The following is a 44,973-nucleotide window of genomic DNA, read 5'->3' on the forward strand; positions in this document are numbered from 1 at the left end:
TATTTTTTGGAAAGTACAGCTTTTCAGAGCGCAGGTGAGATTCTCCAGCAAATATAATTATAAAAGGTAATTCCTTTAATTAAGGACGAATTAAAAATCGTACTGTTGTTTTATCATTAGCTTGATTATAAATATCAACTATTAGATAGGTGTTAGTAGTAACACCTGTAATCAAATACGCAAAATCATAGTCGGTTTTATTTTTTGCTGTCGTATCATCCGTTAAAAATGGAGTACTTGATCCCTCTTTTGTAATTATTACCTTAGAAAGCGCAATCTCAGATTGGATATGGCCGCTCACTGTAAATTCGCCTTGTGAATTAGCTTTACCCTCTGTTTGATTAAAAGTTATTGTTGGAAGTGCAGCATCATCCTTTGAGCATGAATTCAAAAATAATCCGCTCGCTAAAACAGATATTATAGTAATAAAAAAATATCTCATTCTCATAATTATTTGTATTTAAATTGTTGTAAATTAAGTGGCAAGGTAACTTTCTTTTCTTAAGCAATGTGTTAAAGTCTTAAAAACAATTACACAGAACGAAAATGCTTTGGGAATATACAGACAAATTTACTACCAATTGCCTCGGACTCTCTCATAAGAAAGATAAAGGAATTGAAAAAAAGTAAATATTATAAAGTGTTTCTAAACACTCTCTCGACTATTTAAAGCATTATCATAACGAAGCGAGGAACTTCTTTGCAGCAGAATTAATGATGTTAAAAGGGGTAACGGTAGAATGGCTTATTTAGAAGACTTGTGAGACACTACCTTAATTTAATTTGTCCTTGTTATCTAAGTCTGTTTCATTTTCAAGCAGATTCTGGACTCCCTCTCTTTTATCATTTTTTATCAGGAATTAGTCTCTTTCATGCCCATTCCCATGTTTACTTCCATGACCCTCATCATTGTCATAATCATCATTGTCATATTCTCTTCGATTATTATTATAACTTATTGATCTTTGTGGTCTGCCATGATAACCTCTGTAATATCTCATTCTATCATTATCAAAATTTCTATAAGGTCTTGAACCATGATAATCATTCAAAACCACTTTGTATCCATTGTATAGATCATAATTTCTATATTCTCTAGGCAAATATCTTGATCGTATCCATCTTCCTCCACCAAAATAAATAAATTGAGTAGCTCTTATATCATAATAAGCTTCAACATCTGGCAAATAATAATAGTCTGCCTCCGCATATCCTTCAGGACCCCAAGATGGCGGTGAACCTATGTTTAAACTGACTGAAATTTGTGCATGAATTGAGTTGGATGCAAAAAGGATTATTCCTGCAGCGATTAATTTTAATGTTCTCATTTTTCAATATTTAATTTAATTATTAACTCTTTATGTAAATACTTTTTTTTGCAAAGCCAACAACTGTGCCAATGTAAATTAGTTAACATTTAATTAAGATTTTACTTTAAAAAAAGAGAAGCCGAAGTAGCTTCTCTTTTTTTAAATTTTAATTAGTCTTTGTCATCCAAGTCTGTTTCTTGTTCAAGTAGCAATTTTATTTGCTCCCCTAAATCATGGTGTCCATCATCATTATCAGTACTGATTTCTATCACTCCATCTCCATCGGTATCCAGAAGTAAATTTTGATTGTTTAATGTTATTAATCTTGCCATTATGGCATCAAGATGTATTTTTATATTAAGAGTCATAGCGTTACCATTAACTGTGAAATCTTTAGCTGGATCTGCAAAATCCATTTCAAGTTCAGCATCTTTGGCACTCCAGATGATAAAGTTTTTACCGTTTATTGTCCCTTTAATTAAAAAAGTTTTACCTTCCATTTCGCCTGGCATAATACTTTTTTCAAATTTAAATTTAATTTCTTCATACTTGGCATTTGGAATATTAACAGAAGTAATAAATTGGGTCAAAGTTTTGTTTGGATCTAGTATATCAACTAAAAAAGGACCTACAAGTTTTACATCATCATCATAAAAAGGATTTGTAAGATACTTATCTTCTACTTCATCTAGTTCAAATTTTATCTTAGCAATGTTTATTTTAAATTCCGTGAACACCACTGTTGATGCAGCAGTACGAGCAGTGGTAGATGTTGTCCCAGTTGCAGAAACGGACGAAGCTTTTAATGTCACATTACCGCTTGTAGAAGGATTATCCGTGCAAGAACTTATCATAATGACAAGTATTGCTAAAATCGATGTTTTTTTCATTTTTTTCATTTTTTTTAAGGTTAAATAATATATAAATAGGGGTTAATAATTAATGGTTTTTAAATACAATTTTAATAATTGTATTTATAAAAAAAGTTCCTTTAAAATTTACAGTAAGTTGTTTTGTATTCTGTTTTAATTAGGTCTTGGTGAAATAAAGATAATCAGTTGCTCCATCGCTGGAATTTTTATTTTTCAGTCTTACATTGGTGGTTGTAAATTCTGTAATTTTCCAGTTGTCCTCTAATTCATCTAATTTACTGTCATCAAATTTTAAGAGAAATATATCTTGACCACTATTTATAAAAGTGGACCAATTTCCGGCGATAGTATTTTTTTCTTTTATAACCACAACAGTTCCATTAGAATTGAAAGTAAAATTATATCCCTTGTAATTTAAAGTTTCATCATTATCATCAAAATAATAAGATACACGCCAGGTTCCATTTGTCAAAATCGAAGCGAAATTCTGGTTTCCTCCGGAGCCTGAATTAGTATTACAATCTTTAATCCCATCTTCAATACTGCTTTCAAAATTAGAGTTGTTTGTAATTACAACATTTTGACCCTTAAAATTTGTAATAGAAACCGGATAATTGATGGATATAAATACATTACTTTCTATATCTTTCAAAAAGTTATATAAATCTTTATTGTTTTGAATAGTAATAGTGTTTGCAATTTGATTATCTGCATTATAAATATTAATTTTTATTGGATAATTTATATGGAGGCAGTCAATCTCGTCAAACCCGTCATCATCATCACAATTATCAATAACATCCTCTAATTGATTCGGATTTATAATCAGTTCGGTCTTGAAATTTTGATACTGAATTGTTATTGGATACACAAAGTTTACTATATCATTATCATTTGAAAAGGCATCTAATGCAGCTTGAACTTTTGTATAATCATTTTGGTCAGATACCGTAATATGTGTTCCATTTACAATAACAGTAACTGGCAACTGAACATTAAAACAACTGGAATTGTCCAAAACATTATCCTTAGAAGTAGGGTTTTGTGATACCCTAGAAATCAAACCCGTAAGAGGAGAGATGGCCGTTAAGTTTTGAGTAGTATCTTGAATAACCAATGTTTCCTCATTTTGACAAGAGATAAATACTATTGCCGTAACGCTTATTAATAAATATTTAATCGTTTTCATATGTAGCTAATATTTGTTTTTTAATAGAATCTGGAATCGGTGATTTTTTTTTGTGTCATCGAACCCCGTTTCGTATATCCTTATCAGTGTTTACTTCACTGCTAATATTTTTATTTGTGTTCAGTGAATGCTTGAGAGTTGTATCGAGTTTTCATTATTCTCATTTCATATAAAAATTAGAGGTTTTAATAATAAAACAGTTTACATCAACATTACCCTACCAAAATTTAAAAATAAATATATCTTTGTAAGGTAAAAAATTACGAAATAAATGACAATAAATTCATTATCAGAAACTTGTGATAAAATTATTTTTTCAACCTTTTTCAAAAGTCATGCTAAGTCACTTCGCAATTTTCTTTTTTATAAGTATGGAAATAAAGACCAAGCTGATGATTTAACCCAAGAAGCTTTTATTAAACTCTGGCAAAACTGTGCTGCGGTTCCCATTGAAAAAGCTAAATCCTATATCTATATAATTGCCAATAATAACTCTCTTAACGAAATTGCACATCAAAAAGTAGTTTTGGAATATGAAAAGAATTTTTCTGGTTTTGATAAAACAAATGAAACCCCGGAATTTATACTTGAAGAAAAGCAATTCAAAATCAAGCTCTTAAAATCAATTGAAAATTTGAATGAAACACAACGAGTTGCATTTTTGATGCATCGAATTGATGGAAAAAAATATAGCGAAATTGCAGAAGAATTAAATATAAGTATTAAAGCAGTTGAAAAGCGAATACATTTGGCTTTAGTTGAACTAAGAAAAGAAATTGATAGTATAAAGTAGGGTAAATTTGTTTTTACTTGTTTTAAATATAATAAGATTAATACAATGGAAGAGAATTACATTTTAGCAAAATGGTTAAACAACGATTTGACAGAAGCCGAATTAGCTGAATTTAAAGCTAATCCGGATTATGAAAAATATGAAAAAATTAAAAATTATACTGCTCATTTAGAAGTGCCCAATTTTAATGAAACGAAAGTTTTAGAGCATGTTATAAGTCATAAAAAAACAACACCTAAAGTTATTCCTCTATATAAAAATTGGTTATTTAAAGTGGCTGCCGTTTTAGTTATCGGGTTAGGAATTACATTTATGGTAGAAAACTTTGCCTCACAAAACCAATATGCACCTAATGGAAAAAGTGTTTCTTTTTCGTTGCCCGATAATTCCGAAGTAGTTTTGAATGCTGGTTCAGAAATTGAATATAGAAAATGGAATTGGGATAACAACAGAAACCTTGAATTACATGGTGAAGCTTATTTTAAAGTAGCAAAAGGCAAAAAATTTGTAGTTGCAACTGATCTTGGAAAGGTTGCTGTTCTTGGAACTCAATTTAATGTAAAAGTAAGAAAAAGTCGTTTTGATGTAACTTGTTTTGAAGGAAGGGTAAAAGTAAATTACAAAGAAAAAGAGGTGATTTTAACCCACGGGCAAAGTGTTACTTTTGAAAATGGAAAGCAGATAAATACAACCGTTAATGCTTCTAAACCAGAATGGCTAGAAAATACAATTGCTTTTAATAAAGAAAATTTACGCGACATATTAGATGAAATTCAAAGGCAGTACAACGTTTCTATTGAAGTAAAAGCAAAATATTCGGGTGAATTATTTACTGGTAAAATTCCTATTGACAATCTTGATGTTGCCCTTCAAATTATTGCGAAGACCTATCATTTAGAACCGAATAAAATTGCTCCAAACAAAATAATTTTTGAAGGAAAATAAATGTTTTTTAAACGTATTTATGTCTTATTTTTTTGCTGTGTTTTTGCCTTGAGTATGACAGCTCAAGACAGAAGCAAAACAATTGCATTAAAAGATATTCTGCAATCCATAGAAAAACAACATCATATTTATTTTAATTATATTGATAATGAAATAGTTGTTTTTAAAATTGTACCTCCAAAAAAATCTTTGTCCTTGAATAAGAAGATTAGTTATCTTCAAAAAAAAACCAATCTATTCTTTGAAAATATAGACAATAAATTCATTACTATTTTTAGCAATAATGCATTTGACACAAAAATTATTTGTGGATATGTATTTTCGAAAGAAGATAATTCTCCACTGGAAAATGTGAATATTAAGTTTGTAAATGGTGCCGGTACTTCAACTAATAAAAAAGGATATTTTGAACTAAAAAAAGAAAAATCAACGGATTTATTGGTTAGTTGTATTGGCTTTGCCACTAAAAAAATTTCTATGGCAGATTTACAAAATAAAAATTCCCAAAAAATTTATATTGAAGTTGAAGTTTTTGGATTAAAGAATATAATAGCGAATCATTTTTTAACTTCTGGAATTTCAAAAAAAAATGATGGAACATTTGAAATAAAGCCAAAGAAACTAGGAATCTTGCCTGGTTTAATTGAACCCGATGTTTTACAAACCATGTTGCAAATTCCCGGTATTTATAGTGCCGATGAAAGTATTGCGAGTATTAATGTGAGAGGCGGCACCCATGATCAAAATTTATTTTTGTGGAATGGAATAAAAATGTACCAAACTGGACATTTTTTTGGATTAATTTCAGCGTTCAATCCTAATTTAGCCCATACTATCTCTATAACTAAAAACGGAAGTTCTGCTTTTTTTGGAGAAGGTGTATCGAGTGTTGTTGATATTTCCTCTAACCCCAATAAAATTGAAAAAAACAGTTTTAGTGCAGGAATAAATATGATTAATGCTGATATTTATTCAAAGTTTAATATCACCAAAAAAGGTTTCTTGGAAATTGCCGGAAGAAAATCCATAACCGATTTAGTAAAAACGCCTACCTATAAAGAATATTATAATAAAGCTTTTCAAAACACAAGTATTACTAATTTTTCCAATAATCAAAATATCGATTATTCAAGTGACGAGAAATTTAATTTTTACGATATTACGGCTAAATATTCTCAAAAAATTGGACGTAAAGACCATCTCATTTTAGATTTTATAACTATAAATGATCAACTTAAAGTTTTTCAGACAACCAGAATTAATACTATAATTCAGTCGGAAAATAATATTTTATATCAAAAAAATTACGGAGGTAATCTTTCGTGGAAACGAAACTGGAATGCAAAAAATAGTAGTAATTTCAATGTTTACACTTCGTCCTACGAACTTAATGCCGAAAAAAAACAAATACAGGATAATCAAACTGTAAGACAGGAAAATAAAGTGTTAGACAATGGTTTTAAGCTTGAGAATAGTCATATAATCACTTCAAAATTTACTTTTAATAATGGATATCAATTAAGCGAAATTGGTACTATAAATTTAGATGAAGTAAATAGTCCAATATTTTACAGAAGAATTAAAGAAGTTCTGCGAACTCATGCGTTCATAGTTGAAGGAAAATATAACGATACCTTATCCAAAATATATTTTAATGTAGGATTGCGATTAAACTATATAGAACAATTTAAAAAACACCTTTTTGAACCAAGATTACAGTTTAATTATGCTATCACAAAACATTTTAATTTAGAAGTATTAGGTGAATTCAAAAGTCAAAATTGTTATCAGGTTATTGATCTACAGAAAGATTATTTTGGAATTGAAAAAAGACGGTGGATATTGGCAAACAACACGACTATTCCTATTCAAAAAAGTAAACAAGCATCAATTAGTTTTTCTTATGCCAAAAATAATTGGTTGTTTACTTTAGAAAATTTTTATAAAAAAGTAACTGGAATTAATAGCTCAAGTCAAGGATTTCAAAACCAATTAGAATTTGTAAAAATTAATGGTGATTATAGAGTCTTAGGAATTGAAATGCTAGTTCAAAAAAAAATAAATCATTTCATTACCTGGTTGAGTTATACTTATAATGAAAATAATTATCACTTTCCAAATTTAGAACAACCTGTATTTCCAAACAACTTTAAATTAGATCATATTGTCTCTTGGGCTGGGATCTATCAAAGAAAAAATCTAAAAATAGCATTGGGTTCAAAATGGTATTCTGGAAAACCCGAAACAACTCCTATAAGTTCAGCGATAAATTATAGTAATTCCTCAAATCCAAAAATTGATTACAATACCCCTAACAATAAAGTCCTAGATAACTTTTTTCAAGTTAATTTTTCGACAACATACAAATGGGAAAGCTTGAATAAAGCCCAATATAAACTAGGTTTCTCCATATTGAATGTATTCGATCGAAAAAACGAAATTAATGAATATTATAGAATAAATGTGATTACAAATTCTATTGAAGATGTAAAAACTTTTTCACTTCTACGAACTCCAAATTTAAGTTTTAGAATAACTTATTAACCCTATATTCTTTCCGGAACATTAATTCCTAACAAACTGAAAGAAGGTGCAATTGTTAAACTTGGATTGCTTAATTCTATCAAGCGTCGTGGATGTTGCAGATGTATGTCTTGAGATATGAAAAGTAATTTCTTTTGGAATGTCGCATCCTACTTCTTTAAGATAGCATTCATTTTTTGATTACTCAATATAAACAAAATGCGATCTTCATTTAAACATTTTAGATGGTTGCACTTCTGTGTGTTAAAGAAAGTGTACAAATCTATGTTATCAAATAACCAATCTTATCTCCAATGTTTAACAATGTCTTTATCCGTTTTTCCAACGATTAAAAAATGTTGCCTAACAATTTTGGTTGGTACATCTTCTACTAATTCAACACATTCTAATATGTAATCGTGTTTTGTTTTAGTTGGCTTTGATGTCTGCTGTTTTCTTGTTTTGGCCGTAAGTATTTAAGGCAAAATATCTTACCTAAATCAGGAATGTTACTTTTTTTATATAGTTAAAAATGTGTTAAAATTTATTTTGTAAAAATAGTATTTTTATTTAGAACAATTAAAAATAACATATATATTTGCAAAAAAAATTAACATAATTTAAATCGCTTTATGAAAAAAATAAAAATTATTTATTTACTTATTTTAATGCCTTTTTTTGGATTTGCACAAGAAAAAATTAACTCACAAGAAAAAGTCAACGAATTAGATGATATCATAATAACCGCTAGTCGCAAAAAAGAGAGTATAAAAGAAGTAACCTCTTCGGTTACTATTGTTGGAGAGAAAAAGATTCAAACCCAGTCAGTAGTTAATTCAAACATTAGTAGTATTCTGCAATATACCGTTCCTAGTTTAGCAACTTCAAGTAATCAAACTTCAAATTATGGACAAACCTTAAGAGGAAGACCATTTTTAGTAATGATAGACGGCATACCGCAATCTACCCCGTTGCGAAATGGAGGAAGAGACGTTCAGGTTATCGATGCAGCTTCAATAGAACGGATCGAGGTTATAAAAGGGGGCACGTCAATTTATGGAAACGGCGCAGATGGTGGGATCATAAATTACATAACCAAGAAAAGCCGTCAGGATAAAATTGTTTCAGGTGCTGTCCAGTTCGGACTCGCGACCCAACCAGCAACTTTTACCGAATCGCTTGGATATAGAACATCTGTTTCTTTAAATGGAAAACAGAAACGTTTTGATTATGTTTTGGGATTTACCTACGATAGGTCAGGATTGTTAAAGGATGCTAATTCTGTAAATATTGCCCCAAACTATAGCTTGGCCAATATGAATACCTATAATGGACTGATTAAAATAGGATATGCAATATCCGAAAAACAAAGAATAGAAGCATCCTATATTGGATATGCATCAAAATCATTCTTAAACCAAGATATTAAAATTGGCGAATGGGGTGTAACTCCTTCCATTGGGATAGAAATATCAGATAGGCCAGGAACCCCAGAGGGAACTCCAAGAAATCATAATTTCAGGTTAAGCTACTCTAATTCGGAAATCTGGAAAGGGACTTCATTAAATGTAAACGCCTACTCGCAGGACTTTAGGACGGTTTTTTTCTATGATAAAGTGCAATTTCTTAACGGCGGACAATCTAACGTAAAATCGAATAAAATAGGTCTTCGAGCAAATTTCGACTCACGTCTGATTTCTAAAGCTGATTATAAAGCAGAAATAATTTATGGGTTGGACTTGCTTCAAGATGCCACGGTGCAAAAACTGGAGGACGGTCGTTTTTGGACACCACAAATGAATATGCAGAATACTGCCCCATTTGCTTTGATTAAATTTGATGCATTGGAAAAGTTTACAATAAAAATAGGTGCTCGATATGAAAATATTAGAGTTAAAGTAGATGATTTTAATACGCTTCCGATATTAAACACAAAAACCAATACCTATCCCCAAAGCATTTTTGTTAAAGGCGGTAATTTGGAATACAATGCACTAGTTTGGAATATGGGAGTCCGATATAATATTTTGCCTGCAATAAGTATTTTTTCAAGCTATTCCCAATCGTTTTCCATTAATGAAATTGGAAGAATATTAAGAAGTGCAACCACAAGTGTTGTCTCAAAGTTACCGACAGACCCGATAATAGTTGAGAACTATGAAGTTGGATTGGCCGGAGCACCAGTAAAATGGTTTAATTACGAAGTAGCAAGCTTTTCGAGTACTTCAAAATTAGGGGCATCCTCAGTTCAAAAACCTGATGGATCTTATGTTATGCAACGCGCTCCAGAACGTATTTGGGGGTATGAAGCTGTTGTTAATTTCAAGCCTTCGGCTTATCTGAGTTTTGGCGGTTCGTATGCCTGGATAGAAGGAAAAGTTGATAATGATAACAACTTTTCTTATGAAAAATACATCAATGGTGCTCGAATAATGGCACCAAAAGTTACAGGCTACATTCAAATTCAGCCTTTGAAAAATTGGGATGTCGAGTTAAGTGCTTTGCATAATTTTGAAAGAGACCGATTTGATCCGAATGCCACAACAAATAAGTACAGTTTTAATGAAGGGCCTGTACCGAGCTATACTGTTTTCAATGTTAGTAATTCATACATTATTAATAAACATTTTAAAACATCATTGGGTGTTGAGAATTTATTCAACAAAGATTATTCTCCAAATATCGCATGGTGGATGGCAAGAAATCAAGACTTTGTAAAATCCTCTGGCAGAAGAGCCACTTTGCAAATACAATATAGTTTTTAATCTCTAATTCTAATAAAAGACTCCCGAAAGTACAGTAATACAGGCTATCTTAATTACGGATTTATAATAATCGGCTGGAAGATTTGCTTGTTTTTAATTGCCGTATAAAAAAATAAAAAGAAGTATCAATAAAAGATGCTTCTTTTTAAAGAGGGAGTTACTTATAAAAAAAGTTGATACTAAACTTGTAATTTTAACCTTTGCCGATGGATTTAAAAAAAACAATCCGAAAATTGCATTTTTGGCTAGGCCTAGCTTCAGGTCTTATCGTATTTATTGTTGCCATAACAGGCTGTCTTTATGTTTTTGAAGAAGAAATAACAAACTATACCCAATACGATTTTGATTATGTAAAGGCACAAAATTCTAGCCGGGTTGCACTTGTTGACGTTATTGATTCTTTCGGGAAAAACCATCCCGAGAGTAAGTTGCTTTTTATCAAGCAAAAAGAGAGCGTTCCCAATGCGACAATTGTGCTCGGGAATAAAAAGATTCAAGTGGCCTACAATCCCTACGACGGGAAGGAAGTGATGTCTCTGGTTACTAAAGATTCCTTTTTTGCTATAATTTTAGAGATTCACCGTACCTTACTTTTAGGTGAGATTGGCGAAAATATAGTAGGCATTTCAACTTTTGTATTCCTTTTTATGTTGATTTCAGGTCTTATTTTATGGTTTCCAACCAATTTTAAAAAACTGAAATCTTATTTTACCATAAGTGATAAGTCTGCTAAAAGATTGAATTTTGATTTGCACAGAATTGGAGGTTTTTACGCTTCTTTTATTCTGGTTTTTATAGTAAGTACAGGTTTGTTTTTTTCATATGATTTTGTAAAAAAGGCGACATATTCAGTCACCAATAGCGAACCTTATACCAAATGGGGACCAAATTCGGGAGTGCCAAAATCGACGGAAACGGACATTGCAGAAATCTATACGCAAATACAAAAAGAATATCCCAATTGCATTGAGTCAAATATTTATTATCCTAAAGAAAGAGACGGTACTATTCGTGTAAAATTGAAATATGCCTACGAATATATTCCTAAATACAATACCTTTTTTGTGAATCAATTCTCTGGGAAAATAGTGCAAACAGATTTAAATAAAAATGCGTCAACGGCAGAGAGCGTTAAAAACTCGATTTTCGGCATCCACACAGGATCTATTTTTGGAATTTTGGGTAAAATAATTGTCTTTTTGGCCGTTCTAATGGCTGTAAGTTTGCCTATTACTGGTTTTATAATGTGGAGAAGAAAGAAAAAGAAAAAATCTAAATCGACCCAATGATTTTATCCAAAATAAATAGGTACCTTCTTCTAAATTAGAAGGTAAAATGTAAATTTTTCAACCAAATATTTCCTATAAGTCTTGCCCTTAAAATCATTGCAAGCAATGTCGTTAAGCATCAAATTCAAAGCCACCGAACGACTGTTTTGCTTTTTAAAAAAGTTATTCGAAGGCAGTCTTTTAAATATATCGGATAGCATTTCACTTACATCTTTATAGTTAATCTTTACAATTCAATTTATGTTAGATTACTCCATATTAATTCTTGAAAAAGTTAGTTTTGACTCAAATATTTTTTCTAAAGAACTTAAAAAAGCAATAAAAATGCTTTTCCCTGACGAGATTGAACAACTGGCAATATGGTTTTTTAATTTTACAAGAGATAGAACAGAGTTAAAGGAATTTAAGTCCTATTTTATTAGCTGATTTATTTAGGCTCTATTCTACTCTTTTGTTTTAGAATAGAGCATTATGTTAAAACACAAACTCAAGCGTAGTATAAAAAGTTCTAGTATCAGAGGGTATTATTCCTGGTCCAGGATAGTCGGTTGCTCTTCGGGTAAAATAACTATTGTTTGTAAAATTTGTAATTCCTATCACAAACAAACCCTATTAATATTTGAATAGTTTAACCCTACTATAAAGTTATGCAATGCTTTTAATTCATTTTTTTTGTAACTTTAATAAAGCAAAAATTTGCAGAGGCTCACAGAAAACATGTTGAAGCTCATTCAACAACTGATAAATTGTTGACATAATCATAAACAAAAAAAGAAAATGAATACTAAAATCATCCAATCCTTAATTAGTGGTGTAATAGGCGCAGCCGTAATGTCAATAGAGATGTGGGTCGCTACGATGATGGGAATGCCTAAAATGAATCCGCCAGATATGCTCTCTGTGATGCTGGGTGTGCCAATTATAGTTGGTTGGTTAATCCATTTCATGATAGGAATAATTTTCGCAATGGCTTACACTTTCTTCTTTATTAACTTGGTTAATAAAATTAGCAACGCAATTTTTAGAGGTGCAATCTTTGGTGTTGCCGTATTTATCTTTGCCCAAATTATGTTGGCAATACTGGGAGCCATAATGGAAGGAACGCCTCCGATGGAAGGTAGTCTGTTGTTAATAATGTTGGGAAGTATAATAGGTCATATTATTTTTGGAATTGTAGTTGCTTTGTTTGTTAAAGAAGAAATAGTAGTAGAATAGTAAATACTTTCAAGGTTTCTGTCTTAAAAAAGATAGGCTTTTAATATGTTAAAAAACAAACTCAAGCGTAGTATAAAAAGTTCTAGTATCCGATGGAATGATTCTAGGACCAGGATAATAAGAGATTAAAATACTCTTTTGATAAAATTTCAAAACTAAGATAAATGTACTACAAATTATAAAAAGGCTATTCCGTATCAAGGAAAAAACATGTTGTAATTGGAGTTGTTTCATATTTATGAAGTTTGCTTTTTTACAGCTGGTAATTTTGAAAATTGTCTTTTAATTGCCTGATTTTAACTATCTATTCTAAACTCATTATGGGCTAAATTAGACAAGTGAAAATTCTAATTGGTCTTTTTTATAATTTTATCATTGTTGCAGTTTGACATTTTGTTTCTTAAAACCATCATATCCTCACTCACTTTTTTATCCAATATTTTAGCATAGTGTTGTGTGGTTCTTATATTTTTATGCCCTAACATTTTGCTCACGCTTTCTATGGGTACGCCATTTGTGAGTGTTACTGTCGTCGCAAAAGTGTGGCGGGCAATGTGGAAGGTTAAATCTTTTTTAATGCCGCAAACATCCGCTATTTCCTTTAAGTAGCTATTCATTTTTTGATTGCTTAAAACGGGTAATAGTTTGTCTTCATTTATGCATTGTGGGTGATTGGCATATTTCAGAATTAATTCTTCCGGAATAGGGAGGAGGGGAATGCGAGAAGCTGTTTCTGTTTTCTGACGATGGGTGAATATCCATTTTCCGCCATCAATACCCATACTGATGTTTGATACCGTTAAGTTTTTGACATCGATGTAAGCCAAACCTGTAAAGCAGCTGAAAACGAAAATATCTTTTACCTGGTTCAGTCTTTCGGTTGCAAATACTTTAGAATAGATGTCCTGAACTTCTTCTTGTGTTAGATAATCTCTTTCGACTTCACGAATTTTTGATTTATAGTTTGCAAATGGATCTTTGTCTAACCACCCATTTGAAATACAGATTTTGATTATTTTCTTGAAGTTCTTAATGTATTTGACTGCAGTGTTGTTGGCGCATTTGCGGACACTTCTCAAATAGAATTCATATTCTGTTATGAAAGGATGGTCTATTTTATTGATTTCAATATCGGATATGTTGTATTTCCACTGCAAGAAGTCTTTGGTGTGTTTAAGTGAGGTTTTGTATCGTTCTAGTGTTCCAGGTGCGTATTCAAGCCCTATGAGCTCTTCTACTTTCCGGTTGTGTTCTTCGAAAATAGGGATGAGCATATGTTGATGCTCTTTGATGCCGAGAAGTCTATTTTTAAAAACTTCAATTGTGAGGAGTTCGTTTCGGTGTATTAATTCCATTTGGATGTCGAATATTTTTGATTTCAGTAAATCAAGGTATTCATTTAATGAACGAGCATTCTCTGTATTGCCTTTCATTTTTGACAGCTCAGGTGACCATTTAGTAGAATCTATAAATTTTTTGGTACTGAACTCCATTCGATTTCCATCAACAGTTAATCTTACATAGATAGGAAGTAGACCTGCAGCATTAGCTTTTGTGCTCTTCGCATAAAAGTGCAATGTGATTTTAGTTTTCATAGTGGTGACCTTTTAATTATTTATTCAATTTAGATTTCTAAAGAATATCAAACAAGATGTTTAAATAGTAGACTAGTGTTAAACTAGCCATTGAACAGGTTGTTTGAAAGGTTTAAGTCGATTTAGCGAGACCCTGATTTTAGAATTATAGTAGGGTCTCGATTTTATCTCGTTAAGAATGAGATTAGATGAATAATTTGAATAATACGTAAAAGCAAAAACCCCGTAAATCTTATGATTTACGGGGTTTTGATACCATTTGTTTTTCTACTGGCGGAGAAAGAGGGATTCGAACCCCCGGACCTGTAACAGTCAACAGTTTTCAAGACTGCCGCATTCGACCGCTCTGCCATTTCTCCAGTATGTTGCTTTCATTACCTGATTGCGAGTGCAAATATAAGAACCTTTTTTGGTTATGCAAATCTATTTTTATAAAAAAAGCATCTATTTTTAGTACTAATTTTTAAATGTTTCATTTTCTATACTTTAGACGAAACTTATTTTTGCAAAAAATTAAAATATTGGTTTAATACTTTACATATTCAGTTATTTCCAGTCCATAACCAATCATTCCAACACGTTTAGTCCCCTCGGTATTTGATACCAATCTTATTTTAGAGATATCAATATCATGTAATATTTGAGCACCAATACCAAAATCTTTACTGTCGATAACAATTTTAGGTGCTTTCATCACCCCTTCACTTTGTAATAATTTAAGTTCTGTGATACGACTTAGTAAATTAACCGATTGCATATCCTGATTGATGAAAATAACGGCACCTTTTCCTTGCTCATTAATCACTTTAAACATATCATCAAGCTGTTGGTCTGCATTATTAGTCAATGTGCCTAATAAATCATTATTCACCTGTGAGGAATTGATTCTGGTTAAAATGGATTCGCCCAAATTCCAAGTCCCTTTTGTCAAGGCAATGTGTATTTGTTTGTTGGTTGTTTGCTGATACGCACGTAATCTGAAAGTACCAAAACGGGTTTCTAAATCAAAATCTTCTTTTTTTACAATCAGACTGTCATGTTGCATTCTGTAAGCCACTAAATCTTCAATAGAAACTAATTTTAAATCGAATTTTTTAGCCACTTTTACTAATTGTGGCAAACGCGCCATCGAACCATCTTCATTCATGATTTCAACAATCACTCCCGCTGATTTAAAGCCTGCGAGTCGTGCAAAATCAATTGCAGCTTCAGTATGTCCAGTTCTTCTTAAAACGCCTCCTTGTTTAGCAATAAGAGGAAATATGTGCCCTGGTCGTGCTAAATCATGAGGTTTAGTTTTGGAATCAACTAAAGATAAAATAGTTTTTGCTCTATCTCCAGCGGATATTCCTGTAGTTACTCCATTTCCTCTTAAATCTACTGAGACAGTAAAAGCAGTTTCCATTGGATCTGTATTGTTACTAACCATTACATGGAGTCCTAATTCTTTGCAACGGCTTTCTGTTAATGGAGCACATATTAATCCGCGGCCGTGTGTAGCCATGAAGTTAATCATTTCTGGTGTTACCTTTTCGGCTGCAGCCAAGAAATCACCTTCATTTTCTCTATCCTCATCATCAACAACAATAATGATTTTTCCTTGTCGAATATCTTCAATCGCTTCTTCTATTGTATTGAGATGTATTTTATTTGTAACCATGATTGGTGTTTAATTTGGTGTTGGAAATATTTTTTTGTATATTTTTTGGAATGGGGCTAAAATAACATCCATATTTATTAATCCGATATCGTTTGTGGCTCTGTAAGTCAGTAAAATAGCCAATGGTGATAGAATTATTGAAGATAACCAAGCTCCCATAAATGGAGTAAGCCCATTTTCTTGTGAAATTCTTTTACCAAAAGTATTTATAAAATGGAATGTTATGAAAATTAAAACTGCAAAAATAATTGGAAGCCCAAGTCCGCCTTTTCTAATAATAGCTCCCAAAGGTGCTCCTATAAAAAACATCAAAAAACAAGCATATGCAATTACAAATTTATCGTAAAAGGCCAATAAATGATTGTTTATATTTTTCCGTTTCGCTTTAAATTCTGTTTGACTGGCATCAATAGAATATTTTAAACTTGCCAGATTACTTGTAGCAAGATCTAAAATCTTAGATTTGTCATTATTGTTAAATAATGACAATATATTATTTGGAAGTGTTTTACTTTTTTTAAGTGGTTTTATTTTATTATCCCTTGGAATTACAATTCGCTGATTCATGTTTTCTGAAAACGAAATGATATCTGTTTTTAAATTCTTATGTAAAGAATCCAGCGTATAATTTAATTCACTCACAGTAAGCATCGTGTTGGTATTAGCAATGCTTTGATCATTCACATCAACTTTGTTCAATTTTGATAAATCGATATTGATAATGTATTTTTTAAATGAACTTTTTGCAAATGGCATTTTGTTTCGGTCTTCATATTTTTTGGGAACGATATCTTCGTAATAGTAGCCATTATTCAGTACTAATTGCAGAATGCTGGATTTCTCGCTGCTTATCAATTCTCCATTTTTGGCTTTGATGACTGTTTTGCTGCCATCACCAAGGTTTGATTTTTTATGGATTGTGATACCGGTAAGGAAATTTCCATTCTCACCAGATTTTTTATTCACTTTGATATTATAAAAGCCAACATCGCTAAACTGGCCTTCGGCGATTGCCAAGGCAGGTTTAGCTTGTGCTATGTTTTTTCTGAAATTGATAAACTTATATTCCGCAAAAGGAATTACATTATTGGCAAAAAGAAAGGCGACGAATCCTAATATTACAATAAAAACAGTTAAGCTTTTCAGGGCTCTTTTTAGAGAAACACCTGCGGATTTCATAGCGGCTAATTCATAATTTTCGGATAAATCACCAAAAGTCATTATCGATGCCAATAGTACAGACAACGGTAAAACCAAAGGAATTATTCGAGGCATTGAAAATCCTAAAAACTTAATAATCATTAGTAAATCCAAATCTTTACCCGCTAATTCGGATATAAATAACCAAACAGTTTGAAGTATAAAAATGAAAAAGAGTATTACAAATACAGTCGTAAATGTAGTCAGGAATGTTTTTAATAAGTATTTGTCAAGAATTTTCACCTAAGAATTAATCTAATTTATTGATGTAGTAATTTGGATATTTACTTTCGGTAAAGGTAAATTGATTTTTTGACAAAGGCTGGTTGGTTTTAAAAGAATTAACGGTTAAAGTAGTTTTTGTGCCTTTTTTACCCATTTCGATTAAGTTGTAGATGTGTTTGGTCTGCACATCAATACCTAATAATATTTCTTTTCTTTGATCTTTTACATTGGTAGGAACCAATTTAATATACTGAATTTTTCGTCCTTTTACATCTTGTAAAATATCCATATTGTATTTATAGCCTGAGTTGAAAAAAGTCAATAATTTTGAAGGAGTAATGGCATTATCGTCTTTGTCAGTTACTTTAGAAATAGTGATTTCTTCATCTTCAGGAACAATGGTGTAGCTTTTTTTTCCGTCAAAAATTTTAGTGACCCCCATAAAATTCAATACAAATTGATTGCCTTTCATGATTACATTTCCTTTGCTGTCCTGATTGATGTTTTCTTTGACATTATTCAAAGAATACTTGAAATCAATAACGATATTATTATAACTTCTAACTTTTGCTGTAACTTGATCTAAAAGATCTTTCGCTTTTTTATCTTGAGCTTGTATTGAAAAACTAAAAAATAGTAAAACTGCAATTTGAAAAATTTTTTTACCCATCCCTTTTATCTTATTTTTTTTGAATTCTTGAATCTTTGATTCCATGGTGTTAATTGTTTTGTTCATTGTTGAAAAATTGATCAAGAGAACTCATGTCCAAGATGTTAACACTACGTGCTTTGCTTCCTTCAAATGGGCCCACAATTCCAGCAGCTTCTAATTGATCAATTAATCGACCTGCTCTGTTGTAGCCTAATTTTAGTTTTCTTTGTAACAATGAAGCCGAACCTTGTTGTGCGTTTACTATTATTTCTGCGGCTTCTCTAAACAAAGTATCTCTGTCGGAAATATCCATATCAAGATTAATGCCACTTTCCTCTCCAACAAATTCTGGGAGTAAATAAGCTGTTGCATATGCTTTTTGAGATCCAATAAATTCAGTTATTTTTTCTACTTCTGGGGTGTCTATAAAGGCACATTGTACTCGAACAACGTCATTTCCGTTAGTGTAAAGCATATCACCTCGTCCTATCAATTGATCGGCACCCTGCGTATCAAGAATGGTTCGGGAATCAATTTTGGAGGTAACTCTAAAAGCAATTCTAGCAGGGAAATTGGCTTTTATCAAACCTGTAATTACGTTAACAGAAGGTCTTTGTGTCGCTATAATTAAGTGAATTCCAATGGCTCGCGCTAATTGTGCTAAACGGGCTATAGGAACTTCAACTTCTTTACCTGCAGTCATGATTAAATCGGCAAACTCATCAACAACAAGAACGATATAAGGTAAAAATCGGTGTCCATTTTCTGGATTCAGTTTTCGAGCTTTAAATTTATCATTGTATTCTTTGATGTTACGCACCATCGCATCTTTCAATAAAGAATAACGGTTGTCCATTTCTACACAAAGGGAATTCAGGGTATTGACCACTTTTGCGTTATCAGTAATAATAGCGTCGTCCATGTCTGGAAGTTTCGCTAAATAATGTCTTTCAATTTTATTAAACAGGGTTAGCTCTACTTTTTTTGGATCCACCAAAACAAATTTAACTTCGGCTGGATGTTTTTTGTACAAAAGCGAAGTCAAAACAGCATTTAATCCTACAGACTTTCCTTGTCCGGTAGCTCCTGCCATCAATAAGTGAGGCATTTTGGCTAAATCTACCACAAAAGTTTCATTCGAAATTGTTTTTCCAAGAGCGATAGGCAATTCCATTTCCGCTTCCTGAAATTTGGCTGAGCCAATAACACTTTTCATCGAAACCATCGTAGGATTCTTATTAGGAACTTCAATTCCTATAGTTCCTTTTCCAGGAATAGGGGCAATGATACGAATTCCTAATGCCGAGAGGGACAAAGCGATATCATCTTCTAAGCTTTTAATTTTTGAAATTCGAATACCCGCTTCCGGTACAATTTCATATAAAGTAACTGAGGGTCCAACAGTCGCTTTTATCTGAGCAATTTCAATTTTGTAATTGCGTAGCGTATCTACAATCCTGTTTTTATTCTCTTCTAATTCTTCCTGGTTGATAGTAATTCCACCAGTTGAATATTCTTTTAATAAGTCTATCGTAGGAAATTTATAATTGGATAAATCTAAAGTTGGATCGAATAATCCAAAATCAGCCACTAATCGAGATGCCAAATTTTCTTCAATAATATCTTCTTCCGGAGCTGTTTCTATTACAAAAGTATCAATAGGATTCGAAATAATTTCTGGAGATACTATTGGTGTAACTTGCATAGCAAGTGGTTTTACAATGGGATCTCTGTTAATATCCGATGAGTTGCTTATGGTTGGTTTCAACGCCTCTTTGTTAATTTCGAATTGAGAACCATTTGTTTTTAAATGAATTTCATCAATTTCCTCTTCTACTACAGCAAATTCTTCTAAATTATAAGCGCTACTTTTTGCACCATTTAGTGGAATCGTGGCTAAATCTACTTTGATTTCTTTTTTTGTATTATCAAAAAACGACTGAATGTTTTCAGGTGAGATTTTGATTTTAAAAATTACATAAAGGATTAATCCAAACAACAATAGTAGTAAAGTTCCTGTTTTTCCAATATAATCTTGCAAAAATAAATTTAATTCATATCCAATGGTTCCACCTAATTCGGGTACTGAAGTAGCAAAAAAACCAAATAAAATCGATACAATTATTATTACGAATAAATCCCAAAACCAAATACTTTTCAGTTTTTTTAAGGAAATACCCAAAACCATATACATTCCCGTGAGGAAAAACAAGCGTACAAATATAAATGCGGCAAGTCCAAAACCTTTGTAAACAAGCAAATCTGCTAAAAACGCACCAAATTTTCCTAACCAATTGTGAACCGTTTCGGTTCTGTCAGTCAATTCACCAACTGCACTTTGATCTTGTTGTCCATAAATATAAAAGGAAATAAATGTAAATAATAAAGCAATTGAAAATAACACCAAAAGCGAACCAAAAACAATTTTGTGTTGTTTCGTCAGTTGTAATGGATTATTTCCCTCCGTTTTAGAATCCTTTTTTTTATCTAAAGGTGCTGTTTTTGTTGTTTTTGCCATTCTTGATTGTAATTCTACCTTAGAATAATATAGGTATATATATGATTAAACCGATTGCTATTGCCGTTAAAGCAGCAAAAAAGACAGCTCCTGCAGCAATATCTTTAATAAACCCAATTCTTTCATGATAATTTGGATGAATAAAATCGGCTATTTTTTCAACAGCCGTATTTAAACCTTCAATACTCATCACCAGACCAATGGCCATCGTTTGAAAAAGCCATTGAGTGGAAGTTATTTCAAAATAGAATCCAGCAATAGTCATTAGTATACCTAATGAAAATTGTACCATTATGCTGTGTTCTGTAGTAATTAATTTTATGGCACCTTTAAAAGCGTACGTGACACTTTTTAATCTTCCGGTAAAAAAAGTATTGTCTTTTTCAAATTCCATTCAGATACTATTAAAGTGCAGCTAATGCCGCTTCGTAATTTGGCTCATCTACAATTTCACCAACTTGCTCCGTATGCGTAATTGTACCGTTTTCATCCACTACAATGATAGCTCTGGAATGCAATCCCGCTAAAGGACCGTTTACAATTTCCAAACCATTGGTTTTACCAAAATCTCCAGCTTGGAAATCAGATAAATTAACAACATTTTCAAGTCCTTCAGCACCACAAAAACGGTTTTGGGCGAAAGGTAAATCTCTTGAGATACATAATACATTGGTGTTTTCCAATTTACTTGCACTTTCGTTGAATTTCCTAACCGATGCGGCACAGGTTCCAGTATCAATACTTGGAAAAATATTTAAAACTAATTTTTTTCCAGCAAAGTCAGCTAATGTAGCAACAGAAAGATCGTTTTTAATTAATTTAAAATCACTCAATTTTGTGCCTACTGTTGGTAATTCTCCTGAGGTATTTATTGGATTTCCTTTTAATGTTATTGAAGCCATAATTTTTGTTTTTTAATGAGGTTCAAAAGTATGAAAATTATTTAAGATTTAAGGATGAAACTTCGGGATAAAGTTCAAGATTTTGGAGCATGAAGTAAACCCGTACAACCTAATGTCTTTTTTCTAAAATGCATAAAAAAACGCACTCGTTTCGGAGTGCGTTTTTAAAAAAATGAATTAAAAATTCTTTTTATTTATCGATAGAACCCAGAACACGCTTCATAAAACTGTTTAAAGCTTCTTTTTTATCAGTTCCGGTTTTTACCAGTTTGTTAACTTCTAAAGCGCCATACATATTTGAAATTAATTCCCCAATTACATCCAATTCTTCATCTTTCAATGAAGTAATTTCTGTCATTGCTTCTAGAACTTCAATTGTTTCTATGATATAATCTTCATCATTTTCTTCTATAAACTGCGTTAAATGCTTGATTACCGGTAATTTCATTTTTAGTTGTTTATTCGGTTATACGTTGATTTGTTTATTAGTCAGGTCAAAACGCTTTTTAACGATTCACCAATTCAACTTTAAACTATTTCGTTCACCAATTCAATTAATACTTCTTGTTTATTAGTTTGTGTTTCGTTTACTAATTTCCCATTTACAAAAGTGGCAAAAGTGGGTAAATTACTGACATTAGCTAATTTTCTTGATTCAGGAAAATTTTCAGCATCAACAAGAGCAAAAGTGATTGTTTCGTTTTCTGAAGCCAATTTTTTGAATTTAGGTTTCATGATACGGCAATTTCCACACCAGGAAGCCGAAAATTGAACTACAACTTTTTCGTCTTTTGCAATTAAATCCGCTAATGTATCTTCGTTTAATTCGATTAACATAGTTTTATTTTTAAAATTTAATAACAATAGCGATGGCAATTATAGTACTGAAATTGCCATTGCTATTGAAATTGTTTTATTAGTTTAGAGACAAATATTCTGCAGTACTTTTTCTGTCTGCGCTCATGGCTTCTTTTCCAGCTTCCCAGTTTGCAGGACAAACTTCCCCTTTTTCTTGAATGTGGGTGTAAGCATCAACCATACGCAAATATTCATTTACGTTACGACCTAATGGCATGTCATTTACACTTTCGTGGAAAATTTTTCCAGTTTCGTCAATAAGGTAAGTAGCTCTGTACGTTACATTTGATCCTTCGATGATAATTGAATCAGTTTCTTCACTGTAACCTGTTTCTTCAATATCAAGAATTCCTAAAATATTAGATAAGTTTCTGTTCGTGTCAGCAAGAATTGGGTAAGTAACGCCTTCAATTCCACCATTATTTTTTGGCGTGTTTAACCACGCAAAATGCACTTCATTGGTATCGCAAGAAGCTCCTATAACAATCGTGTTTCTTTTTTCGAATTCTGGTAAAGCGGCTTGAAAAGCGTGCAATTCAGTTGGACAAACGAATGTGAAATCTTTTGGGTACCAAAATAAAAGTACTTTTTTGTTGTTTTTTGTAGCTTCTTCGAAAATGTTGATTTTTAAATTATCGCCCATTTCTGAAATAGCGTCTACTGCAATGTTTGGGAATTTTTTACCTACTAATGACATTTTATTTACTTTTTAATTAATTTTTTTTGACGGTGCAAAAGTAGTCTATAGTGACCGTTGAATGCAATACCAGTTGATTATAAAAAGTTATTTATAAATAGTTATTTCTTATATAGGTTTTTATAAAATTAAAGCGGTTAATTACAGACCAGTAACCGCCACAGGTAGAGTTCCTTTGCAATGGGTATTTTCTAAAAGTTGTTCCGCTGCGGTTTCTTGAAATTCTGTAAAATCCTGATATATTTGAATGATTCCTAAAGCGTGTTTTAAATTTGGGATAACTTGAAGTGCATAAGGGTTCCCAAAAACATACAAAACACATTTTTTGGTTTGGAATAAAGTACCCAAAAACTGAAGTACCGAATCTTCTATGTCAAAACCATTTAAAGGTTTTGCCTTTGGTACAAATAAAGAAATGACTAGTGTATCAAATTTATTTAATTTTTTTTCTAATTCATTTATAACAGCATCCCCGCCAGTTTCATAACTAAATTCGGGTGAAGGTAAAGCGGCAGATAAGTTCTTGAAAAATGAATTATCGGTGTTTTTATAAAAACTAATTTTGGCAAGATCTTCTCTGTTTTTAGCGTCAAAAACGGTCACGGTATTGTGATTGTCTTTTATTTTTGTAATGCAGTTTTGAGCAATTTTTCGATTTAAAACGGAGGTAGTTTCAAAATCAAAATCACTTTTAGATAGTTTTGGTAAATTAAGTTTCCCGTCTACAATTCCTGCTTTTTGTTTGCATTTCCACAATCGGTTAAAACTGCCTTCAATTCGCTCCGGAGTCGCATTTTTTAGTATTTCCTGAATTCCTTCGGGTACGTTTTCGGCAAAACACAAAACATCATTTCCGGCATTGAAAGCTTCCCATTCCAGTTGTCCTTTTTTCTCATATAATTTGGAGACACTATGCATATTCAACGCATCCGAAATCACCAGACCATCATAGCCCAATTGCTTTCGCAAAAGCGTTTCAATTACTGATTTTGATAACGTTGCTGATGTATCTTTTCCGTCATTCAAAGCAGGAACTGCCAGATGACCTATCATAATAGAATCGACATTGTTTTCGATACCTTTTATAAAAGGAACTAATTCATTGGCTAATAATTCTTTCAATGTTTCTCCTAAAACTGGTAATCCTAAATGCGAATCGACATTCGTATTTCCATGTCCAGGGAAATGTTTGAGACAGCCTAAAATGCCAACCTCATTCATTCCTTTTAAATATTCGAGGGCAAAATCAGCTACTTTTTCTTTATTCTCACCAAAGGAACGATACCCAATTACAGGATTATTCGGGTTGTTGTTGATATCCGCCAAGGGCGCTAAATTATAATGGATTCCAACTGATTTTAAGTCCAAACCTATTAGTTTCCCCACTTCATAAACCAAATGTTTTTCACTATTCGGTAATGCGCCAAGCGTAATGGCATAAGGATATTGAGGCGTTTTTTCGACGCGCATCGCCAATCCCCATTCGGCATCAATACTCATTAATAAAGGAATCGTAGCGCAATTTTGATACCTGACGATTAGGTCCTTCAAACGCTGAAAACTAGCGTCATTTAATACTACTTTTTTCTTAGTTTCATAATTGGTTGCGGCACTGGCTCTGCTATGAAAAAAAGTCAATCCACCAATATTGTGTTCCCGGATTAATCGTTCCGTTGCCTGAATGTTTTCTTCTGTATCATTTATGAAAACGGCTGGAAAGAAAAATTGTCCTATTTTTTGTTCTAATGTCATTCTGAAATAGTTTTAAAAATAATTTTTAATCCTATAAGAAATGTAAGTTCATATAAAAACCTAAAAAAGCTTACTTAAATGAACTTACATTTCTTTTATAGTTAAAGTTTGTATACTTCTATACTTGCTCTGATTTCTTTCCAAAATCGGAAGGGAAAATTAAAAATCTGGAAAGGATTAATCCTGGTATGGTTGCTAAAAATACCCAAATAAAGAAATTGCCATAACCCAAATATTCCTGAATAAATCCACTCAACATTCCTGGAAGCATCATTCCTAAAGCCATAAATCCTGTTGCGATAGAATAATGGGATGTTTTAGATTCGCCATCGGCAACATAAATTAAATACATCATAAAAGCAGCGAAACCAAAGCCATATCCAAATTGTTCTGCAATTACAGTCGCATATACATAATAAATAGATTGAGGATGAAAGTGGGAAAGTAAAATGAATCCTATTATAGGCAAGTGCATAGCTAAAAACATAGGTAACATCCACTTGCCAAGACCTCCTTTTGAAATGGCGATTCCGCCAAGAATCCCACCTATTACTAGTGCCGTAACTCCAAAGGTACCATAAATAATACCAACATCTTCAGTGGTTAGCCCCATGCCGCCTTTGCTTTTTTCATCTATTAAAAATGGGGTTAACATTTTTAATAATTGGGATTCTCCTAATCTGAAAAGCAATATAAAAGTTAATACAATTCCAATTTGTTTCTTTTGAAAAAAGGTTTTAAAAACAACTCCGAAACTCTGCTTGTTTTCAGTTTCAGCGGTAACTTTAGTTTCTTCTACTTTTGGAGTGGTAAAAAAGTTATAGATGGTTAGAAAAGCCATAACCAAGGCCACAATTATCATGGTGTAGGACCAAGCTTTGCTTTTGTCTCCGTATTTTTGCTCCAGAAAACCACCTAGAATTACGATTAATCCATTGGCGGTAAGCATAGAAAGTCTGTAAAATGTGCTTCGAATTCCTAAGAAAAAAGATTGTTGTTCTTTGGCTAAAGCCAACATATAAAAGCCATCACTCGCCACATCATTTGAAGCTGATGCAAATGCCGCAACCCAAAAAATGGCCAGACTCAGTACGAAAAAATTACTCATGGGGATGGTTAATCCCACAATCAAAAAAGCTATTGCAATAACCAATTGCATCGCCAGAAACCACTTTCTTTTGGTTGCATATAAATCGATAAAAGGGCTCCATAATGGCTTGATAACCCAAGGTAAGTACAACAAACTAGTGTAAACTCCAATGTCTTCATTGTTGATGCCTAAACTTTTGTACATAATCACCGATACAGAAATTATGATGGCATACGGAAAACCAGATGCGAAATTTAATAATGGAATCCAAAACCAAGGGCTGTTGTCTTTTCTCATGTATAGCGGATTATATTCAATTCAAACTTTATAGTGTGAAATTAACTAAAGTGGGTTGGCTTTCATTACCATAAAAATCGATGAATGTAATGGCGCAGGTTGTATTTTTGTCTAATTTATAGGTTGGAATCACAATTTCAACAGTATCGTTATTTTCTTTAAATGCTATTTTATCAATAATTTGACTTGGATCGTTGATGTCAATTTTCGAATTAAATTTAGCGCCATAAACCATAACATAACGTACTTTGCTGTACAATGGATATTTGACATTAAAGCTCGAAGAAATAGGATTTACCAAAATATTATTCGCTGTAGGTACAATTGCCATTTTTTTGATAGAATTTGGAACCACATTAGGAAGTGCGGGGTATTTGTATTGGTTTTCTATCAATAATTGCGCAACGTTTTGATTTCTGTTTAAAAAAGATTTGGCACTAAAAAAAGCATTTCCCTGAATGTTTTTGTAGGTTCTGGTAATATCTATTTGATTCGGAATTTCATTAGGATTACTCCATTTTTTATCGGAATCCGCATTAATTTTATAGGTTCCGTTTCCAATGTAAATAGCCGTATTAGTTGAGTTTTCAGACCACCAGCGTAATAGTTTTGAATAGGAAGCTTTAGGATGATCCATGCTCCAATACAATTGTGGAACGAGATAATCAATCCATTTGTTTTGCATCCATGCGATTGGATCTGCGAATAAATCATCGTAATTAGTTTGGCCAGACTCCGTTTCAGAACCTTTAGGATCCACAGATTTGTTTCTCCAAACTCCAAACGGGCTGATGCCAAATTGCACCCAAGGTTTTAGGTTTTTTATTGAAAGGGAAACACATTTTACAAAATTATTTACATTTGAACGTCTCCAATCTTCTATACTTAAACCATTTCCATATTTTTTGAAAGAATCAGTATCGTTAAACTGTTCTCCTTTTATTTTGTAAGGATAGAAATAATCATCAAAATGAATGGCATCGATGTCGTATTTTTCAACAACTTCTTCAACTATGGACAATAAATGGTTTTGAACTTCTGGCAGTGCTGGATTGTAATAATATTTTCCACCATATTTAATCATCCAATCCGGATGTTTGTAAAAATCGTGTTGCGGACTTAAAATTGCCGTGTTCAAGTCCATTGTGGCACGATATGGATTTAACCAGGCATGAAATTCAAACCCTCTGGCATGCGTTTCTTTTATCATCCATGCCAATGTGTCAAAATAAGGTTTTGGCGCTTGTCCTTCTTTTCCAGTCAAAAAGCGAGACCATGGTGCCAATTCTGTTGGGTAAAAGGCATCACCAACGCTTCGAATTTGTACAATTACGGCGTTGTAATTTAATTTTTTATAAGCATCTAAAATTTCAATAAAATCGGCTTTTTGTTTGTTAACATTATCCGTACTACTTTTTGGCCAGTCAATATTAACAACCGTGGCTATCCAAACCGCTCTAAATTCATTTTTAGGATTTGTAGCCATCATTTGTGCGTTCCCATTCCAATAAGAAAGTAAAAAGCACGAAATAAGTACTAGGACAAGCTTGCATTTTTTCATTAGGTCTTATTTATAAAGTATTCAAAAATAGTTTTTTTAGTGAAATTTACCTGATAAAAGGATATAAAATTTGACTTATTTTAGTAGCGCAATTTCTTTGCCAAACTGTTTTTAAATTGAATTTTCTAACAAAGAATAAAACTTTTCGCCTTTTTCTTCTTTGTTTTTTTAATTTATAATCGGCTATATATTTATATTTGTCAAATAATGCTGTATTGTCAGTTTTTTATAAAATAATGTATACGCCATGTTGACCCCACTTGAATTAGAACAATTATCCCAATCATTAGAAGGAACACTTTTATTTGATGAACTTCATAAAACGATTTACGCTACTGACGCTTCCGCTTATAGAATTATGCCGCTTGCTGTGGCGATTCCGCAATCAGAAGAAGATATTGTCAAAATTATTCGCTTTGCAGCAAAAAATAAGATTTCAATCACACCAAGAACTGCAGGAACTTCATTGGCAGGGCAAACGGTAGGTAACGGAATTATTGTTGATGTTTCGAAACATTTCACCAAGATTGTTGCTTTTGATCCCATAAAAAAAACGGTTACGGTACAGCCAGGAGTGATTCGGGATGAACTGAATTTATTCTTAAAACCGCACGGATTATTTTTTGGACCCAATACTTCCACTTCAAGTCGATGCATGATAGGAGGAATGGTGGGGAATAATTCGTCAGGAACCACCTCGATACGTTATGGCGTAACCCGAGACAAAATAGTGGAATTGAAAGCTGTTTTGAGTGATGGAAGTTTCACTGTATTCAAGGATTTGACTTCGGAAGAATTCATAGAAAAGACAAAAGGAGATTCCCTTGAGAATGCGATTTACAAAACTATTTACGAGGAACTTTCGAATACAGAAAACCAAAAAGAAATTGTAAAGGAGTTTCCAAAACCAGAAATTCACAGACGAAATACGGGTTATGCGATTGATTTATTATTAAAATCGGAACTGTTTTCAGGAACAGAAAAAACGATAAACTTAGGGAAACTACTTTGCGGAAGCGAAGGAACTTTAGCATTTACCACAGAAATTACGTTGAAAGTAGATGATTTACCACCAACGAATAATGTCATGGTGGTAGCGCATTTTCATACCATTCAAGAAAGTTTAGAAGCCGTAGTTACAGCTATGAAACATCATTTGTACACGTGTGAAATGATGGATGATACCATTCTGGATTGTACAAAAACGAACAGGGAACAAGCCAAAAACAGATTTTTCATTCAAGGGGATCCAAAGGCGGTTATCATGCTTGAAGTGGCCTCTCATCATAGTATGGAAGATGCGGAATCACAAGCCAATGCTTTGATTGCAGATCTTGAGTTGCATAATTTTGGGTATGCATTACCTAAAATTTACGGCTCAGACATTGATAAAATAAACGAGTTGCGAAAAGCGGGTCTTGGACTTTTAGGAAGTATTGTAGGAGATAATAAAGCCGCAGATTCCATTGAAGATACCGCTGTTGAGTTGAGTGATTTGCCTAATTATATTGCCGAGTTCTCCGCTATGATGCAGCGTCATGGGCAAAGTGCCATTTATTATGCACATGCCGGAGCCGGAGAAATTCACTTGCGACCTGTTTTAAATTTAAAAACAAAAGAAGGATTACACCAATTTAGAAACATCGCTACCGAAGTGGCTATTCTGGTAAAAAAATACAGAGGCTCATTGAGCGGGGAACATGGTGACGGAATAGTGCGTGGAGAGTTTTTACCTTTTATGATTGGAGAGAAAAATTATGAATTATTAAAACGAGTAAAAAAAGCGTTTGACCCAGATACCATTTTAAATGTTGGGAAAATTGTAAATGCCTCCAAAATGGACGAAAACCTGCGGGTGGAAGCGGGCAGGGTAGAACCGGACATCAAAACGATTCAGGATTTTTCAGACAGTATGGGGATTTTGCGGGCTGCAGAGAAATGCAATGGTTCCGGAGATTGCAGAAAATTACCCTCAGCAGGCGGAACTTTATGTCCAAGTTATCGCGCCACACGAAACGAAAAAGACACGACTCGTGCCCGAGCCAATGCGCTTAGAGAATATTTAACGCATTCAGAAAAAGACAATAAATTCAATCATGAAGAATTATATAAGGTCTTCGAATTGTGTGTAAGTTGCAAGGCTTGTGCGAGCGAGTGCCCCAGTAATGTAGATGTAGCCGCTTTAAAATCAGAGTTTTTGTACCAATACCAAAAAGCAAACGGATTTTCTTTGCGAAATAAAATATTTGCGTTCAACGCTAAACTAAATAACTTAGGAAGTATTACCCCTTCTATTACCAATTTCATAGTTAATCTACCTTTGGTCAAAAAGAGCATGGGAATTGCTCCAAAAAGGGAAGTTCCTTTATTGGCTCCAACTTCTTTTAGAAAATGGTACAAAAAAAATAAATCAAAAGCACCAAGCGATTCTTTTGCAAACGGAAAAGTATATTTGTTTTGTGATGAGTTTACTGGTTTTTACGATGTTTCGGTTGGAATAGATGCGTATGAATTATTGACAAAAATAGGATATGAAGTCATTATAGTGGATCATGAGGAAAGTGGAAGAGCCTTCATTTCTAAAGGTTTTCTGGAAGAAGCAAAAGTAATCGCCAATAAAAACGTAGCTGTTTTTTCGAATATTATTACTGCTGATTGTCCTTTAATAGGAATTGAACCATCTGCGATATTGACTTTTAGGGATGAATACATCCGATTGGCAGATGATAAAGTAAATGCCGAAAAATTATCGCGACATGTATTCACCATTGAAGAGTTTTTTAAAAATGAAATTACAAAAGGAAAAATTCATTCCGGCCAATTTTCTGATTTGGAGAAAACGATAAAAATTCACGGACACTGCCATCAAAAGTCATTAAGTTCTATTGAAGCGACATTTGCGATGCTGAATTTACCAAAAAACAGTTCGGTTACGATTTACAATTCGGGATGTTGCGGTATGGCTGGTTCTTTTGGATACGAAAAAGAGCATTACGACATCAGTATGCAAATGGGAGAAGATACTTTATTTCCAAAAATTAGAGCGACTGATGCCACTATAACTATTGCCGCCGCCGGAACAAGCTGTCGCCATCAAATTTTTGATGGAACAAACAGAAAAGCACTGCATCCGGTATCCGTTTTAAAGTCATATTTAAAATAGATTAGTACTTGTTTTAAAACATTAATTGTCTAATATTTGTAAAAAATGAATTTTGGTTAAATATTACTTCTTACTTTTGATATTTCGTAAAAAATACAGCTATTAAATATCGATTTGATATTTTTAGATAGTTAAAAAAATGAAATATGGAATGGGATGTGAAATTAAAACAAAATAGTTTCCTTAAAATTTCTAATATTGAAATTGTTTTATATATTTGATTTTTTATAAAATTTACGTTATTTTCGAATTAAATCGTAAAATTTACGACAGATTAATTTTTAATGATAAAATTTACAACATGGCATTAAAGGGGTTATTCAGAAAGAAAACAGTACAAGACATTTTAAAACAGGTCGAAAAAAATAATGCCGATGGCCATAATGCACTTGGAAAGCATTTAACGGCTCGTGATTTAACTGCTTTTGGAATTGCAGCAATTGTTGGAGCCGGTATTTTTAGTACCATAGGAAAAGCAAGTGCTGATGGAGGTCCTGCAGTTATCTTTCTTTTCTTGTTTACTGCCATAGCCTGTAGTTTTGCTGCTTTTGCTTATGCTGAATTTGCTTCGATCGTTCCTGTTTCGGGAAGTGCTTATACGTATTCTTATGTAGCTTTTGGAGAAATAATCGCTTGGATTATCGGTTGGGCATTAATAATGGAATATGCAGTAGGTAATATAACGGTAGCCATATCGTGGAGTGATTATTTTACCGGATTGCTCGATAGTATGGGGATTCATCTTCCGCAATATGCCCAAATGGATTATTTATCCGCTTCCAATGGATTTAATGATGCAACAGCTTTGATGCAAGGTGGAAAAACATTTGAAAATTTAAGTCTAGCCACACAAGCAGCATACACAGCGTGGACAACTTCGCCTGTTATAGGATCTTTACATCTTGTGGCGGATTTACCGGCTTTATTAATTATTGTTTTAATAACAGCTTTGGTTTATCGCGGTATGAAAGAATCTCGTAATGCCAGTAATATCATGGTTGTTGTCAAATTATGTATCGTACTTTTAGTAATTGCTGTAGGAATTTTTTATGTAGATGTCGATAATTGGCACCCATTTGCGCCTAATGGAGCTACTGGAGTATTAAAAGGAGTTTCAGCTGTATTCTTTGCATACATCGGGTTTGATGCTATTTCTACAACTGCCGAAGAATGTAAAGATCCACAACGTGATTTACCAAAAGGAATGATGTGGGCCATAATTATTTGTACTCTTTTATACATTGCAATCGCGTTAGTACTGACCGGAATGGTGAGTTACAACGAATTGAATGTAGGAGATCCATTGGCGTTTGTATTTGATAAATTACATTTGAAATGGATGTCAGGAATTATCGCAGTAAGTGCCGTAATTGCCATGGCGAGTGTTTTATTGGTATTCCAAATGGGACAACCTCGTATCTGGATGAGTATGAGTCGTGATGGGCTTCTGCCAAAACGTTTCTCTACGGTACATCCTAAATATAAAACCCCTTCTTATGCTACGATTGTTACCGGATTTGTGGTAGCCGTTCCTGCTTTATTTTTGAATTTAACTATGGTTACGGATTTGTGTAGTATTGGAACTTTATTTGCTTTTGTATTGGTATGTGCCGGAGTTTTGGCGCTGCAAAACAGAACGGATATTCCTCGAGGAAAATTCAAAACACCTTATATGAATTCAAAATTCATCATGCCTGTTCTGATTAGTATAGGACTGATTTTTGCTTTTGGTTATAATAAAAAAAACACAATGGATTTCATTAGTAATGAAACTCAAATCAATAGTTCGGCAGCTATTGTTACTTCATTGGATAAAAAGGAAACTCAAAAAGTATATGATTATTTAGTGCGTGTTGATGCTAAAAATGCTACAACAGGTACTCCGGATTTAGAATTTTTACTAAGTCAGTACCAACAGGACGATGCTAAATACACTAGTGTCATTGCGAATTTACCCGTATCGGAATCTATTAAATATGAAAGTGGTTTTAGTTTATTCAAACACAAAATTCCAATGTGGATTTTTCTGATTGTTTTGGCTGGATTATCGGTTTGGTCATTCAAGGAAAACTTATCATTAATTCCTTTATTAGGCTTAATTTGTTGCTTGTATATGATGGCGGAGCTAAGTGTTTGGAACTGGATTTATTTCACGATTTGGCTGCTTATTGGTTTGACGATTTATTTTAGCTTCAGCCGTAACAACAGTAAGTTGAATAGCATAGAAGCTTAGTTTTTAAAAATCTATATACCAAAACGTCTTTTAATCAAGGCGTTTTTTTTGGTTTAAACCAAAAAAATCCGTTCGAAATTTACTTTCAAACGGATTCAACAAACTACAAAAACTAAAAAAAAACTATTCCATCAAAACGGATTCTGATGTTAGTACATTCAATTCCATCATACATTTTTTCATCATCTGATACGTTCTTTCAATATCATTGTCCAGCCCTATAGAAAACCGAATTAAACCATCAGTCAATCCCATTTCTATTTGTTCTTCCATAGGGATTTCGCTGGAAGTAGATGTTCCCGGTGCGCTAAATAAGGTTTTGTAAAATCCTAAACTCACTGCAAGATATCCCAGATTTTTTGTCTGCATCAATTCCATTAATTCATTGGCTTTCGCCAAAGTTCCCACATCTAAAGTCATCATTCCGCCAAAACCATATTCCGGATTAATCATCGTGGCGTACAATTCATGACTGGAATGACTTTTCAATCCTGGATAAACCGTTTTTAGTCCGTCTTTTTCAAAACGTTCCGCCAGATACATCGCATTGTAACTGTGTTGTTTCATTCGAATATGTAGTGTGCGTAGGTTTTTCATTACACTCGCCGAACGCAAACTATCCATTGTTGGACCAAGTAGCATGCTGGCACCACTATTCACATTTTTTAAACTATCAATAAATTCCTGAGAAGCACAGGTGACACCGCCCACAGTATCACTGCTTCCGTTGATGTATTTCGTTAAACTATGAATCACAATATCAGCCCCTAATTTTGCAGGAGAGACAGATAATGGCGAAAAAGTATTATCGACCACTAATTTCAAATTGTGTTTTTTTGCGATTTTTGCTAAACCAGCAATATCAGCCACTTCCAGTAAAGGATTACTCACCGTCTCGCAGTACAAAACTTTGGTTTCGGGAGTAATTGCAGCTTCTACAACATCTAGTTTCGTGATGTCAACAAAAGTGGTTTTGATGCCTAATCTCGGCGTGAAATTCTTCAAGAAAGCGTACGTTCCACCATAAATAGTTCTGCTCGAAACGATATGATCGCCAGATTTACACAATTGCAATAGCGTAGGCGTAATCGCTCCCATTCCTGACGCTGAAACATTGGCTGTTTCCGTTCCTTCCATCGCTGCCAAGGCTTTGTCTAAATATAAATTACTCGGTGAGGAATGACGCGAATACAAATAACAACCTTCTATATTGCCTTCAAAAGTATCGAACATGGTTTTTGCCGATAAAAAAGTATAGGTCGAGGAATCAGAAATCGATGGATTCACACCGCCAAATTCACCAAAGTATTGCAAATCTTGAATGTTATCTGCTGGACTGAAATTTTTCATAATTATTTTTATTGTTATTTATGCTGAATTTGTTTCAGTATTTGAAGCGATTCCTGCTATTCGCTATATCTTTCCAGTCCTGAACTTGTTTCAGGATCCTGAAACAAGTTCAGGACTGGAAAGGATGCCGCTGCTATCAGGGCTATGGGATTTCGTTCTGTATGAAATCTATTCAAAATAACAGTGTTCTAGATTAATAATCAATCATCTTATTGAATATTAGATTTTAAAACTATAAACTATAAATAATGCAATTTAATTTTCTAAATTAGCTTCTCAAATAAGAATTTTATAGATTATTTATCCATTCCAATTTTTCAATACCATGACATTAGATTCAATAGATAAAAAGCTGCTTTTTTTATTACAATCCGATAGTAAGAAAACAACCAAAGAACTTTCTTTAAAACTAAATCTTTCTGTTACTGCGGTTTACGAGCGTATTAAAAAATTGGAAAGAGAAGGAATTATCGATAAATACGTTGTGCTCGTCAATCGTTCGAAAGTCGAAAAAGGATTTGTTGTCTTCTGTCACCTCAAATTGATTCAACACACCAAAGAGTTTATTGCTAAATTTGAAAGTGAAGTGGTAAAGCTAAAAGAAGTGATGGAATGCCATCATGTGAGCGGTGATTACGATTATATCCTGAAAATAGTGGTAAAAAATATGGAAGCGTATCGGGAATTTTTAGTTACAAAACTCACCACATTGCAACATATAGGAAGTACGCACAGTACATTTATGATTAGTGAAGTAAAAAGTACGACTGTTGTTGATATTTAGTATATATGCCAATTTAAGTAGGTATTCAACGGTATGTAAATACGAATTGCTAAAAATTCATAACAAAAAACCTTGTAAATTAAACTTTAAACAAAACTTAATTCCTTAATTTTGTGCGACATTTTATAAAAACACAATAAAAAAAATATACTATGAGTTCATTTGACGTAGTCATTATAGGTTCTGGACCAGGCGGATATGTATCAGCAATTCGTTGTGCACAATTAGGTTTCAAAACAGCAATTATCGAAAAATATTCTACTCTTGGAGGAACTTGCCTGAATGTAGGTTGTATTCCTTCAAAAGCATTGCTTGCTTCTTCTCATCATTACAGTGAAATTGCTCATTTTGCAGAGCACGGAATTGAAGTTTCCGGAGAAGTAAAAGTGAACCTTGAAAAAATGATTGCGCGCAAACAAGCCGTTGTGGATCAGACTTCGGGTGGTGTGAAATTTTTAATGGATAAAAATAAAATTACAGTTCTGGAAGGATTGGGTTCATTTGTTGACGCTACTCATGTTGCCGTTGCAAAAGCAGATGGAACTTCGGAAACTATCGAAGCTAAAAATATTATTATCGCTACAGGTTCTAAACCATCTTCTTTACCATTTATCAAAATTGATAAAGAAAGAATCATCACTTCTACCGAAGCGTTGAAACTTAAAGAAGTACCAAAACATTTGGTGATTATTGGTGGTGGAGTTATTGGGATTGAATTAGGGCAAGTGTATTTACGATTGGGAGCGCAAGTTTCTGTTGTAGAATATTTGGACCGAATCATTCCAGGAATGGATGCTTCATTGTCTAAAGAATTGACTAAAGTATTAAAAAAACAAGGAATGAAATTCTACGTTTCACACAAAGTGAAATCAGTGGAAAGAAATGGCGAGGGCGTAGTAGTTCAAGCTGAAAATGCAAAAGGTGAAACAATTACGTTGGAAGGAGATTATTCATTAGTTTCTGTGGGACGTCGTCCGTATACTGATGGGTTGAATGTGGATAAAGCCGGAGTAAAAATAACGGATAGAGGAATGGTTGAAGTAAACGATCATTTACAAACTTCAGTTCCTAATATCTATGCGATTGGCGATGTGGTTCGTGGAGCGATGTTAGCGCACAAAGCAGAAGAAGAAGGAGCAATGGTTGCTGAAATTTTAGCGGGTCAAAAACCACATATCGATTATAACTTGATTCCTGGTGTTGTTTACACTTGGCCAGAAGTGGCTGCTGTAGGACAGACGGAGGAGCAATTGAAAGCAGGTGGTGTAGATTTCAAATCAGGAAGTTTCCCTTTTAAAGCATTAGGTCGTGCTCGTGCTGGAGGTGATTTAGACGGATTTGTAAAAATTCTTGCTGACGCAAAAACGGATGAAGTTCTTGGAGTTCACATGATTGGTGCTCGTTGTGCGGATTTAATTGCTGAAGCCGTTACGGCAATGGAATTCAAAGCATCTGCTGAAGATATTTCAAGAATGTCTCACGCACATCCAACATTTGCAGAAGCAATAAAAGAAGCTGCATTAGCCGCTACTGATAATAGAGCTTTGCATGTATAATTAAAAATATATTTTATATAAGAAACCCGCTATCTAAGCGGGTTTCTTATTTTATATAGTCCATATTATTTAGCTACAAATACACTTTTATAATTTTCCCAATGGCTAAAGATTAAAAAGATATTTCCAAAAAAAACAAATAATGCAATTGGTAAGTTTTCTGGGGTTAAGAAAAAATTGATCAATAATATATTTAAAGTAACTGGTAAAATAATAAGATTAGCCAAAGTTACATATCGACCAGTAATAAATGAAATTCCACAGAGAAATTCCAAAGATTTTGCTAAAGGCATCAAATAAGTAGACGCCATTAAACCGACATTAAATGCTTTGAAGTTTCCAGTTGTTTCAGCCTCAGGAGATAGATGTAAAAAAAAACTAATTGAGGTATAAAGAAAAAGGAGTCCAAGTAAAGATCGAATAATGATGATTGCAATTTTCATGATATATGGTTTTATAGGTTACACATTTAAAATATACTATTGTGGCATAGCATTTTATTTATATACAAGATTTTCCATTGGTGCTCGTCTAAATCAGCTATGTCCGTACATCGGGTCATGATCTTGTCGTTTTACAAATAGGACCGCCAGTATCAATTGCATTTTTAACCATTTCATCTCCTTTTTTCTTTGCTTTCAACATCACCAGCAATCAGTTATCTTGGATTCTTAACTGTGAATTTTGGATTGAATTTAAAACCAATTTCAGGTTTTTTAAAGTCCTAACTGTACAAGCATTTTCGAATCGAGATCAATCTGATTTCATTTTTATGATATAAAGATAATTAATTTTTTAAAACGAAAACGATTGATTTTTAACAGTTTTGATTTTATTTATGCAAATATTTCTTATAAACAACAAAACCAGTAGTTTCAATTAGGATGATTACCCAAGATTAAAGATAAAAATAATTATTTTTCAGGGAATTTACTAACCATTTTTTGGAGCATAGTGAATTGTTTTATAAAAATGTAATAAGTGATTTTCATCGATAGTTTGGATTAATTTAAGGAGGCAAGTCATTCTGTTTTGTAATAAAAATCGTATCATTAATTTTTGGTTACTGTTTCTTGGATGGAATTTTTTTATTGTAATTTTGAATCTTAAAATAAATAGTTTTTGAGAGTTTCAATTTATAAGCAAATATCCAATCCGGTAGCCTTCAAACAGCAACTTTTACTTTGGTCACAACGATTTCGAGAAGTCATTTTCATGGATAGTAATAATTATCCTCAGGGATATTCCAGTTATGATTGTCTGTTTGCAGTAGATGCTTTTACTTCGATAAAAACAGATTATCATAATGCTTTTGAAGATTTAAAACAATATCAGCAAATTACCAAGGACTGGCTTTTTGGTTATTTATCGTATGATTTAAAAAATGATGTGGAGCAATTGCAATCCAATAATTTTGATGGCTTGGGTTTTCCGGATTTGTTTTTCTTTCAACCTAAGAAATTATTTTTATTGAAAGGGAATGAACTCGAAATTCAATACCTCAATATGTGTGACGATGAAGTGGAGGAAGACTTTGAGGAAATAATTGAAAGTCAAAAGACGAAAGTTGAAACAGATGAAAGATTAATAATTCAACAACGGATTTCAAAAGAGAATTATCTTGAAAAAGCATCCAAAATATTAGAACATATTCATTACGGAGATATTTACGAAGCGAATTTTTGCATGGAATTTTTTGCAGAAAATGCAAACATTGATCCAATTGAAAAGTTTGTAAAGCTGAACGAAATTTCTCTTCCGCCATTCGCCGTTTTTTTTAAGAATAATATGCATTTTTTGCTTTCAGCTTCTCCGGAACGCTATTTGAAGAAGGAAGGGGAATTGATTATTTCGCAGCCAATTAAAGGAACTGCGAAACGATTCTCAGATCCTGCAGAGGATGAAAAATCTAAAACTCAATTGGCTTTAGACCCAAAAGAGCGTTCCGAAAATATTATGATCACGGATTTAGTTCGCAATGATTTGTCACATACCGCACAAAAAGGTTCTGTAACAGTAACAGAGTTATGCAAAATTTACTCTTTTATTCAGGTGCACCAAATGATTTCTACGGTAACTTCAAAATTAGATCATCAATATACTGCGGTCGATGCTATAAAAACCACGTTCCCGATGGGAAGTATGACTGGAGCGCCAAAAATTTCGGCGATGAAAATTATCGAAAATCAGGAAGAAACAAAGAGAGGTTTGTATAGTGGGGCAGTAGGGTATTTTACGCCAAGTGGTGATTTTGATTTCAATGTTGTAATCCGAAGCATTTTGTATAATCAGGAAAAAAAATATGTTTCTTTTTCAGTGGGAAGTGCCATCACATCGCAATCAATTCCTGAAAAGGAGTATGAGGAATGTTTACTTAAAGCCAAAGCTATGCGAGAAGTTTTAAGCTAAATCAAAATGAATTAATTACTTTTGAATATGCTACAGAAATTCCAAAGCCATCTTCTTCACAATTTTCAGTTTTTGAATGGAAAAAAACTGCTTCTTGCCACAAGTGGCGGTATTGACAGTATGGTTATGGTGCATTTATTTCAGCAATTAGAATATAAAATTGGAATAGCACATTGCAATTTTCAACTTCGCGGAATGGAAAGTTTCGGTGATCAGGATTTTGTTCAGGAATATGCTGTCGCAAATGAGATTCAGGTATTTATAACACAATTTGATACCAAAGCTTTTGCGGAAGATTATAAGCTTTCTACCCAAGTTGCTGCTCGTGAGTTGCGTTACAACTGGTTTTATGAAGTATTGGAAACCGAAAAATTCGACTATATTCTCACCGCACATCATGCTGATGACAATATAGAAACCTTTCTCATCAATCTTACGAGAGGAACGGGATTAGATGGTTTAACTGGTATTCCGGAACAAAATGAAAATGTGATTCGGCCATTTTTATTGTTTTCCCGAGAGGAGATTGAAGCGTATGCTAAAGCAAATACGATTCAGTGGCGAGAAGACAGCAGTAATACATCGGATAAATACCTTCGAAATAAAATTCGTCATCATGTAGTCCCGATGTTAAAAGAATTAAATCCAAATTTCCTTTCTTCTTTTCATAAAACAAATACGTATTTGCAAGAAGCACAAGCTATGGTTGAGGATGCGGCTATAATTGTATATCAACAAGTGGCAGAGCAGGTGGAAGAAAATATTCATTTTGATTTGAATAAATTGATGAAATTGCCCAATTACAAATCGTATTTATACCAATGGTTGAAAGAATTTGGATTTTCGGCATGGGATGATATTTATGATTTGGTCGAAAGTCAATCAGGCAAGCAGGTTTTTTCTCCTGAGTTTCGATTGTTGAAAGACAGGGATTATTTAATCCTAAGTCCGCTGCATTTCGTAAATGAAAAGGAGGAGTTTTTAATCGAAGAAAATCAGAAAGAAGTTAAGATTCCCTTAAATCTTTCGTTTTGTAAAGTAGCCGACATTAGTATTGTTTCAAATAAAACTATCTTTGTTGATGCCAATAAATTACAATTCCCATTGATTTTGCGCCATTGGCATGAAGGTGATGTTTTTCAGCCTTTTGGGATGGACGGCAAATCTAAGAAAGTGAGTAAATTATTCAAGGATGAAAAATTATCATTGCTTGACAAAGAAAATACTTGGCTTTTATGTTCCAAAAATGAAATTGTTTGGATTGTTGGGATTCGTCAGGACAACCGCTTTAGAATAGAAAACAACATACAAAATATACTTAAAATAGAATTAGAATAATGAGGAAATTACTATTTATACTTTTTGCTTTTTTGGCTTTCGCCAAAGTAAATGCCCAAATTCTTGATCCTGCAAAATGGACGACAAAAATTGAAAAAAAATCAGCCAATACGTATTTGTTAACTTTTAATGCCGTTATTGAAAAAGACTGGCACATCTATTCTCAGTTTACACCAGATGGGGGACCATTACCATTAGAGGTGATTTTTAAAAATCAAAAAGAAAATTTTACTTTAGTTGGCAAAGCCAAAGAAAGTAAAACTACGACTGCTTTCAATGATATTTTTGGAGTGAATGAAACCTTTTTTCATGATAAAGCTCAAATCCAACAAGAAATTAAAATCATAAACCCAAAGATTACCAAGATTGAAGCCGAGTTGAATTATCAGGTTTGTAAAGAAGTTTGTATCAATTTAGAGAAAAAATTTACGTTTACAATTCCATTAAATTCAAATATTGCGAAGGTAGTTATCCTTAAAGCGGATACTACAAGAGTGGACACACTAGTTTCAAAACCGGAAGTAAAAGAAACCAATATTTATGTAAAATCAGCGATTGAAACTACGAAACCAGCTTCTCAGAAAGGATTATGGTCTATTTTCTTCATTGCTTTTTTATCAGGATTTGCAGCCTTACTCACGCCTTGCGTTTTTCCGATGATTCCCATGACGGTAAGCTTTTTTACCAAACAGAGTAAATCAAAAGCCAAAGGAATACGGCATGCCATTATTTATGGAATTTCCATCATATTCATTTATGTGGTATTGGGATTTTTAGTAACCTGGATTTTTGGTGCCGATGCACTGAATGCGTTGTCTACTAATGTCTGGTTTAATATTATATTCTTTATTTTATTGATTGTTTTTGCAGCTTCATTTCTTGGAGCATTCGAGATTATGTTGCCTAATTCTTGGGCAAATAAAGTAGACAGTCAAGCGGATAGAGGAGGGATAATAGGAATATTATTTATGGCATTGGCGCTTGCCATAGTATCCTTTTCGTGTACAGGACCTATTGTGGGAACGCTTTTGGTTGACGCTGCTTCCAAAGGAGGTATCGCACCGATTATAGGAATGTTTGGTTTTTCATTGGCTTTAGCCTTACCATTTATGTTATTTGCTATGTTCCCGGGCTGGCTACACTCGTTACCAAGATCTGGAGGATGGCTCAATACCGTAAAAGTGGTTTTAGGTTTTCTGGAATTAGCTTTAGCTTTCAAATTTTTATCAAATGCTGATTTGGTTTTACAATTGCATTTATTGGAAAGAGAAGTGTTTTTGGCGATTTGGATTGCCATTTTTGGAGCATTAGCTTTGTATTTATTTGGAAAAATTACCTTGCCGCATGATAGCCCTATGACACATATTTCAGTAGGAAGATTGTTAATGGGACTCCTGATTTTAACGTTTACTATTTATTTAATCCCGGGACTTTGGGGAGCACCATTAAAATTGATTAATGCTTTTCCACCACCAATAGAATACAGTGAAAGTCCCATGGGCTTTGGAAGTTCAGGAGTTAAAAATTCAACAGCTATTTTACCAGAAGGTGGTAAAAGTGGGCCACACGGATTAGTAGTTTTTGATGATTACGAAAAAGGACTGGCGTATGCCAAAACGGTACATAAACCTATTATGCTTGATTTTACAGGTTATGCTTGTGTGAATTGCAGAAAAATGGAAAATAATGTCTGGTCTGATGATCGTGTTTTTTCTATTTTGAATAATGAGGTTGTGTTAATTTCTTTGTATGTTGATGACAAACGCGAATTGCCTAAAAGAGAACGCTATATTTCTAAAACTACTGGAGCCGAAATCGAAACTATAGGTGATAAATGGACCGATTTTATGATTTCGAAATACAAAACCAATACCCAACCATTGTATGTTTTAACAGATTTGGAAGGGAAAAGTTTAAATGAAGATAAGCCAACAATTAGTTATGTAGGAGTTGAAGAATATGAAAGTTGGTTAAAAATCGGAATCTTAAAATTCAAAAAATAAACCCCTTTTTGTTTTACAAATAGCAACCCTGTCCAATTAATTGGACAGGGTTTTTTTATTTTTTTCTTGTTCGAAAAAAGTTATCTAAAAACGTTTTTAACATTTTTAAATTTTGTCTATAATACTTGTGTTTACTGGGTTTTCGGCTGTTTTAAGAACATCAAAAAAGGTCTTAGTTCTTTTTTGCACTATTTTATTTTTCTTAAATGGTCTTAAAATAAGTTCATCTCTTCTTAAGTATTTTTACTCAGGATTTAGTTGCTATTAACTAAAAAAACACATTTTTATTCGAAAAGTACAAACAATGTTTGTATTTCAATTGGATTAAATTTTCATCAATTCAAATTGAAAATCGGATTCAAAAGCCAATATATTTTCTAATTGTATTTTTTTATTTCCTCTGAAAATTACAAAATATGTAGTTCACAGTTTTTTTTATTCCTTTAATCGGAAATGTATTAAAAATTGGATTAATGTATTCTTAATTACATAATTTAGTATTTAAGTTGATGGATTATAAGAGATTATGGAGTAATTTTTGTTAAAAAAAGCATTTTTTCAAGGTAATTCAATTGGAATAAATCAAAAAAAATAGAAACCCCATTCTATTGATTTTGCATTTTACAGTTAGGCATATAGTATTCGTTATTTTATTATTTTTAATTCAATAAATATGAAAACATTTCTACGCAACTCTGGATTTTTAACGATTGTTCTTTTTATTGCAACTCTATTTTTTGCAAATGTGGCTTTTGGACAGACCATAACACTTGATCAGGCTGATTTGGATTATGCCCCGGGAGAAACTGTTACTATTACTGGGACTGGCTGGCAGCCGAATGAAGCAATTGACTTGCAAGTATATCACCTTACGGAACCCATACCCGATCACGGAACACCCGATCCTCATCAACCTTGGACGACCGTAGCGGATGGTTCGGGTAATTTTACGGCTACGTGGTTTGTTACGGAATATGAATTGGGAGCGGAACTTTTGCTCATTGCCAATGGTGTAGAATCTGGTTTTACTTATAAAGTGTTTTTTACGGATGGGAATGTAGGTTTTGGACAAACCGGTGTACCTGGGAATAATATTGATATGACAGTTGAAGTTACTTATACTAAACTTGTAAATACAGTACCGACTGTTGTAACAGAAACAGTATCATTTAAATCAAATGGAACAACAGCTGTTGGGGCAGTGAATAATACTACAATTTCATGGGCGTATAATCCCGTAACTGTTGGTGGTACAACTTACATTTGGAACGGTGCATCAACCCAAATTCAAAATTTTAATATAGGAACATCTAATTATGTAGGATCTAATGCTATAAAAGGAACGTATGTTGCATGCACAGTACCATCAATCACTACAAACCCATTAAATCAAACTGTTGCTTATGGTGCAAATGCAAATTTTACAGTAGCAGCTTCTGGAACTGCTGTTCTTACTTATCAATGGGAAGAATACATATCTTCTTGGAATACTATAACTAACGGAGGAGTTTATTCAAATGCGACAACTGCTTCCTTAACTTTGACCAAACCCTCTGTTGCAATGAGCGGCAGAAAATATCGTTGTGTTGTTACTAATAGTTGTGGGAATGCTACAAGTGATGGATTGGCAACATTGACGGTGAATAAAAAAGCATTAACAGCAGAGGCCCCAACGATTGCATCAAAAACATATGATAGCAATGCAACTGCTGGAGCAGTTACAGTTGGAACACTTTCAGGCTTTGTCGGTACCGAAACAGTTACTGTAACTGGAGTAGCAGCAGCTTATAGTAGTGCAAATGTTGGTTCTTACCCTGGAGTTGTAGTTACTTACACTCTTGTGAATGGAACAAATGGTGGATTAGCGACAAATTATAGTTTAGCTACAGGGACTGCAACAGGTGTGATTACTTCTAAGGCCATCACCGGAAACTTTACCGCATCTAACAAAACTTATGATGGAAATGCGGTTGCTTCAGTTCTAACCCAAACCTTAAATGGAGTTATTGCACCAGATGCAGTAAGCTTAACGGGCGGAACGGCAAGCTTCAGCGATAAAGACGTTGCTAATGGCAAAACAGTTACCTCTTCGGGCATGAGTTTGTCAGGATTGCAAGCGGGGAACTACAGTTTGACATCCGTGGGAACAACAACAGCAAATATTACCGCATTAGGAATCACCGGAAACTTTACCGCATCTAACAAAACTTATGATGGAAATGCGGTTGC

Annotated in this window: 33 protein-coding genes and 1 tRNA gene; 14 read left to right on the forward strand and 20 right to left on the reverse strand. The window is 33.2% G+C overall.

From position 1 onward, the window contains the following. Window positions 1-79: 79 nt before the first annotated feature. The 4 genes from ACM55M_RS13015 to ACM55M_RS13030 all read right to left on the reverse strand — a co-directional run bounded on the left by ACM55M_RS13015 (window position 80) and on the right by ACM55M_RS13030 (window position 3,371). Window positions 80-448 carry a hypothetical protein gene (locus ACM55M_RS13015; protein WP_416858099.1) on the reverse strand — a complete coding sequence of 123 codons (369 nt, stop codon included), beginning with the start codon at window positions 446-448 and terminating at the stop codon, window positions 80-82. A gap of 412 nt (window positions 449-860) precedes the next feature. Further along, window positions 861-1,328, reverse strand: a complete 468-nt coding sequence (locus ACM55M_RS13020) for a hypothetical protein (protein ID WP_416858100.1) — start codon at window positions 1,326-1,328, stop codon at window positions 861-863. 152 nt (window positions 1,329-1,480) lie between these two features. Continuing rightward, on the reverse strand, window positions 1,481-2,164 hold the full coding sequence (locus ACM55M_RS13025) for a hypothetical protein (RefSeq protein ID WP_416858101.1): 684 nt from the start codon (window positions 2,162-2,164) through the stop codon (window positions 1,481-1,483). A gap of 175 nt (window positions 2,165-2,339) precedes the next feature. After that, entirely contained in the window at window positions 2,340-3,371 is a 1,032-nt protein-coding gene (locus ACM55M_RS13030; RefSeq protein ID WP_416858102.1) for a hypothetical protein, read from the reverse strand. A 271-nt stretch (window positions 3,372-3,642) separates the two neighbouring features. On the opposite strand from ACM55M_RS13030, the gene ACM55M_RS13035 reads away from it, so the two are divergent. The 6 genes from ACM55M_RS13035 (at window position 3,643) to ACM55M_RS13060 (ending at window position 12,901) form a co-directional block, all read left to right on the forward strand. Then, a complete protein-coding gene (locus ACM55M_RS13035; protein WP_416858103.1) occupies window positions 3,643-4,164 on the forward strand; it encodes an RNA polymerase sigma factor in 522 nt (173 codons plus the stop codon). Window positions 4,165-4,209: 45 nt separating this feature from the next. Further along, window positions 4,210-5,109 (forward strand): FecR family protein, encoded by a 900-nt coding sequence (locus ACM55M_RS13040; protein WP_416858104.1) that lies wholly within the window; start codon window positions 4,210-4,212, stop codon window positions 5,107-5,109. Continuing rightward, entirely contained in the window at window positions 5,110-7,653 is a 2,544-nt protein-coding gene (locus tag ACM55M_RS13045; protein WP_416858105.1) for a TonB-dependent receptor, read from the forward strand. It abuts the gene before it with no gap. A 611-nt stretch (window positions 7,654-8,264) separates the two neighbouring features. Further along, window positions 8,265-10,397, forward strand: coding sequence for a TonB-dependent receptor (locus tag ACM55M_RS13050; protein ID WP_416858106.1), 2,133 nt, complete (start codon window positions 8,265-8,267; stop codon window positions 10,395-10,397). A gap of 206 nt (window positions 10,398-10,603) precedes the next feature. Beyond that, window positions 10,604-11,686 (forward strand): PepSY-associated TM helix domain-containing protein, encoded by a 1,083-nt coding sequence (locus ACM55M_RS13055; protein WP_416858107.1) that lies wholly within the window; start codon window positions 10,604-10,606, stop codon window positions 11,684-11,686. A 777-nt stretch (window positions 11,687-12,463) separates the two neighbouring features. Next, complete coding sequence (locus ACM55M_RS13060) at window positions 12,464-12,901, forward strand: DUF6789 family protein (RefSeq protein WP_416858108.1); 438 nt, start codon at window positions 12,464-12,466, stop codon at window positions 12,899-12,901. 347 nt (window positions 12,902-13,248) lie between these two features. On the opposite strand, the gene ACM55M_RS13065 is transcribed toward ACM55M_RS13060, so the two are convergent. From ACM55M_RS13065 to ACM55M_RS13130, 14 genes are all read right to left on the reverse strand, one after another. Next, window positions 13,249-14,496 carry a site-specific integrase gene (locus ACM55M_RS13065; RefSeq protein ID WP_416858109.1) on the reverse strand — a complete coding sequence of 416 codons (1,248 nt, stop codon included), beginning with the start codon at window positions 14,494-14,496 and terminating at the stop codon, window positions 13,249-13,251. A 271-nt stretch (window positions 14,497-14,767) separates the two neighbouring features. After that, window positions 14,768-14,855: transfer RNA gene (locus ACM55M_RS13070), tRNA-Ser, on the reverse strand. Between the two features lie 167 nt (window positions 14,856-15,022). After that, window positions 15,023-16,156, reverse strand: a complete 1,134-nt coding sequence (gene ribB, locus ACM55M_RS13075) for a 3,4-dihydroxy-2-butanone-4-phosphate synthase (protein WP_416850590.1) — start codon at window positions 16,154-16,156, stop codon at window positions 15,023-15,025. A 9-nt stretch (window positions 16,157-16,165) separates the two neighbouring features. Then, window positions 16,166-17,599 carry an LptF/LptG family permease gene (locus tag ACM55M_RS13080; protein WP_416858110.1) on the reverse strand — a complete coding sequence of 478 codons (1,434 nt, stop codon included), beginning with the start codon at window positions 17,597-17,599 and terminating at the stop codon, window positions 16,166-16,168. Window positions 17,600-17,606: 7 nt separating this feature from the next. After that, the gene (gene lolA1, locus ACM55M_RS13085; RefSeq protein WP_465245432.1) at window positions 17,607-18,251 is read right to left on the reverse strand and encodes an outer membrane lipoprotein periplasmic chaperone LolA1; all 645 of its coding nucleotides are present in this window, start codon (window positions 18,249-18,251) and stop codon (window positions 17,607-17,609) included. 49 nt (window positions 18,252-18,300) lie between these two features. Continuing rightward, the gene (locus ACM55M_RS13090; protein ID WP_416858112.1) at window positions 18,301-20,751 is read right to left on the reverse strand and encodes a DNA translocase FtsK; all 2,451 of its coding nucleotides are present in this window, start codon (window positions 20,749-20,751) and stop codon (window positions 18,301-18,303) included. A gap of 19 nt (window positions 20,752-20,770) precedes the next feature. Beyond that, window positions 20,771-21,145 carry a diacylglycerol kinase family protein gene (locus ACM55M_RS13095; protein WP_416858113.1) on the reverse strand — a complete coding sequence of 125 codons (375 nt, stop codon included), beginning with the start codon at window positions 21,143-21,145 and terminating at the stop codon, window positions 20,771-20,773. Window positions 21,146-21,155: 10 nt separating this feature from the next. Beyond that, window positions 21,156-21,653, reverse strand: coding sequence for a thiol peroxidase (gene tpx / locus ACM55M_RS13100; RefSeq protein WP_416858114.1), 498 nt, complete (start codon window positions 21,651-21,653; stop codon window positions 21,156-21,158). A 190-nt stretch (window positions 21,654-21,843) separates the two neighbouring features. Further along, window positions 21,844-22,101, reverse strand: coding sequence for a DUF6952 family protein (locus tag ACM55M_RS13105; protein ID WP_039107819.1), 258 nt, complete (start codon window positions 22,099-22,101; stop codon window positions 21,844-21,846). Window positions 22,102-22,181: 80 nt separating this feature from the next. After that, window positions 22,182-22,490 carry a thioredoxin family protein gene (locus ACM55M_RS13110; RefSeq protein ID WP_416835483.1) on the reverse strand — a complete coding sequence of 103 codons (309 nt, stop codon included), beginning with the start codon at window positions 22,488-22,490 and terminating at the stop codon, window positions 22,182-22,184. A gap of 79 nt (window positions 22,491-22,569) precedes the next feature. Continuing rightward, entirely contained in the window at window positions 22,570-23,208 is a 639-nt protein-coding gene (locus ACM55M_RS13115; protein WP_416858115.1) for a peroxiredoxin, read from the reverse strand. A gap of 141 nt (window positions 23,209-23,349) precedes the next feature. Next, window positions 23,350-24,960, reverse strand: coding sequence for a glycoside hydrolase family 3 protein (locus ACM55M_RS13120; RefSeq protein WP_416858116.1), 1,611 nt, complete (start codon window positions 24,958-24,960; stop codon window positions 23,350-23,352). Window positions 24,961-25,078: 118 nt separating this feature from the next. Then, complete coding sequence (locus ACM55M_RS13125) at window positions 25,079-26,347, reverse strand: MFS transporter (RefSeq protein WP_416858117.1); 1,269 nt, start codon at window positions 26,345-26,347, stop codon at window positions 25,079-25,081. A 28-nt stretch (window positions 26,348-26,375) separates the two neighbouring features. Beyond that, complete coding sequence (locus tag ACM55M_RS13130) at window positions 26,376-27,908, reverse strand: glycoside hydrolase family 10-like protein (RefSeq protein WP_416858118.1); 1,533 nt, start codon at window positions 27,906-27,908, stop codon at window positions 26,376-26,378. A gap of 247 nt (window positions 27,909-28,155) precedes the next feature. On the opposite strand from ACM55M_RS13130, the gene ACM55M_RS13135 reads away from it, so the two are divergent. Both ACM55M_RS13135 and ACM55M_RS13140 read left to right on the forward strand, forming a co-directional pair. Beyond that, on the forward strand, window positions 28,156-31,071 hold the full coding sequence (locus tag ACM55M_RS13135) for an FAD-binding and (Fe-S)-binding domain-containing protein (protein ID WP_416858119.1): 2,916 nt from the start codon (window positions 28,156-28,158) through the stop codon (window positions 31,069-31,071). 301 nt (window positions 31,072-31,372) lie between these two features. Beyond that, window positions 31,373-33,304 (forward strand): amino acid permease, encoded by a 1,932-nt coding sequence (locus tag ACM55M_RS13140; protein ID WP_416858120.1) that lies wholly within the window; start codon window positions 31,373-31,375, stop codon window positions 33,302-33,304. Window positions 33,305-33,427: 123 nt separating this feature from the next. Here ACM55M_RS13140 and ACM55M_RS13145 read toward each other — a convergent pair whose 3' ends face one another. Continuing rightward, complete coding sequence (locus tag ACM55M_RS13145; protein ID WP_416858121.1) at window positions 33,428-34,654, reverse strand: aminotransferase class I/II-fold pyridoxal phosphate-dependent enzyme; 1,227 nt, start codon at window positions 34,652-34,654, stop codon at window positions 33,428-33,430. A 325-nt stretch (window positions 34,655-34,979) separates the two neighbouring features. On the opposite strand from ACM55M_RS13145, the gene ACM55M_RS13150 reads away from it, so the two are divergent. Together ACM55M_RS13150 and lpdA are read left to right on the forward strand one after the other, a co-directional pair. Continuing rightward, a complete protein-coding gene (locus ACM55M_RS13150; RefSeq protein ID WP_416858122.1) occupies window positions 34,980-35,438 on the forward strand; it encodes an Lrp/AsnC family transcriptional regulator in 459 nt (152 codons plus the stop codon). 152 nt (window positions 35,439-35,590) lie between these two features. Then, window positions 35,591-36,994, forward strand: coding sequence for a dihydrolipoyl dehydrogenase (gene lpdA, locus ACM55M_RS13155; RefSeq protein ID WP_416858123.1), 1,404 nt, complete (start codon window positions 35,591-35,593; stop codon window positions 36,992-36,994). A 65-nt stretch (window positions 36,995-37,059) separates the two neighbouring features. On the opposite strand, the gene ACM55M_RS13160 is transcribed toward lpdA, so the two are convergent. Continuing rightward, on the reverse strand, window positions 37,060-37,437 hold the full coding sequence (locus ACM55M_RS13160; RefSeq protein WP_379852838.1) for a DoxX family membrane protein: 378 nt from the start codon (window positions 37,435-37,437) through the stop codon (window positions 37,060-37,062). A gap of 679 nt (window positions 37,438-38,116) precedes the next feature. Here ACM55M_RS13160 and ACM55M_RS13165 point away from each other — a divergent pair. From ACM55M_RS13165 to ACM55M_RS13180, 4 genes are all read left to right on the forward strand, one after another. Next, window positions 38,117-39,403: an anthranilate synthase component I family protein gene (locus ACM55M_RS13165; RefSeq protein WP_416858124.1), complete on the forward strand. Its 1,287-nt coding sequence runs from the start codon at window positions 38,117-38,119 to the stop codon at window positions 39,401-39,403. A gap of 27 nt (window positions 39,404-39,430) precedes the next feature. Then, entirely contained in the window at window positions 39,431-40,741 is a 1,311-nt protein-coding gene (gene tilS, locus ACM55M_RS13170; protein WP_416858125.1) for a tRNA lysidine(34) synthetase TilS, read from the forward strand. After that, window positions 40,741-42,744: a protein-disulfide reductase DsbD family protein gene (locus tag ACM55M_RS13175; RefSeq protein WP_416858126.1), complete on the forward strand. Its 2,004-nt coding sequence runs from the start codon at window positions 40,741-40,743 to the stop codon at window positions 42,742-42,744. The genes tilS and ACM55M_RS13175 overlap by 1 nt, the downstream gene beginning before the upstream one ends. A gap of 673 nt (window positions 42,745-43,417) precedes the next feature. Beyond that, window positions 43,418-44,973 (forward strand): YDG domain-containing protein (locus ACM55M_RS13180; protein WP_416858127.1); only part of this gene is annotated, 1,556 nt, incomplete at its 3' end.

The sequence above is a fragment of the Flavobacterium galactosi genome (assembly GCF_048158585.1).
Lineage (GTDB): Bacteria > Bacteroidota > Bacteroidia > Flavobacteriales > Flavobacteriaceae > Flavobacterium > Flavobacterium galactosi.

What these genes read in the sequence shown, in the direction of transcription:
- ACM55M_RS13065 (WP_416858109.1), bottom strand. Translation starts at nt 14,496, where the DNA reads ATGAAAACTAAAATCACATTGCACTTTTATGCGAAGAGCACAAAAGCT.
- ACM55M_RS13145 (WP_416858121.1), bottom strand. Translation starts at nt 34,654, where the DNA reads ATGAAAAATTTCAGTCCAGCAGATAACATTCAAGATTTGCAATACTTT.
- ACM55M_RS13030 (WP_416858102.1), bottom strand. Translation starts at nt 3,371, where the DNA reads ATGAAAACGATTAAATATTTATTAATAAGCGTTACGGCAATAGTATTT.
- ACM55M_RS13120 (WP_416858116.1), bottom strand. Translation starts at nt 24,960, where the DNA reads ATGACATTAGAACAAAAAATAGGACAATTTTTCTTTCCAGCCGTTTTC.
- ACM55M_RS13110 (WP_416835483.1), bottom strand. Translation starts at nt 22,490, where the DNA reads ATGTTAATCGAATTAAACGAAGATACATTAGCGGATTTAATTGCAAAA.
- ACM55M_RS13050 (WP_416858106.1), top strand. Translation starts at nt 8,265, where the DNA reads ATGAAAAAAATAAAAATTATTTATTTACTTATTTTAATGCCTTTTTTT.
- ACM55M_RS13175 (WP_416858126.1), top strand. Translation starts at nt 40,741, where the DNA reads ATGAGGAAATTACTATTTATACTTTTTGCTTTTTTGGCTTTCGCCAAA.
- ACM55M_RS13040 (WP_416858104.1), top strand. Translation starts at nt 4,210, where the DNA reads ATGGAAGAGAATTACATTTTAGCAAAATGGTTAAACAACGATTTGACA.
- tilS (WP_416858125.1), top strand. Translation starts at nt 39,431, where the DNA reads ATGCTACAGAAATTCCAAAGCCATCTTCTTCACAATTTTCAGTTTTTG.
- lolA1 (WP_465245432.1), bottom strand. Translation starts at nt 18,251, where the DNA reads ATGGGTAAAAAAATTTTTCAAATTGCAGTTTTACTATTTTTTAGTTTT.
- ACM55M_RS13105 (WP_039107819.1), bottom strand. Translation starts at nt 22,101, where the DNA reads ATGAAATTACCGGTAATCAAGCATTTAACGCAGTTTATAGAAGAAAAT.
- ACM55M_RS13140 (WP_416858120.1), top strand. Translation starts at nt 31,373, where the DNA reads ATGGCATTAAAGGGGTTATTCAGAAAGAAAACAGTACAAGACATTTTA.
- ACM55M_RS13025 (WP_416858101.1), bottom strand. Translation starts at nt 2,164, where the DNA reads ATGATAAGTTCTTGCACGGATAATCCTTCTACAAGCGGTAATGTGACA.
- ACM55M_RS13020 (WP_416858100.1), bottom strand. Translation starts at nt 1,328, where the DNA reads ATGAGAACATTAAAATTAATCGCTGCAGGAATAATCCTTTTTGCATCC.
- ACM55M_RS13150 (WP_416858122.1), top strand. Translation starts at nt 34,980, where the DNA reads ATGACATTAGATTCAATAGATAAAAAGCTGCTTTTTTTATTACAATCC.
- ACM55M_RS13125 (WP_416858117.1), bottom strand. Translation starts at nt 26,347, where the DNA reads ATGAGAAAAGACAACAGCCCTTGGTTTTGGATTCCATTATTAAATTTC.
- lpdA (WP_416858123.1), top strand. Translation starts at nt 35,591, where the DNA reads ATGAGTTCATTTGACGTAGTCATTATAGGTTCTGGACCAGGCGGATAT.
- ACM55M_RS13095 (WP_416858113.1), bottom strand. Translation starts at nt 21,145, where the DNA reads ATGGAATTTGAAAAAGACAATACTTTTTTTACCGGAAGATTAAAAAGT.
- tpx (WP_416858114.1), bottom strand. Translation starts at nt 21,653, where the DNA reads ATGGCTTCAATAACATTAAAAGGAAATCCAATAAATACCTCAGGAGAA.
- ACM55M_RS13035 (WP_416858103.1), top strand. Translation starts at nt 3,643, where the DNA reads ATGACAATAAATTCATTATCAGAAACTTGTGATAAAATTATTTTTTCA.
- ACM55M_RS13045 (WP_416858105.1), top strand. Translation starts at nt 5,110, where the DNA reads ATGTTTTTTAAACGTATTTATGTCTTATTTTTTTGCTGTGTTTTTGCC.
- ACM55M_RS13115 (WP_416858115.1), bottom strand. Translation starts at nt 23,208, where the DNA reads ATGTCATTAGTAGGTAAAAAATTCCCAAACATTGCAGTAGACGCTATT.
- ACM55M_RS13060 (WP_416858108.1), top strand. Translation starts at nt 12,464, where the DNA reads ATGAATACTAAAATCATCCAATCCTTAATTAGTGGTGTAATAGGCGCA.
- ACM55M_RS13160 (WP_379852838.1), bottom strand. Translation starts at nt 37,437, where the DNA reads ATGAAAATTGCAATCATCATTATTCGATCTTTACTTGGACTCCTTTTT.
- ACM55M_RS13090 (WP_416858112.1), bottom strand. Translation starts at nt 20,751, where the DNA reads ATGGCAAAAACAACAAAAACAGCACCTTTAGATAAAAAAAAGGATTCT.
- ACM55M_RS13135 (WP_416858119.1), top strand. Translation starts at nt 28,156, where the DNA reads ATGTTGACCCCACTTGAATTAGAACAATTATCCCAATCATTAGAAGGA.
- ACM55M_RS13015 (WP_416858099.1), bottom strand. Translation starts at nt 448, where the DNA reads ATGAGAATGAGATATTTTTTTATTACTATAATATCTGTTTTAGCGAGC.
- ribB (WP_416850590.1), bottom strand. Translation starts at nt 16,156, where the DNA reads ATGGTTACAAATAAAATACATCTCAATACAATAGAAGAAGCGATTGAA.
- ACM55M_RS13055 (WP_416858107.1), top strand. Translation starts at nt 10,604, where the DNA reads ATGGATTTAAAAAAAACAATCCGAAAATTGCATTTTTGGCTAGGCCTA.
- ACM55M_RS13130 (WP_416858118.1), bottom strand. Translation starts at nt 27,908, where the DNA reads ATGAAAAAATGCAAGCTTGTCCTAGTACTTATTTCGTGCTTTTTACTT.